The 57,671-nt window shown below is 72.2% G+C and carries 40 protein-coding genes, 2 tRNA genes and 1 pseudogene (2 of these 43 running past the window's edge); 36 read left to right on the forward strand and 7 right to left on the reverse strand.

Annotation, left to right across the window (positions count from 1 at the left end):
* On the forward strand, positions 1-1,265 hold the 3' portion of the coding sequence (locus IF28_RS0111925; RefSeq protein WP_030217715.1) for a CYTH and CHAD domain-containing protein. The gene continues 307 nt to the left of window position 1, outside the view; the window shows 1,265 of its 1,572 coding nt (coding positions 308-1,572); its start codon lies beyond the left edge, outside the window; its stop codon occupies positions 1,263-1,265.
* 64 nt (positions 1,266-1,329) lie between these two features.
* Complete coding sequence (locus IF28_RS0111930) at positions 1,330-3,288, forward strand: TIGR03960 family B12-binding radical SAM protein (RefSeq protein WP_030217718.1); 1,959 nt, start codon at positions 1,330-1,332, stop codon at positions 3,286-3,288.
* Between the two features lie 88 nt (positions 3,289-3,376).
* On the opposite strand, the gene IF28_RS0111935 is transcribed toward IF28_RS0111930, so the two are convergent.
* Positions 3,377-4,108 (reverse strand): DUF2637 domain-containing protein, encoded by a 732-nt coding sequence (locus IF28_RS0111935; protein WP_037893030.1) that lies wholly within the window; start codon positions 4,106-4,108, stop codon positions 3,377-3,379.
* 272 nt (positions 4,109-4,380) lie between these two features.
* On the opposite strand from IF28_RS0111935, the gene IF28_RS0111940 reads away from it, so the two are divergent.
* The 10 genes and pseudogenes from IF28_RS0111940 (at position 4,381) to IF28_RS0111990 (ending at position 17,305) form a co-directional block, all read left to right on the forward strand.
* A complete protein-coding gene (locus IF28_RS0111940; RefSeq protein ID WP_030217724.1) occupies positions 4,381-5,439 on the forward strand; it encodes a hypothetical protein in 1,059 nt (352 codons plus the stop codon).
* A 95-nt stretch (positions 5,440-5,534) separates the two neighbouring features.
* Positions 5,535-6,500 carry an MHYT domain-containing protein gene (locus tag IF28_RS0111945; RefSeq protein ID WP_078621079.1) on the forward strand — a complete coding sequence of 322 codons (966 nt, stop codon included), beginning with the start codon at positions 5,535-5,537 and terminating at the stop codon, positions 6,498-6,500.
* 217 nt (positions 6,501-6,717) lie between these two features.
* Positions 6,718-7,539 carry a TIGR03936 family radical SAM-associated protein gene (locus IF28_RS0111955; protein ID WP_030217731.1) on the forward strand — a complete coding sequence of 274 codons (822 nt, stop codon included), beginning with the start codon at positions 6,718-6,720 and terminating at the stop codon, positions 7,537-7,539.
* A gap of 261 nt (positions 7,540-7,800) precedes the next feature.
* Positions 7,801-11,925, forward strand: a complete 4,125-nt coding sequence (locus IF28_RS0111960; protein ID WP_030217734.1) for a ribonuclease E/G — start codon at positions 7,801-7,803, stop codon at positions 11,923-11,925.
* Between the two features lie 162 nt (positions 11,926-12,087).
* Positions 12,088-12,587, forward strand: a pseudogene (locus tag IF28_RS36315) (sugar phosphate nucleotidyltransferase).
* Positions 12,575-13,636, forward strand: coding sequence for an iron-containing alcohol dehydrogenase family protein (locus IF28_RS0111970; RefSeq protein ID WP_030217737.1), 1,062 nt, complete (start codon positions 12,575-12,577; stop codon positions 13,634-13,636). The pseudogene IF28_RS36315 and the gene IF28_RS0111970 overlap by 13 nt, the downstream one beginning before the upstream one ends.
* Before the next feature lie 191 nt (positions 13,637-13,827).
* A complete protein-coding gene (gene rplU / locus IF28_RS0111975; RefSeq protein ID WP_030217740.1) occupies positions 13,828-14,148 on the forward strand; it encodes a 50S ribosomal protein L21 in 321 nt (106 codons plus the stop codon).
* A 14-nt stretch (positions 14,149-14,162) separates the two neighbouring features.
* Positions 14,163-14,417 (forward strand): 50S ribosomal protein L27, encoded by a 255-nt coding sequence (rpmA, locus tag IF28_RS0111980; RefSeq protein WP_030217742.1) that lies wholly within the window; start codon positions 14,163-14,165, stop codon positions 14,415-14,417.
* A 105-nt stretch (positions 14,418-14,522) separates the two neighbouring features.
* Entirely contained in the window at positions 14,523-15,968 is a 1,446-nt protein-coding gene (gene obgE, locus IF28_RS0111985) for a GTPase ObgE (RefSeq protein WP_030217744.1), read from the forward strand.
* A gap of 236 nt (positions 15,969-16,204) precedes the next feature.
* The gene (locus tag IF28_RS0111990; RefSeq protein ID WP_234325110.1) at positions 16,205-17,305 is read left to right on the forward strand and encodes a glycosyltransferase family 2 protein; all 1,101 of its coding nucleotides are present in this window, start codon (positions 16,205-16,207) and stop codon (positions 17,303-17,305) included.
* A 102-nt stretch (positions 17,306-17,407) separates the two neighbouring features.
* Here IF28_RS0111990 and IF28_RS0111995 read toward each other — a convergent pair whose 3' ends face one another.
* Positions 17,408-20,971, reverse strand: a complete 3,564-nt coding sequence (locus tag IF28_RS0111995) for a bifunctional glycosyltransferase/CDP-glycerol:glycerophosphate glycerophosphotransferase (protein WP_030217749.1) — start codon at positions 20,969-20,971, stop codon at positions 17,408-17,410.
* 25 nt (positions 20,972-20,996) lie between these two features.
* Positions 20,997-23,228, reverse strand: coding sequence for a bifunctional glycosyltransferase/CDP-glycerol:glycerophosphate glycerophosphotransferase (locus IF28_RS0112000; protein ID WP_030217751.1), 2,232 nt, complete (start codon positions 23,226-23,228; stop codon positions 20,997-20,999).
* Positions 23,229-23,554: 326 nt separating this feature from the next.
* Here IF28_RS0112000 and galE point away from each other — a divergent pair, with 326 nt between their 5' ends.
* On the forward strand, positions 23,555-24,523 hold the full coding sequence (gene galE / locus IF28_RS0112005) for a UDP-glucose 4-epimerase GalE (RefSeq protein ID WP_030217752.1): 969 nt from the start codon (positions 23,555-23,557) through the stop codon (positions 24,521-24,523).
* An 81-nt stretch (positions 24,524-24,604) separates the two neighbouring features.
* Here galE and IF28_RS0112010 read toward each other — a convergent pair whose 3' ends face one another.
* Positions 24,605-26,650: a hypothetical protein gene (locus IF28_RS0112010; RefSeq protein WP_420713775.1), complete on the reverse strand. Its 2,046-nt coding sequence runs from the start codon at positions 26,648-26,650 to the stop codon at positions 24,605-24,607.
* A 280-nt stretch (positions 26,651-26,930) separates the two neighbouring features.
* Here IF28_RS0112010 and proB point away from each other — a divergent pair, with 280 nt between their 5' ends.
* From proB to IF28_RS0112035, 5 genes are all read left to right on the forward strand, one after another.
* Positions 26,931-28,112 (forward strand): glutamate 5-kinase, encoded by a 1,182-nt coding sequence (proB, locus tag IF28_RS0112015; protein ID WP_037893032.1) that lies wholly within the window; start codon positions 26,931-26,933, stop codon positions 28,110-28,112.
* A gap of 133 nt (positions 28,113-28,245) precedes the next feature.
* Positions 28,246-28,713, forward strand: a complete 468-nt coding sequence (locus IF28_RS0112020) for a hypothetical protein (RefSeq protein WP_078621110.1) — start codon at positions 28,246-28,248, stop codon at positions 28,711-28,713.
* 63 nt (positions 28,714-28,776) lie between these two features.
* Positions 28,777-30,063, forward strand: coding sequence for a glutamate-5-semialdehyde dehydrogenase (locus tag IF28_RS0112025; protein WP_030217761.1), 1,287 nt, complete (start codon positions 28,777-28,779; stop codon positions 30,061-30,063).
* Between the two features lie 51 nt (positions 30,064-30,114).
* On the forward strand, positions 30,115-30,702 hold the full coding sequence (locus tag IF28_RS0112030) for a membrane protein (RefSeq protein WP_030217764.1): 588 nt from the start codon (positions 30,115-30,117) through the stop codon (positions 30,700-30,702).
* An 88-nt stretch (positions 30,703-30,790) separates the two neighbouring features.
* Positions 30,791-31,864 (forward strand): hypothetical protein, encoded by a 1,074-nt coding sequence (locus tag IF28_RS0112035; protein WP_030217766.1) that lies wholly within the window; start codon positions 30,791-30,793, stop codon positions 31,862-31,864.
* A 93-nt stretch (positions 31,865-31,957) separates the two neighbouring features.
* Here the strand turns inward: IF28_RS0112035 and IF28_RS0112040 are convergent, their stop codons facing one another.
* Positions 31,958-33,052, reverse strand: a complete 1,095-nt coding sequence (locus IF28_RS0112040) for a M48 family metallopeptidase (RefSeq protein WP_030217769.1) — start codon at positions 33,050-33,052, stop codon at positions 31,958-31,960.
* 435 nt (positions 33,053-33,487) lie between these two features.
* Here IF28_RS0112040 and IF28_RS39420 point away from each other — a divergent pair, with 435 nt between their 5' ends.
* The 9 genes from IF28_RS39420 (at position 33,488) to IF28_RS0112090 (ending at position 38,307) form a co-directional block, all read left to right on the forward strand.
* A complete protein-coding gene (locus IF28_RS39420) occupies positions 33,488-33,652 on the forward strand; it encodes a hypothetical protein (RefSeq protein WP_030217772.1) in 165 nt (54 codons plus the stop codon).
* A gap of 61 nt (positions 33,653-33,713) precedes the next feature.
* Positions 33,714-34,352: a nicotinate-nucleotide adenylyltransferase gene (gene nadD, locus IF28_RS0112055; RefSeq protein ID WP_030217775.1), complete on the forward strand. Its 639-nt coding sequence runs from the start codon at positions 33,714-33,716 to the stop codon at positions 34,350-34,352.
* 16 nt (positions 34,353-34,368) lie between these two features.
* Positions 34,369-36,081, forward strand: coding sequence for a LytR C-terminal domain-containing protein (locus tag IF28_RS0112060; RefSeq protein ID WP_030217793.1), 1,713 nt, complete (start codon positions 34,369-34,371; stop codon positions 36,079-36,081).
* A 94-nt stretch (positions 36,082-36,175) separates the two neighbouring features.
* Entirely contained in the window at positions 36,176-36,619 is a 444-nt protein-coding gene (gene rsfS, locus IF28_RS0112065) for a ribosome silencing factor (protein ID WP_030217804.1), read from the forward strand.
* Positions 36,616-37,284, forward strand: coding sequence for a histidine phosphatase family protein (locus tag IF28_RS0112070; RefSeq protein WP_030217816.1), 669 nt, complete (start codon positions 36,616-36,618; stop codon positions 37,282-37,284). Before rsfS ends, IF28_RS0112070 begins: the two co-directional genes overlap by 4 nt.
* A gap of 131 nt (positions 37,285-37,415) precedes the next feature.
* Positions 37,416-37,488, forward strand: a tRNA-Ala gene (locus IF28_RS0112075).
* Positions 37,489-37,690: 202 nt separating this feature from the next.
* Positions 37,691-37,864, forward strand: coding sequence for a hypothetical protein (locus tag IF28_RS38605; protein ID WP_106982038.1), 174 nt, complete (start codon positions 37,691-37,693; stop codon positions 37,862-37,864).
* A gap of 3 nt (positions 37,865-37,867) precedes the next feature.
* Complete coding sequence (locus tag IF28_RS0112085) at positions 37,868-38,101, forward strand: hypothetical protein (protein WP_006136074.1); 234 nt, start codon at positions 37,868-37,870, stop codon at positions 38,099-38,101.
* Between the two features lie 133 nt (positions 38,102-38,234).
* A tRNA-Ala gene (locus IF28_RS0112090) sits at positions 38,235-38,307 on the forward strand.
* A gap of 113 nt (positions 38,308-38,420) precedes the next feature.
* Here IF28_RS0112090 and IF28_RS0112095 read toward each other — a convergent pair.
* Complete coding sequence (locus IF28_RS0112095) at positions 38,421-40,031, reverse strand: NADH-quinone oxidoreductase subunit NuoF family protein (protein ID WP_030217823.1); 1,611 nt, start codon at positions 40,029-40,031, stop codon at positions 38,421-38,423.
* The gene (locus tag IF28_RS0112100) at positions 40,028-41,272 is read right to left on the reverse strand and encodes a ferric reductase-like transmembrane domain-containing protein (RefSeq protein ID WP_030217825.1); all 1,245 of its coding nucleotides are present in this window, start codon (positions 41,270-41,272) and stop codon (positions 40,028-40,030) included. Before IF28_RS0112100 ends, IF28_RS0112095 begins: the two co-directional genes overlap by 4 nt.
* A gap of 484 nt (positions 41,273-41,756) precedes the next feature.
* Here IF28_RS0112100 and leuS point away from each other — a divergent pair, with 484 nt between their 5' ends.
* The 9 genes from leuS to IF28_RS0112145 form a co-directional block, all read left to right on the forward strand.
* Positions 41,757-44,630 carry a leucine--tRNA ligase gene (leuS, locus tag IF28_RS0112105; protein WP_030217827.1) on the forward strand — a complete coding sequence of 958 codons (2,874 nt, stop codon included), beginning with the start codon at positions 41,757-41,759 and terminating at the stop codon, positions 44,628-44,630.
* A gap of 290 nt (positions 44,631-44,920) precedes the next feature.
* The gene (locus IF28_RS0112110; protein WP_420713777.1) at positions 44,921-45,646 is read left to right on the forward strand and encodes a hypothetical protein; all 726 of its coding nucleotides are present in this window, start codon (positions 44,921-44,923) and stop codon (positions 45,644-45,646) included.
* Between the two features lie 83 nt (positions 45,647-45,729).
* The gene (locus tag IF28_RS0112115) at positions 45,730-46,575 is read left to right on the forward strand and encodes a DegV family protein (protein ID WP_030217834.1); all 846 of its coding nucleotides are present in this window, start codon (positions 45,730-45,732) and stop codon (positions 46,573-46,575) included.
* 587 nt (positions 46,576-47,162) lie between these two features.
* The gene (locus IF28_RS0112120; protein ID WP_234325138.1) at positions 47,163-48,155 is read left to right on the forward strand and encodes a ComEA family DNA-binding protein; all 993 of its coding nucleotides are present in this window, start codon (positions 47,163-47,165) and stop codon (positions 48,153-48,155) included.
* A 137-nt stretch (positions 48,156-48,292) separates the two neighbouring features.
* Entirely contained in the window at positions 48,293-50,728 is a 2,436-nt protein-coding gene (locus IF28_RS0112125) for a ComEC/Rec2 family competence protein (RefSeq protein ID WP_420713778.1), read from the forward strand.
* Between the two features lie 150 nt (positions 50,729-50,878).
* The gene (locus tag IF28_RS37730) at positions 50,879-52,192 is read left to right on the forward strand and encodes an alpha/beta hydrolase (RefSeq protein ID WP_051713718.1); all 1,314 of its coding nucleotides are present in this window, start codon (positions 50,879-50,881) and stop codon (positions 52,190-52,192) included.
* Positions 52,193-52,241: 49 nt separating this feature from the next.
* Positions 52,242-53,279 (forward strand): trypsin-like peptidase domain-containing protein, encoded by a 1,038-nt coding sequence (locus IF28_RS0112135; RefSeq protein ID WP_030217842.1) that lies wholly within the window; start codon positions 52,242-52,244, stop codon positions 53,277-53,279.
* Between the two features lie 3 nt (positions 53,280-53,282).
* Positions 53,283-54,392 (forward strand): effector-associated domain EAD1-containing protein, encoded by a 1,110-nt coding sequence (locus IF28_RS0112140; RefSeq protein ID WP_030217843.1) that lies wholly within the window; start codon positions 53,283-53,285, stop codon positions 54,390-54,392.
* A protein-coding gene (locus tag IF28_RS0112145; protein WP_158713674.1) for an ATP-binding protein crosses the window boundary here: on the forward strand, positions 54,385-57,671 show its 5' portion. 985 nt of this gene lie beyond the right edge of the window; 3,287 of the gene's 4,272 nt are visible here — the first part of the coding sequence; its start codon is at positions 54,385-54,387; the stop codon falls past the right edge of the window. The genes IF28_RS0112140 and IF28_RS0112145 overlap by 8 nt, the downstream gene beginning before the upstream one ends.

Raw genomic sequence — 57,671 nt, forward strand, 5'->3', positions numbered from 1 at the left:
TCCGCGACCACGCACTCCTGCCCGTCGTCCGGCTGCGCTCCGACCGCGACGTACGCCACCTCGTCGACGCCGACGGACGGCTGCTCGCCGAGGTCAGCGTCGACACCGTCCACGCCGAACGCCTCACCGGCACCGGCGGCACCGCCCGGTGGACCGAGATCGAGGTCGAACTCGCCGACGACGGCGACCCCGCCTTCCTCGACAAGGTCGACAAACGCCTCCGCAAAGCCGGCGTACGCCCCTCCGCCTCCGCCTCCAAACTCGCCAGGGCCCTCGCCGACACGGCACCCTCCGGCACCAGGACCCCCGCCGGCACCGGCGCCCCCGCCACCGCCCCGGACGCCGCCCCACGGCAGAAACGCAGGTCACGACCGGCCGGCACACCCGTCACCGCCGGCGACCACGTCCTCGCCCACATCCGCGCCCAGCGCGACGCCCTCGTCGAGCTCGACCCCGCCGTACGCCAGGACGTCCCCGACTCCGTGCACCGTATGCGAGTCGCCACCCGCCGCCTGCGCAGCACCTTCCGCACCTTCCGCACCGTCCTCGACCGCGAGGTGACCGACCCCGTCGGCGCCGACCTGAAATGGCTCGCCGCCGAGCTGGGCGTCGACCGCGACCAGGAGGTGCTCGCCGAACGCCTCCGCTCCTCCCTCGCCGCCCTCCCCGACACCCTCGTCACCGGCCCCGTGGGCCACCGGCTCGGCACCTGGGCCGAGACCCGCCACGCCGCCGCCCACGGCCACCTCACCGGCATCCTCGACTCCCCCCGCCACCTCGCCCTCCTCGACCGGCTGGACGCCCTGCTCGCCGACCCGCCCCTGCGCCCGAAGGCGGCGGCCCGGCCGGACAAGGTCCTCACCAAGGCCGTACGCAAGGACCTCGACACACTCGCCGCCCTCGTCAGCCGCGCCCTCGACCTCCCGCCCGGCACCGACCGCGACCTCGCCCTCCACGACGCCCGCAAGAAGACCAAGCGCACCCGCTACGCCGCCGAGGCCGCCACGCCCGCACTCGGCACCCCCGCCAAGGACCTGGCCAGGGACATGAAGTCGCTCCAGACCCTGCTCGGCGACCACCAGGACAGCGTCATGGCCCGCGGCACCCTGCGCGAACTCGCCGCCGTCGCCCACGCCGCGGGCGAGAGCGCCTTCACCTACGGCGTCCTCCACGGCCGCGAGGAACGCCGCGCCGAACTCGCGGAGGCCGCCCTCCCCGAGGCCTGGAGCTCCATCACGAGGGACCTTCGGCCCTGGACAACGTAGGGACCGCCCCTCGAGCCGGGTTACGCTGAATGGTCCCCCCTGTCAGCACACAAAGGTTCGCGAGATGCCTGCCGAAGCCGCCGAGTCTGTGAAGTCTGTGTTTCCGCAGCTCGAAGCTCTGCTCCCGCATGTGCAGAAGCCGATCCAGTACGTCGGCGGAGAGCTCAACTCCACGGTCAAGCCGTGGGAGAGCTGCGACGTCCGCTGGGCGCTCATGTACCCCGACGCCTACGAGGTCGGACTGCCCAACCAGGGCGTCATGATCCTCTACGAGGTCCTCAACGAACAGGACGGCGTCCTCGCCGAGCGCACCTACAGCGTCTGGCCGGACCTGGAAGCGCTGATGCGGGAGCACGGCGTCCCGCAGTTCACGGTCGACGGCCACCGCCCGGTGAAGGCCTTCGACGTGTTCGGCCTGAGCTTCTCCACCGAGCTCGGCTACACCAACATGCTCACCGCCCTCGACCTGGCCGGCATCCCCCTGGAGGCGAAGGACCGCGGCCTCGACGACCCGATCGTCATGGCCGGCGGCCACGCCGCCTTCAACCCCGAGCCGATCGCCGACTTCATCGACTGCGCGGTCATCGGCGACGGCGAGCAGGCCGTCCTCGAGGTCACCCGCATCGTCCGCGCCTGGAAGGAGGAGGGCCGTCCCGGCGGCCGCGAGGAACTCCTCTTCCGCCTGGCGAAGACCGGCGGGGTGTACGTCCCCGGCTTCTACGACGTCGAGTACCTCCCCGACGGCCGTATCGCCCGTGTCGTACCGAACAGGTCGGGCGTCCCGTGGCGCGTCTCCAAGCACACGGTGATGGACCTCGACGAGTGGCCCTACCCCAAGCAGCCCCTCGTCCCGCTCGCCGAGACGGTGCACGAGCGGATGTCCGTGGAGATCTTCCGCGGCTGCACCCGCGGCTGCCGCTTCTGCCAGGCCGGCATGATCACCCGCCCGGTCCGCGAGCGCTCCATCACCGGCATCGGCGAGATGGTCGACAAGGGCCTGGCGGCCACCGGCTTCGAGGAGGTCGGCCTGCTGTCCCTCTCCTCCGCCGACCACTCGGAGATCGGCGACATCGCCAAGGGCCTCGCCGACCGCTACGAGGAGGACAAGGTCGGCCTCTCCCTCCCCTCCACCCGCGTCGACGCCTTCAACATCGACCTGGCGAACGAGCTGACCCGCAACGGCCGCCGTTCCGGTCTCACCTTCGCCCCCGAGGGCGGCTCGGAACGCATCCGCAAGGTCATCAACAAGATGGTCTCCGAGGACGACCTCATCCGGACCGTCTCCACGGCCTACGGCAACGGCTGGCGGCAGGTGAAGCTGTACTTCATGTGCGGCCTGCCCACCGAGACCGACGACGACGTCCTCCAGATCGCCGACATGGCCACCCGCGTGATCGCCAAGGGCCGCGAGGTCTCCGGTTCCAACGACATCCGCTGCACGGTCTCCATCGGCGGCTTCGTCCCCAAGCCGCACACCCCCTTCCAGTGGGCCCCGCAGCTCTCCGCCGAGCAGACCGACGAGCGCCTCACCAAGCTCCGCGACAAGATCCGCGGCGACAAGAAGTACGGCCGCTCCATCGGCTTCCGCTACCACGACGGCAAGCCCGGCATCGTCGAGGGCCTGCTCTCCCGCGGCGACCGCCGCATCGGGGCGGTCATCCGCGCGGTCTACGAGGACGGCGGCCGCTTCGACGGCTGGCGCGAGCACTTCTCGTACGACCGCTGGATGACCTGCGCGGACAAGACCCTGCCCTCCTTCGGCGTGGACGTCGACTGGTACACCACCCGCGAGCGCTCCTACGAGGAGGTCCTCCCCTGGGACCACCTCGACTCGGGCCTGGACAAGGACTGGCTCTGGGAGGACTGGCAGGACGCCCTCGACGAGACGGAGGTCGAGGACTGCCGCTGGACCCCGTGCTTCGACTGCGGCGTGTGTCCTCAGATGGACACCAGTATTCAAATCGGACCAACTGGTAAGAAGCTTCTGCCGCTCACGGTGAAGAACAGCGCTCCGGCCGGCTGAAACGAGGGCTACCCGGAGGCCCCGCCCGTGGCCACCCCGCCCCTGGAGGCCCCCACCGACGGTGGGGGCCTCCAGGGGCGGGGGAGGTTTACGGGGTGTGGTGGCCCGGGTGGGCCATGGGGGGCCGTCCGCGGTGGCGGGGGGCGGCGCGGCGGGGTGGGCGGGTGAGGGTGATCTGGCGGACCAGTTGCTGGAAGCAGGCCAGGGCGGCCGCGCCCGGGAGGGCCGCCGCGGCCGTGTCGGTGAGGGTGCGGGGAGCCTGGGCGACGCAGAGCACCACCGCGACGGTCGAGAAGAGCAGGACGACGAACCACGAGTGCAGCGCGCGCCGTTGGTGCAGTGCCGCGCGCAGGATGGACAGCGTGCCCGCCAGCCAGGGGCCGTAGACCAGCACGGGCCACCAGGCCGAGGAGTCGCCGCTGCTGTGGGCCGTGGTGACGAGGAGCAGCGGCTCGTAGGTGACGACGCCGCTGAAGACGCTCACCATCGCCACGGTGACCGCGGCCAGGGCGGCGGTGACATAGCTGGCGAGGCGGAGTGCGTCGGGGCGTTTGCGGGGTGGTTTGCGATGGCCGCGCGGTGCCGGCGCGCGCAGGGGCGGGAGCTGCGCCGTGATGTCCTGGAGGCTGCCCATGGGGCTGTCGGCGGGGGGATCGGTGACCGGGGTCTCCTCGCGGGGCCCCGGCATGGTGACCCGGGAGTATTCCTCGCTGCGGGCCTCCTGGAGCAGATAGGCGAGTTCCTCGGCGGGGTCCCAGTGCGGTACGGGCGGTTCCATGGGCTCCGCGTAGACGAGAGGGTCGTAGCGTTCGTCATTCATGTCAGCCGGCCGCGCCGATCCTGCGGGCGGAGACGTCGGATTGCCATGAATTCCCCCCGTCGGGCCTGATGAGCCCGGACATGCTTGCCTTCGTCATATAGCGAATAACGGCGGGTCTTTCGCTTGGATGCGTGGCGAATGAGTGAACGGCCGGAGGGAAAATTTGTTTATAGAAGTCGCGACATTCCTATGTCGGATCGGCGTTCAGCATATGAGGTAAACAATCTCGGGCGGGTGGCATCCGGGCGGGACGCGGCTGCGTCTCCACAGGCATGGATCTGGAGAAGCCGCCCGTCCGGCCCGCCGTCGCGCCCGCGGGGGAGGGCTGTCTCGTCGTGGCGGTCCGCGTGCCCGTGCGGATCGTGGCGCTGGTGCTGGTCGTGCCGGTGCGGCTGGTGTGGGACGCGCTGGTCGTCGTGGGGCGGTTCCTGAACGGCACGCTGTTCCGGCCGCTCGGGCGGGCGCTGCTGTGGCTGGGGCGGGCGGTGTTCGTGTGGCCGTTCGTCGGGCTGTGGCGGTATGCGCTGGTGCCGCTCGGCAGGGCTCTGGCCTGGCTCGGGAATGTGCTGCTGGTCGTTCCGGCCATCGCCTGCTACCGCCATGTGCTGACTCCGCTCGGCCATGCGGCGCTCTGGCTGTACGCGCGTGTGCTGACGCCGGTCGGTCATGTGCTGGCCGCGATCGGGGCCGGGCTGTGGGCGGGCGTGGGGTGGCTGGGGCGGTATCTCGTCGTCGTGCCGTCGGTGGGGCTGTACCGGTGGGTCCTCGTGCCGGTGGGGCGGGCGGTCGCCTGGTGCGTGAGGGGTGTGGTGTGGCTGGTGACGACGGTCGTCACCGGGACCGGCGTCGCGCTGTACTGGATCACCCGGGTTCTGCTGGTGCTGCCCGCGCTCGCGGTGTGGCGGTGGGTGCTGGCGCCGGTGGGGCGGGTGCTCGCCGTCGTCGCGCGGGAGGCCGGGGACGCCCTCGGGCATGCCTGGCGGGTCGCCGGGTACGTCTCGCTCGCCGTGGGGCGGTTCCTCGGAGCTCTCTTCCGGTGGGTGTTCGTGGAGCCGGTGCGGTGGGTGTACCGGAGTGTGCTGACGCCGGTGGGGCACGCGGTGCGCGACGCCGTGCTGCGGCCGGCCGCCGAGGCGGGCCGCCGTGTGGGACGCGCCACACATCAGGCCCTCGCCGCCGCCCGCGTGAGTGTCCGTCAGGCCCGCGCGGACATCCGGCGGGTGCTCGTCGGTGAGCCCAAGGGGCCGCGTTCCAAAGGAGATCGGGAACGCGCGAAGGTGCGCGCGGAGCGAAATGTGAGCGATCGTCAGGATGTGCTGACGAAGGGGTGACGTGCGCCGTTGTTCCCCTCTCGTTTGGTTTTGCGTGGCATCCACATGTAAATGTCTGCTCACAGGAACTGCACAACTGGAGAGGCGCACCGAGCATGCAAGGCACAGTGGACGGGTTCAACTACGGCCTGGTCACGCCCGTGGCGGCCTATCTGGTCGCCTGCCTGGGCGGCGCCCTGGGGCTGCGCTGCACCACCAGGTCGCTGCGTACGGACGGCCACTCGTGGAAGCCGGGCTGGCTCGCCCTCGGGGCGGCGTCGATCGGCTGCGGCATCTGGACGATGCACTTCATCGCGATGCTGGGCTTCACCGTGGAGGAGACCTCCATCCGGTACGACCTCCCGCTCACCCTGCTCAGCCTCGCCGTCGCCGTCGTCGTCGTGGGCATCGGTGTGTTCATCGTCGGCTACCGGGGCGTGGGCACGCCGACGCTGCTCACCGCGGGCACCGTCACCGGGCTCGGGGTCGCGGGCATGCACTACATCGGTATGGCGAGCATGCGGATGGGCGGTGCGTTCGCGTACGAACCGGTGCTGGTGGTCCTGTCGGTGGTGATCGCCGTGGCGGCCGCCACCGCGGCGCTGTGGGCGGCCGTGTCGGTCCGCGGGTTCCTGCCGAGCGTCGGCGCCAGCCTGGTCATGGGCGTCGCCGTCACGGGGATGCACTACACCGGCATGTCGGCCATGAGCGTCCACCTCCACGGGACGGGCGGCGGCAGCGGCGGCGGTACGCAGATGATGTCGGTCGTGCTGTCGATGCTGCTCGGTCCGCTCGTCTTCCTGCTGATCGCCACGGCGGTGGTCATGTTCGACCCGCTGCTCATCTCGGGCGACGACGGCCGGCCGGCGCGGCCCGCCAACCCGCCGGCGAGCCACCGGGCCGGTGCGGCCGGGACCGCCGCCGGACCCGTGCCCACGCCGAACCGCCCGGTGCCGCCCGCCCACACCGGGGACTCCCACTCCCTGTACGCGGATCCCTGGGCCCAGGGCACCGGCGGAAACGTTTCGCCGCACACGCCCGGTGACCCGGGCCGGGGCCAGGACCGCCCCGCCGCCTGGTGACCCCGGTCCCGGACACCGGCGAGCGCGGGGGCACCCCGTCCGCCGGGAACCGGCGGCCCGCCTCGCGCGTACTCTGAGTGGGACCACGACCCCGGCACCGTCCGGCCGTCGTCGTACCGCCGTACGCTAGAAGGGAGGCGCGCCCCGCGCCCCCTTGCAACAAGGAGAAGATCCACTGGGCAAGCGACAGCCCGAAGGCCCGCCGCCCGCACCCGCGGTGCAGCGCATCCGACTGCGCTACACCAAGCGCGGCCGCCTCCGGTTCACCAGCCACCGTGACTTCCAGCGCGCCTTCGAGCGTGCGCTGCGCCGCGCCGAGGTGCCGATGGCGTACTCGGCGGGGTTCACGCCGCATCCGAAGGTGTCGTACGCCAATGCCGCACCCACCGGCACGGGCAGTGAGGCCGAGTATCTGGAGATCGCGCTCACCGCGCCGCGTGACCCCGAGCGGCTCCGGGCCCTTCTCGACGAGTCGATGCCCGCCGGGCTCGACATCATCGAGGCGGTCGAGGCCCGCACCCCGGGTCTCGCCGACCGGCTGACGGCCTCCGTGTGGGAGCTGCGGCTGGACGGCGTCGGCCCCGAGGACGCCCGCCGTGCGGTGGACGTCTTCAACGCGGCGGAGACCGTCGAGGTCCAGCGCCGGACCAAGAACGGCGTCCGCACCTTCGACGCCCGCTCCGCGGTGGTCGGGCTGGAGACCGCGGAGACCGACTCGTCACCGTCCGACGCAGGCGTCGGCTCCACCGGAGCGGCTGACGCCGCGCACCTTACTGGGCCGACCGACCACCCCTGTGCGATACTGCGCCTGGTTGTTCGGCACGTGACGCCTGCCGTACGACCCGACGACGTCCTGTCCGGTCTCCGCGCCGTGGCCGACCTGGCGCCGCCGGTCCCCGCAGCGGTGACCAGGCTGGCGCAGGGGCTGCTCGATGAAGAGACCGGCACGGTGACCGACCCGCTCGCGCCCGACCGCGAGGCAGCAGCGACCGAGCCGCAACCGGCCGGCGCCACTGCCGCCGCGACGGCGCCGGCGTAAGGAAGGTCCCGCGAAGGGACGGATGTCGTAAGCGCCGCCCTCGCACTCGGGAGCCACCTGGGGCGGGCAGCGCACCGACCACAAGACTTTCGCCAGGCCGTACGCATTCGGCGTACGGAACCGGCGAGACAGGACACAGAGTGCTCCCGTGCGGCGCCCGCGCCCCGGACGGCGGCTGTCGCGCACCGCGCGAGCCGCGGACGTCACCGGCATCGCCGGACCAGGTGCGGCGCCCGGGAGCCTGACGGGAGAAACGCCCGCATGCTCGAACCGATCGAGCCCGTAGAGGGCTCCGAACCGAACACCCCCAGCGACACCCTGCCGCCCAGGCGGCGGCGCCGTGCCGCTTCCCGCCCCGCGGGACCGCCCACCGGGGCGGACGGGACGACGGCCGAGGCCGTCGCGCCGGCCATACCGGCCGCGCAGGCCCCCGAAGCCGGCGAGTCCGTCGAAGCCGATGAGTTCGTGGCGCGGAAGGCCGCCGAGGACGAGAAGGAGAGCGAGGCCGTCGAGGCCCCGCCCGCCGCTCCCCGGCGCCGTCGAGTGGTGCGCCGCGCGGCCGCGTCCGCCGGGGCACCGGAGTCGGCCGAGGCCGCCGAGACGGTCGTGGCGGCGACGCCCGCCACGGCTCCCGAGCAGCCCGCCGTGCCGGCCGCGACGTCCGAGGACGCGGCCCCGCCCCGTACCCGGCGCCGTGCCACCCGCAGCGTGACCTCTCCGGAGGCCGCCCAGGCCACCGGGACGCCGGCCGAGAAGGCCGCCCCCGCCGTGACCTCGCCGGAGACTCCCGCCGAGACCGCCCAGGCCGCCGGGACCCCGGCCGAAGAGGCCGCCCCCGCCCGTACCCGGCGCCGTGCCACGCGCACCGCGTCCGCGCCGGAGGCCGTCGCCGGGACCGCGCAGGCCCCGGCCGAGGAGGCCGCCCCCGCCCGTACCCGGCGCCGCGCCACCCGTTCGGTGACCGCGCCGGAGGCCCCCGCCGAGGCCGTGGAGACGGTGGAGACCCCCGTCGACACGACCGAGACCGAGGACACCGCCCCGCGCCGTACCCGGCGTCGCGCCACGCGGCGTGCCGACGCGCCCGCCGCCGAGGAGACCCCGGTGACCGAGACCCCTGAGACTCCCGAGCCCGCGCAGGCCCCCGAGGCCGCCGACGAGACCGGCTCCCGGCGCCGCCGCCGCGTGGTCCGCAAGGCCGCCGCCGGTTTCGCCGAGCCCGAGCGTTCCGCCCGCGCCGCCGGGCCCGACGCGGACGACGAGGCGGAGACCTCGCCGCGGCGCCCCGCGCGCCCCGCCGTCGCCGTGTTCCAGCCGCCGGTGTTCACCGAGCCCCGCTTCCAGACCCCGGAGCGGGCCGCCGCCGAAGCGGCCGCCGAGGTCACCGAACCGGCCGCCGAGCCGGAGCCGGCCGAGGAGCTCCCGCAGGAGCAGCCCGCCGCCTCCCGCCGCCGTCGCCGCCGCCGCGGTGCGGGCGACGAGCCCGAGGCCGCGCCCGTGACCCGCGCCGAGGACGAGACCGAGGACGAGGACGCCGACGAGCAGTCCGAGGACCACGCCGAGGACGACGACCAGGACGACAGCGAGGCCTCCGGTTCCCGCCGTCGCCGGCGCCGTGGCGGCCGTCGCCGCCGCCGCGGTGACTCCGCCGAGACCGACGCCGAGGGCGGCGACCTGGCGGACGCCTCCGCCGAGCAGGCCGCCCAGGACGCCGAGGACACCGCCGAGCAGGCCGAGGAGGACGCGGAGGACGACTCCGACGACCACGAGGACTCCGGTTCCGGCTCCAGCAGCAGCCGGCGCCGCCGGCGTCGCCGCCGCCGCTCCGGTGACGGCGGTGGCGACGGCGAGTCGGCCGACGACCCCGAGCGCACCGTCGTCAAGGTGCGCGAGCCGCGCAAGGCCTCCGAGCCGTCGGACGAGGTGCAGTCCATCAAGGGCTCCACGCGTCTGGAGGCGAAGAAGCAGCGCCGCCGCGAGGGCCGCGAGCAGGGCCGCCGCCGGGTGCCGATCATCACCGAGGCCGAGTTCCTCGCCCGCCGTGAGGCCGTCGAGCGCGTCATGGTGGTCCGCCAGCACGGTGACCGTACGCAGATCGGCGTCCTGGAGGACGGCGTGCTCGTCGAGCACTACGTCAACAAGGAGCAGGCGACCTCGTACGTCGGGAACGTCTACCTCGGCAAGGTGCAGAACGTGCTGCCGTCGATGGAGGCCGCCTTCATCGACATCGGCAAGGGCCGCAACGCGGTGCTGTACGCGGGCGAGGTCAACTTCGAGGCACTCGGCATGTCGGGTGGCCCGCGCCGTATCGAGTCCGCGCTGAAGTCCGGGCAGCCGGTCCTGGTGCAGGTCACCAAGGACCCGATCGGCCACAAGGGCGCCCGTCTGACCAGCCAGGTCTCCCTCCCGGGCCGCTACCTCGTGTACGTGCCCGAGGGTTCGATGACCGGCATCAGCCGCAAGCTGCCCGACACCGAGCGGGCCCGGCTGAAGACCATCCTCAAGAAGATCGTCCCCGAGGACGCGGGCGTCATCGTGCGCACCGCCGCCGAGGGCGCGAGCGAGGACGAGCTGCGCCGGGACGTCGAGCGGCTGCAGGCACAGTGGGAAGAGATCAAGAAGAAGTCCAAGAACGGTGCCGGCAGCGCCCCGACGCTGCTGTACGGCGAGCCGGACATGACCGTCCGGGTCGTGCGGGACATCTTCAACGAGGACTTCACCAAGGTCGTCGTCAGCGGCGACGAGGCCTGGGAGACCATCCACGGCTATGTGTCGCACGTGGCGCCGGACCTCGCCGGACGGCTGTCCAGGTGGACCAGCGAGGTCGACGTCTTCGCCACGTACCGGATCGACGAGCAGCTCGCCAAGGCGCTGGACCGCAAGGTGTGGCTGCCCAGCGGCGGTTCGCTGGTGATCGACCGGACCGAGGCGATGATCGTGGTCGACGTCAACACCGGCAAGTTCACCGGCCAGGGCGGCAACCTCGAGGAGACGGTCACCAGGAACAACCTGGAGGCGGCCGAGGAGATCGTGCGTCAGCTGCGGCTGCGCGACCTCGGCGGCATCATCGTCATCGACTTCATCGACATGGTCCTCGAGTCCAACCGGGACCTGGTGCTGCGGCGCCTGCTGGAGTGCCTGGGCCGGGACCGTACGAAGCACCAGGTCGCCGAGGTGACGTCGCTGGGCCTGGTCCAGATGACCCGCAAGCGGGTCGGCCAGGGTCTGCTGGAGTCGTTCTCGGAGACCTGCGTCCACTGCAACGGACGCGGTGTCATCGTGCACCTCGACCAGCCGTCGGCCGCCGCCGGCGGTGGCGGCAAGCGCCGTAAGCGGGCGCGGGCCGGCGCGGCGGACCAGCCGCACGAGCACGAGCACGAGACGGCCGTGGGCGTCGAGACGGCCGAGCAGGAAGCGGAGACGGAGACCGAGGTCGCCGTCGAGGCCGCCGAGCCGGTCGCGCTGCCCGCGCCCTCCGCGGCGGAGCCGCTCAAGGACGCTTTCGTGCCGGACGAGGAGCTGTACAGCAGCGCCGCCGAGGCGGAGGCCGCGGCCACCCGCGGCCGTACGCGCCGCCGGTCGAGCCGGCGGGTGTCGGCCCCGGCGGGCGCGCCGAAGCGGTCGGCCAGGGCCGACCGGCGCAGGGCCGAGGAGGCCGAGCACGCCGAGCAGGCCGAGGTCCCGACGGCGCAGGACGTGACGGCCGCCGACGAGGTCGCCCGTCCGGTGCGTCCGGAGCCCGCCGCCGAGGCGCTGGCCGAGCCCGCGGCTGTCGAGGACGCGGTGGTCCCCGAGCCGGCCGAGCCGGCTGCCGAGGAGGCCGCGCCGACGGGCCGTACGCGTCGCCGGGCCACCCGCAAGGTGTCCGCGCCGGCCGGTTCCCCGGCGGGAGCGGAGGCCGCGGTGGTGGTCGCGGAGCCCGTGGCTCCGGTCGCCGAGCCGGCGCCCGAGCCGGAGGAGGCCCCGGCCCCGGCCGAGGTCGCCCCGCCGCGTCCGCGCCGTCGCGCGGTGCGGGGGCCGAGCACGTCGACCGCGTCCGAGGAGACGGCCGTCGTGGTCGTCCCGTCGGCGGCGGAGACGGCGCCCGCCGAGGCGGAGACCGAGGCGGAGACCGAGGCCGCCCCGGCCAGGAAGACCGCCCGCACGGCGGCCAAGAAGGCCACGGCGAAGAAGGCCGCGACCAAGAAGACGGTGGCCAAGAAGACCACCACCGCCAAGACGGCCGCCAAGAAGACGACGGCCAAGAAGGCGGCGGCGAAGACCACCAAGTCCGCAGCCACCAAGACGGCCACCGCCAGGACGACCGCGAAGAAGGCGGCGTCGAAGAAGACCGCGGCCGCGGCCGAGCAGCCGCCGTCCTCGGTCACGGCCGTGACCGACGAGGGCTAGCGGTCCCGTCCACGCTGTGTGGTCCTGTCCCCTAGGACGGGACCACACCCTTTCCCAGGGGCCGCGCCCGCCGCGTGCGGGCGCGGCCCGTCAGACAGTTCTGCCGCCGAGATGACATTTCCCCGACCCGTCGGATCCGGGGAACGTAAGGAGAAAACCGCGATGATAGGCCTCGTGCTTGCGGCCGGCGCCGGACGCCGTCTGCGCCCCTACACCGATACGCTTCCCAAGGCGCTGGTGCCGGTGGGCGCGGAGGGCGACCCGGACGCGGTGACCGTGCTGGACCTGACGCTCGGCAACTTCGCCGAGATCGGGCTGACCGAGGTCGGTGTCATCGTCGGCTACCGCAAGGAGGCCGTCTACGAGCGCAAGACGGCTCTGGAGCAGAAGTACGGCGTCAAGCTCACGCTCATCGACAACGACAAGGCCGAGGAGTGGAACAACGCCTACTCCCTGTGGTGCGGCCGTGACGCCCTCAAGGACGGTACGCGCTGAAGGCGACGTTCGAGCGGGACCCGCAGCTGTACTACGAGGACGGCTACCAGGAGCTGGTGAACCGCGGCTTCCGGATCGACGTGGCGCCGATCGGCGACGTCCAGTGGGTCGAGATCGACAACCACGAGGACCTCGCCCGTGGACGGGACATCACGTGCCAGTACTGACCCGGCTCATCCCCTCGCCGGTCGTCGTCGACATCCGCCCGGGTGCCCTCGACGATCTGGCGAGCGTCCTCGCGGACCAGCGGATCTCCCAGTCGGGCAGACTCGCGGTGGCGATCAGCGGCGGCTCCGGGACGCGGCTGCGGCAGCGGCTGTCGGACGCCCTGCCGGGGGCCGACTGGTTCGAGGTCGGCGGCGGCACCATCGACGACGCGGTCCGGCTCGCCGACAAGATGAAGTCCGGCCGCTACGACGCGGTCGTCGGACTCGGCGGCGGCAAGGTCATCGACTGCGCGAAGTACTCCGCGGCGCGCATCGGGCTGCCGATGGTCGCCGTGGCCACCAACCTCTCGCACGACGGCATCTGCTCGCCCGTCTCCATCCTGGACAACGACGCGGGCCGCGGCTCCTACGGTGTGCCGATGCCCATCGCGCTGCTCATCGACCTCGCGGTGATCCGCGAGGCCCCGATCCGCTTCGTGCGCTCGGGGATCGGGGACGCGGTGTCCAACATCTCCGCCGTCGCCGACTGGGAACTGTCCCACCGGGTCAACGGCGAGAAGGTCGACGGTCTCGCCGCGGCGATGGCCCGTCAGGCCGGGGAGGCCGTGCTGCGCCACCCCGGCGGCTGCGGCGACGACGGCTTCCTGACCGTGCTGTCCGAGGGCCTGGTGCTGTCGGGCATCGCCATGTCGATCGCGGGGCACACCCGGCCCTCCTCCGGGGCCTGCCACGAGATCAGTCACGCGCTCGACCTGCTGTATCCCCGGCGTGCCGCCAGCCACGGCGAACAGGTCGGCATCGGCGCGGCGTTCGCGATGCATCTGCGGGGCGACCACGACAGCTCCCGGATGATGGCCGACGCGCTCCGCCGGCACGGGCTGCCGGTCCTCGCGCAGGAGATCGGTTTCGACGACGACGAGTTCGTCCGCGCCGTCGAGTTCGCCCCGGAGACCCGCCCGGGCCGCTACACGATCCTGGAGCATCTGGACCTGTCGCCGGAGCGGATCAAGGGCGCCTACGCGGACTACGCGGCGTCGGTCACCGACTGAGGGCGGGGGTCCGGTTTGACCCTCGTGGGCCGGGCCCCGTAACCTTGACCGTCGGCGTGTCCATCGGGACTGCCACATCCCCGTAAACCTCTTCCTTCCGGGTGCTTCGGCGGCCGGGAGAGGTCGTCCGTGTCCATGGCCGGGCGGCTGGCCTGCGGGGGTGCCGTTCTTCGAGTGAGAGTGAGATCCGCGTGTACGCCATCGTGCGCAGCGGTGGTCGCCAGCACAAGGTTGCTGTCGGCGACATCGTCGAGGTTGACAAGATTTCCACCGCCAAGGTCGGCGACACGGTCGAGCTCTCGACCCTGCTCGTGGTCGACGGCGAAGCCGTGACCAGCGACCCGTGGGTGCTGGCCGGCATCAAGGTCCAGGCCGAGGTCGTGGACCACCACAAGGGCCAGAAGATCGACATTCTGCGCTACAAGAACAAGACCGGCTACCGCCGTCGTCAGGGCCACCGCCAGCAGTACACGGCGATCAAGGTCACTGAGATCCCCGCGGCTGCGAAGTAAGGGACTGAGGAGACATGGCACACAAGAAGGGCGCATCGTCCACTCGGAACGGTCGCGACTCCAATGCCCAGCGGCTCGGCGTGAAGCGCTTCGGCGGTCAGGCCGTCAACGCCGGTGAGATCATCGTCCGCCAGCGCGGCACCCACTTCCACCCGGGCGCCGGCGTCGGCCGTGGCGGCGACGACACGCTGTTCGCGCTGCAGGCCGGTGCGGTGCAGTTCGGCACCCACCGTGGCCGCAAGGTCGTGAACATCGTTCCGGTCGCCTGATCGGAAGCTTTCGCGAGGCGGACCTCACTTCCCGGTCGGGAAGGCGGGTCCGCCTTTCGCGTGTTAGGCAAGAGACATTCCGCGCAATAACTGGAGGCACATCCCATGACCACCTTCGTGGACCGCGTCGAGCTGCACGTCGCCGCGGGTAGCGGGGGCCACGGCTGTGCCTCCGTCCACCGTGAGAAGTTCAAGCCCCTCGGTGGACCCGACGGCGGGAACGGCGGACGCGGCGGCGACGTGATCCTCACCGTGGACCAGTCCGTGACCACCCTCCTCGACTACCACCACTCCCCGCACCGCAAGGCCACCAACGGCAAGCCCGGCGAGGGCGGCAACCGCAGTGGCAAGGACGGCCAGGACCTGGTCCTGCCCGTGCCGGACGGCACCGTGGTGCTCGACAGGGCGGGCAACGTGATCGCCGACCTCGTCGGCCACGGCACCTCGTACATCGCCGCCCAGGGCGGACGCGGCGGGCTCGGCAACGCCGCCCTCGCCTCGGCGCGGCGCAAGGCGCCCGGATTCGCGCTGCTCGGTGTGCCGGGCGACCTCCAGGACATCGTGCTGGAGCTGAAGACCGTCGCGGACGTGGCGCTCGTGGGCTATCCCAGCGCCGGCAAGTCGTCCCTGATCTCCGTGCTCAGCGCCGCCAAGCCGAAGATCGCCGACTACCCCTTCACCACCCTCGTCCCGAACCTCGGGGTCGTCACCGCCGGGTCGACCGTCTACACCATCGCCGACGTGCCCGGCCTCATCCCCGGCGCCAGCCAGGGCAGGGGGCTCGGCCTGGAGTTCCTGCGCCACGTCGAGCGGTGCAGCGTCCTCGTGCACGTCCTGGACACCGCCACGCTGGAGTCCGACCGCGACCCCGTCTCCGACCTCGACACCATCGAGGAGGAGCTGCGCCAGTACGGCGGCCTCGGCAACCGTCCCCGCGTCGTCGTCCTCAACAAGACCGACGTGCCCGACGGCAAGGACCTCGCCGAGATGGTGCGCCCCGACCTGGAGGCACGCGGCTACCGCGTCTTCGAGGTGTCGGCGGTCGCGCACCGGGGACTGCGGGAGCTGTCGTTCGCGCTCGCGGAGCTGGTGGCGGGGGCGCGGGCCGCCAGGCCCAAGGAGGAGGCGACCCGTATCGTCATCCGGCCCAAGGCCGTGGACGACGCCGGTTTCACCGTCACCCGCGAGGAGGCCGACGGAGAGCCGCTGTTCCGGGTGCGCGGCGACAAGCCCGAACGCTGGGTCCGCCAGACCGACTTCAACAACGACGAGGCCGTCGGCTATCTGGCCGACCGTCTCAACCGCCTCGGCGTCGAGGGGGAGCTGATGAAGGCCGGTGCCCGCTCCGGCGACGGTGTGGCCATCGGGCCCGAGGAGAACGCGGTCGTCTTCGACTGGGAGCCGACCGTCACCGCCGGTGCGGAGATGCTCGGCCGCCGTGGTGAGGACCACCGCTTCGAGGCCCCGCGCCCGGCCGCGCAGCGACGCCGCGACCGCCAGGCCGAACGGGACGACTCCGAGCGGGAGTACGACGACTTCGAGCCGTTCTAGACCGGCGGACGCCCCCCCGTGAGGCGGTGCCCCGGACCGAGCCGTGTGCCGGTCCGGGGCACCGCCTTTTCACTTGGGACACACGTGTTTTGACGGAGCGTCAACTGTTACGTGACTGTGTACCGGCCGACGGATCACCGCAACGGAACGGTCCAAACAGGGAACTACAGTGATGAAAAAAGCTGCTCGTGGGGGGCGCATTGAATACCGAGCCCGTAGGGGGGCCCACCGTCTCGGTGGTCATTCCGGTCTACAACGCCGGTGACTATCTGACGGAATGTCTGCAGTCGATCGCGGACCAGTCCCTGGGATTCGACCACATCGAGATCATCGCCGTGGACGACGCCTCCACGGACGGCAGTGGGGACGTGCTGGACGCCTGGGCGGAACGCCACCCCGGGCGGGTCACGGTCGTACGGTTCGAGAAGAACTCCGGTGCCCCGGGCGGTCCGCGCAACCGCGGCATCGAGACGGCCACCGGCGAGTTCCTGTTCTTCGCGGATCCCGACGACCGTCTCGGGACCGAGGCGCTGGAGCGGCTGGTGGGGGCCGCCCGGCGCGACGACTCGGACGTGGTGCTCGGGCGCATCCGCGGAGTGGGCCGCAAGGCGCCGGTCACGCCGTTCCGCAAGAACGTCGAGGGCGGTGACATCTTCTCCTGCAAGGCCGTCTGGACCCTGACCGCGCACAAACTGTTCCGGCGCTCTCTCGTGGTGGAGCACGGTCTGCGCTTCGCCGAGGGGGTCAGGCTGGCCGAGGAGCAGATGTTCGTCGTCCCGGCCTATCTGCACGCCCGGTCGATGTCCGTGGTGGCCGACTACGACTGCTACCACCTGATCCACCGGGACGGTTTCCCGCATCTGACCCACGAGGTCCCCGACCCCGCCCCCTTCTACGCCAATGTGCGGGACGTACTGGACGTGGTCGTCGAGCACGTCCCGCCGGGCAGCCGGCGCAACAGCCTGCTGTACCGCTGGCTCACCCTGGAGATTCTCGGCCGCTTCAAGGAGTCCTTCGCCGAGCTGCCGGAGGCGACACGGGCCCAGCACGTGGAGCTCGCCGGGCAGCTGCTGCGCGCGTACATGCCGGGCGAACTGCTGGCCGAACTGCCGCCGCTGTCCCGGCTGCGCTGTCTGCTGCTCTCCCAGGGGCTGGTGGAGGAGATCACCGCCCTGTGCGCCCTGGTGCCCAGACCGGAGTCGGCGCCCGCTCATGCTCCGGAGCAGACGCCCCACCGGCAGGCGGCGCAGGCGCGCCCGCGGCTGCGGGGCCGGATCCGCGCACTGACCGTCGCACTGGCCGGCCGCGCGGGTCCCGCCGGGAAGACCGGGCACTGAGGACGGGCCGCTCACAGCGAAAGGGCGACGGCCGGGCGAATCCGCCCGGCCGTCGCCCTTCCCGTTGCCGGGGAACCTCAGGTCCCCCGGCAACCGGCCGGCTCAGACCTCCCCGGCCTGCTCGATCATCCGGTCCACGACCCGCTTCGAGGCCTCGCCGTCGTCGAGGTCGCAGAACAGGTGGTGGAACCGCGCGAAGCGCTCCTCGTACTCGGCGGACACCGTGTCGATGTCGCGGATCGCCGTGACGAGCTCCTCGGAGGTGGAGATCAGCGGTCCCGGCGAGTCGTTCTCGAAGTCGAAGTAGAACCCGCGCAGCGTGTCCCGGTAGTGCTCCAGGTCGTACGTGAAGAACAGCATGGGCCGCTTCAGGTGGGCGTAGTCGAACATCACGGACGAGTAGTCCGTGATCATCATGTCCGCCGCCAGGTACAGGTCGGCGATGTCCGGGTACTCGGACGCGTCCCACACGAAACCGTTGCCGGCGCCAGGGACGGCGTCGACGACGTTGGAGTGACGCCGGATCAGCAGCACATGGTCGTCACCCAGCCGGCGGCGGGCGTCGTCGAGGTCGATCCGCAGATCGAACAGGTACTGCCCGGCGCTGTGCGACTGGTCGTCCCGCCAGGTCGGCGCGTACAGCACGACCTTCTTGCCGCTCGGGATGCCGAGCGTCTGGCGCACCTTCTCCGCGATCTTGTCGCGGTCCGGCGAGTACAGGTAGTCGTTGCGCGGGTAACCGGCCTCCTGGATCTCCCCGTCGTAGGAGAAGGCCCGCTTGAGGATCGGCGTGGAGAACCGGTTGGAGGAGACCAGCAGACTCCAGTTCTTGGCCTCGAGCGCCAGACGGTTCTGGTACTCGCGGTCGAAGTACAGCGTCTCGATGTCGTGGCCGATCTTCTTCAGCATCGTGCCGTGCCACGTCTGCACGATGACCTGGCCGGGCCGGCGCTTCACCCACTCGGGCAGATGCCCGTTGGTGACGATGTACCGGGAGGTGGCCAGAGCCTCGAACCAGTCGCGGCCCCACATGCGCACCTTCTCCGCGGTGTGCGGCAGCACCACCTGGCCGTCGCGCACGGCCCACAGGAACTTCATGTCGCTGCCGCGGCGCAGCAGTTCCTCGTGCATCGCCCGCGGGCTGTCGGAGTACTGCTTGCCGTTGTAGCTGAGGAAGAACACCTGGTCGCGCAGCGGCTCCTGGCAGCCCGTGTCGTACACCTCGCGGCGCAGCTGGAGCTGACGGTACGGACCGCGCTCCAGGTCGCTGAGCTCGGAACGGCAGTTGAGCTGCGGGTAGTCGCTCCAGCGGTTCTCGAACCAGTAGCGGCGGCCGCCCAGCTCGGTGTGGAGCGGGAAGCGGGGCAGGGCCGGCCGGTCGATGACGAACTGGGCGTCCGGGACGTCCGGGTTCGCGGAGCGCAGCAGCAGGTTCCAGCGGCCCGCCTTCAGCGGCACCTGACCGGAGCCGCCCATCACCGACGGGTCGAAGGCCACGGTGAACGTGCCGTCCTCGGACCAGTCGGTGGACGCCGTGCGCTCGTCGTAGCGGTTGGTCGCCTTGAGGACGAGGTCGGAGCCGGCGAGTTCCCGGCTGGCGCGGCCGCGCACCACGAGCTTCCCGCCGTCGAGGACGACATCGGTGAGCACGGCACGGCGGGTGCGGCCGGTGATCTTCAGATAGCCGTTGTGACCGGACGTCAGCGCGATCTCGCGGTGGGCGCCCTCCTCGCCGAAGGAGGCCGGCAGATCGAAGGACAGGTCCTCCAGGCCCTCCCGGACCACACTGCTGAACTGGCGCTCCGTGCCGTCCTCGGCGGTGGCCACCAGTACGGTGCTCCACCGGCGGCGGTCCGGCTGGGCCTGGTCGTCGACCGTGCTGGTGCTCAGCAGGGCCACGTCCGCCAGCGGTACCCGGGTACGGAACGTCCTCGTACCGCCCTGCTCCGCCACATCGACCGGGTAGTTGCGCAGCTCGCCGCTCTTGCCGTGGCTCAGCCGGAACGTCACCGTCTCCCCGGCGTTCAGCGGCTCCCGGATGTCACCGGTGATCTCCACCGCGTCGCCGTCCAGCCGGCGGTCGGTGATCAGGGCGCGCACCTTCTCGACCCGCAGCTTGAGCGCGCTGCGCTCGACGGTCGGCAGCAGCCGGAAGTCCTCGTCGAGCCACTGGTACGGCGGGAAGTTCGCGGCGGAACCGCCGCGGGTCCAGATGCCGCTGCGCCGCACCAGACCGGAGGCGTAGACGTTGATGCCGACGTGCCAGAGGCCCTCCTGCCAGGTGCCGCCCTTGCGCAGCCTCGCCGGGTCGAGGGCCAGTTCCCAGCCCGCCCAGTCGTAGTTGTAGCGCTGCTGACCGGAGTCCGTGGTGCACTCGGGCCGGTGGACGTTCTTGGCGGGCAGGAAGACGCGCCGGCGCGAGCCGTTGCGCTTCAACTGGACGATCTTGACGCTGCTCCGCTTCGACGATACGTCGATCTTGTCGATGTAGGCGTCGCCGGACAGGACGAGTTTGCCGTCCTGCCAGGTCACCGAGCGCAGCGGGGCGCGCAGGTCCAGGTCGCCGTCGATGCGCAGCGCCGACTTCGGCAGCTCGAGGCCGCTCTCCTCCAGCGTGCGGAAGCTCGCGTACTTGCGGAAGGTCCCGGAGACCTCCACCGGCTCCTTGCGGCGCTGCGAGGCCAGCAGGGCGATCAGCTCGGGCATGGCGTGCTTGCGGACCAGCAGCCACTGCACCCGCAGATCCGTCGGCAGTGCCATGACGATCTTCGGGTCCACCATGTCGAGGTAGCGGTTGGTGGCCTCGAGGAACGCCTCGTGGAACTCGGCCGTGGAGTCCGGCAGCACCCGCAGGAACAGCCGCAGGTCGTCGCGGAGCACCCGGTCGTCGTACTGGCGCTTGTACTCGGCGAACTCGGCGCCCGGCTGCTCGGCGAGGTAGTCGCTGACCATGCTGACCGCGGTGACCCGGTCGCGGATGGCCTGGGGCTCCTTGCGGCGCTGGGTGATCGAGGGGGCGGACTCGCCCTCGCGCAGCCGCCAGAAGTACGTCGGCTCGCCGATGACGTCGACGGCCTGAGCCCGGTAGTGGGCGGGCAGGACGACGGGGATGTCCTCGTGGAGGATCCCCTCGGGGAAGACGAAGCCCTCCTTCTCCCAGAAGCTCCGCCGGAAGATCTTGTTGCAGGCGATGCGGTCGGCGATGAGCTTCGGGTTCCTGGATATGTGCGTACCCCTGCGGGCCTCACCGGCCAGCATCTTCAGCAGGGGCACCTGCCAGGTCTTCTCGCCCTTGAGGTGGAAGACGTTGCCGGTGGCGAAGTCCGAACCGGAGTCGTCCAGGCTGGCGAGCATCTGCCGGTAGGCGTCCGGCGGGATGAGGTCGTCACTGTCGACGAAGGTGAGGTACTCCGAGGCGTCCGACACGTTCTGGATGCCCGTGTTGCGGGCCGCTCCGAGTCCGGCGTTCTCCTTGCGGATCAGCTTGAAGCGCTCGTCGCGCTTCGCGTACGCCGCGGCTATCGCGGCGGAGCCGTCGGGGGAGCCGTCGTCGACCATCAGGACCTCGATGTCCCGGAAGGTCTGCGCGGCGAGCGAGTCAAGGCACGCGGGCAGATAGCGCTCGACGTTGTAGATGGGGACGATGACACTGAGCCGAGGGGCCATGGCTTTTGTGGTCTCCTTCCTGGGGTCAGGCCCGCTCGACCAGTTCGAGCGCCTGGTCGGGGGTCGGTGCGTGGGGTCGTTCGGTGAACGGGACGAACGGCAGTGCGGTCTCCTCACCGAGGAAGACGCGCCGCACCACCCTTTCGGCTGCGTGCCCGTCGTCGAATTCGCAGAAACGGAGCCGGAACCCGGCCCGGCGCTCGGTGGCCTCCGGTCCGTCGTACTCCCGCGAGCCGAGCAGCCGGATCAGTTCCGCCTGCGTGGTGGCCACCGCACCGGGCGGCTCCTCCAGCAGGTTGAAGTAGGTGCCGCGGACCGCGGAGTAGATGTCCCAGTCCGGGGCGTAGACGATGATCGGCCGGTCGAGGAGGGCGTAGTCGAACATCGCCGACGAGTAGTCCGTGATGAGCGCGTCCGCGGCCAGGTACAGCTCCTCCACTCGGCCGTGGCCCGACACGTCCAGGATGCGGCCGCTGCGGCGCAGTTCGGCGATGTGGGGGGAGCTGCCGTAGAAGTAGTGGCCGCGGATCAGCAGCGTCACGTCGGGGCCCAGCTCGTCGGCGAGCCGCGCGAGGTCGAGGGCCGGTGTGAACCCGGGCTGGTACTCGCGGTGGGTGGGCATGTACAGCATGGCCCTGGTGCCGTCGGCGAGTCCGAGCGCGGCACGGGCCCGGCGGACGTCCTCGGCCGTGGCGTTGACCAGGAAGTCGTTGCGCGGGTAGCCGGTCTCCAGGGTGGTGTACGAGCAGGGGTACACCCGCTCCCACACGGCGGTCGAGAAGCTGTTGGAGCTGAGGCTGTAGTCCCAGCGGTCACAGCGCTCGAGGAGCTTGGCGAAGTTCATGTGGGTGGACGCCGGGTACTTCTGCTGGTCCAGGCCCATCGTCTTCAGCGGGGTGCCGTGGTGGGTCTGCAGATGGATCTGGCCCTCCCGCTTCACCACCGTGTCCGCGAAGTTCACGTTGTTGACGAGGTACTTGGCACGCGCCACGGCCGCCCAGTAGGCGCGCGAGCCGACCCGGACGTGCTCCACGCCCTCGGGCACGTTGTCCACCGAGTCCGCACGGACGGCCCACACCCGGCGGATTCCGGGGGCGAGCCTGGCCAGTTCGGCGTCGATGGCCGCCGGGTTGCAGGAGACGCTGCGGCTCCAGTAGGCGGAGAACACGGCGAGGTTCTCGTCGAGGGGGAGCCGCAGCTGCGACTGGTAGGACATGCCGACCGCGCCGCGCTTGGACCGGCTGATCGCGGCCGCCGCGCCGTTTCTGACCTTCCGCCGGAACTTCACGGCGGCGGTGGCGCCGGTCATGGTCGCGTAGGCGTCGCGCTCCAGCATCGCGTACTTGTGGCCGCGGCCGCCGGCCGGGCGCTGGAACCCCTTGGGCAGACGGTCACGGTAGTCGGCCGAGGCGCGGTGGAAGAACTCCGCGCGGGCGGACTGCGGCAGCCGGCCCGGACGCTCCAGCACGGTCAGATAGTGGTCGACCATCTTGCGGAACAACGGCCCGCGCCACTCGTCGAGTTCCGGGTGCGCGTCGAGGTAGTCGAAGACCCGGCGGTACTGGTCGAAGACGTCGAAGTGCTTGCGGCTGACCGTCTTCAGGATGTTGCCGCCCTCGCGGCGCTGCCGGTACAGGACGCAGACGCGGTCCAGTACGGCCATGCGCTCGGCGCTGATCATCGAGCAGAACGTCCAGGGGGCGTCCTCGTAGTACCCCGGGGGGAAGGTGAGGCCGGTGCGGGCGATGAAGTCGCGGCGGTAGGCCTTGTTCCAGACGATCTGGAGCAGATTGAGCAACTCGGGGCGGTCGGCGAGGCGGAAGACGTCCGGGCCCTCGCTCCTCAGCAGGTCCGCCCGCTGGTTGGGGCGTATCTCCCCGTCCCAGTAGGTGCGCGCGTAGTCGTAGACGAGTATCTCGGGGTCACCGGTGGCCTCGAGACGGTCGGCTATCGCCGCCAGCGCGCCGTCGGACAGCGTGTCGTCGCTGTCCAGGAAGAGGACGTAGTCGCCCTGGGCCCGCTCGAGTCCCGCGTTGCGCGCGCGCCCCAGCCCCACGTTCTCGGTGAGGTGAATCACATGAATACGGGCGTCTCTTGCCGCGTACTGGTCGAGAATGGCGCCCGAACCGTCCGGCGAGCAGTCGTCGACGGCGATGATCTCGAAGTCCGTGTAGTCCTGTCCGAGAAGGGAATCCAGGCACTCGGGCAGATAGCCCTGCACCTTGTACACAGGGACAACGAGGGAGAGTCTGGGCATCCTTACAACCTGTTCCGAGAACTGACCGAGTGCGCTCTGGCGTGGGCTTGGGGCCTGGCCGCGCTCCGGGCATCCATGGACCTGGAGGGCGTCGCCGCATCAGCGTAAAGGATTCACGCGAAGTTTCCGTGGGCGCGGTAGTCGAACCCCCGGTGACCGGCCGGTGGCGGAATCGACCGATTCCAGGAGCTTCCTGATCGCGGCTGCGCATACCTGTCGACGTCCGGTGTGCTCCAATGACCCCTTGTGCGCGGTTGGCCCGATTCGATTTTTCGGGGCCCGCGGAACAGTCTGCATGCAATGACTGCGACCCTGGAGGCATGAGCATGAGCTGGCTGGTCACCGGTGGGGCCGGATACATCGGCGCGCACGTGGTGCGCGCCCTGCGCGACGGCGGCGAGTCCGTGGTCGTGTACGACGACCTGTCCACCGGCAGCAGGGACCGGGTGCCGGACGGGGTACCGCTCGTCATCGGCAGCGTCCTGGACGGTGACCTGCTGGAGCAGGCAATTCGTGACCATGCTGTGACAGGGGTCGTGCACATCGCGGCCAAGAAGCAGGTCGGCGAGTCGGTGGAACGGCCGCTCCACTACTACCGCGAGAACGTCACCGGTCTGCAGACGCTTCTCGAGGCGATGAACGCCACCGGCGTGGACAAGGTCGTCTTCTCGTCCTCCGCCGCGGTCTACGGCATGCCCGATGTGGACCTCGTCACGGAGGACACCCCCTGTGCGCCGATGAGCCCGTACGGCGAGACCAAGCTCATCGGCGAGTGGCTGATCAGGGCGGCCGCCACCGCGTACGGCGTCCGCGGCGCCTCCCTGCGCTACTTCAACGTGGCCGGCGCGGCCTCGCCCGAACTGTCCGACGCCGGGGTCTTCAACCTCGTCCCCATGGTCTTCGAACGTCTGGAGGCCGGAGAGGCACCCCGGATCTTCGGCGACGACTACGCGACCCCCGACGGCACCTGCGTCCGCGACTACATCCATGTCCAGGACATCGCCTCCGCCCACCTCGCGGCCGCCCGCCGCCTCGACGAGGCCCCGAAGGGCACCGCGCTCACGCTGAACATCGGCCGCGGCGAGGGCAGTTCGGTGCGCGAGATGGTCGACCGCATCCTCAAGATCACCGGCAACGAGGACGTCGCCCCCGAGGTGACCGCCCGCCGCGCCGGCGACCCGGCCCGTGTGGTGGCCTCGGCGGACCGCATCCGCGAGGAACTGGGCTGGACGGCCCGGCACGGCCTGGACGAGATGATCGACTCGGCCTGGCAGGGGTGGCGGCACCGGCGCTAGCCGTCCCCGGGCCCGGACGCGCGAGGGCCTGACGGGCAGGGTGCCGCGGCCGTGGCCCCGGCCTGCCCGTCAGGCCCGGCCTCACGCCCGTGTGGTCACGCCGGCCGGACGGGGCCGCGTCCGGCGCTGGCCCGGGAGTTCCGCCGGAACGGGCCCGGTCGTGCGCGCCCGGTGCTCCAGCGCCGCCGCGCACAACGCCCGTACCGCCGCCCCGAAGCGCTCCTGGGAGGCGGGCTGCGCCGGCCCCAGCAGCCGTAGCTTCAACTCGGCGCGCGCCGACGCCAGTTCGTCCTTCTCCGGATGCCGTACGGCGTCCAGCAGAGCCGGAACCCCGGCCGCGTCCGGGGTCAGGACCGTCGCCGCCGCCACCGTCGGGAAGGCCGTACGGAACGCCGGTTCGGGGAGGTCGCCGGTGTTGGCCACCGCGTAGGGCTTGCCGCTCGCCAGGAAGTCGGTGATCACACTGGACACGTCGCTGATCAGCAGGTCGGCGACGTTGAAGCAGGCGTAGAGCGAGGGGCGGGCGTCCGCGACGACCCGGTGTCCGCCGTCCGGGAGGGACGCCCAGTAGGCCTCCTCCCAGGCCGCCGTCACCCGGGCCACCGCCTCCGCCCGGCCCGGCGAGGGGACCGACCGGACGAGCATCCGCTCGGCCGCGTCGGCGGCCGGCCGGAAACCGGCCGTGGTGAGCCGGTCCAACTCCGCTGTGAGACGCACGAGTTCCGCCGACGGCGCGGTGGTGCGGGAGCGGTTCGCCGCGTGGATCAGCGCCCGGATCCGGCGGTCCGCGGCGCCCGCCCGCGGATCCACCGAGCCGGTCAGCGGATGCGGCTTGTACAGCAGCCGCACCCCCGGGTCCGCGAGCAGCGCCCGTACGAGGTTCTCCCCGGCCGCGATCACCGAGGTGTTGCCCGGATTGCCGTCCCAGCCCTCCCAGGTCGGCGCGTACAGCACGGTCACGGGGCGTCTGGCCGGCGGGCCCGCGTACGGGCGTACGGCGTCCAGTTGCGGACGGCCGATCTCCACCACGTCCTTGTCCTCGACCCCCACCTCGGCCAGCGCGTACCGCTCGCGTGCCGCCGGACCGGCCACCCACACCTCGTCGTACGCCTTCGCGTACGGATTGCAGGACGACAGCTTGTCGCTCTCCCCGTGGTTGACGAAGGCGTGCTTGATGGTGGGGATGCGCAGCACCTGCGAGGTCTTGCCCGAGTTGGAGGGGTGGATGAGCACCTGGAGCGTGGAGTGCTCGAGCCGCATCAGCGTGGGCACCTTCGGCAGGCACACGATCGGGATGTCGGTCGCCGCGATCTTCGGCACCATGAACCGCTCGCGCAGGATGATCACCGGCCGGGCGTCCAGCGCGGCCAGCGGCTCCAGCCACATACCGGCCTGGTAGGCGGAGGACACCCCGCCGGAGAAGTACAGCCCGACCGTCGGCCGGTACTCCGCCAGCCACGCGTCGAACCAGTCGAGGACCTCCTGCTCGTCCGCCGGGCGCCGCCCCGGCAGCAGCCGCAGCAGCAGAACGCCCAGCCCGGCCAAAACCAGTGCCAGCGACAGCGTGACACCGGCCGCCGCGCACCGGGTGTCGTCGGTCACCGCCGTCCCCGTCAGTCCGGCCGTCGCGGGCAGGCCGAACACCAGCAGCCGCTGCCCGGCACGGCGCAGCAGCACGGGCGGGGCGGGGGAGAGCCGCAGCGCGCGGGCGTCGATGTTCCGGGTCACCACGGGCAGCGTGCGGGTACGGCGGACCAGCACCGACACCGCCTGGACGGCGCAGTGCAGCCCGTAGAAGGCGAGCAGCGCGGCGACGAGCGGGGCGTACTGCGTCTCCCGGTGCTGCTCGCCGAGCCGCAGCAGCCCCACCACCAGCAGCAGATCGCGCAGCACGTGGCGGACGGTGACGTCCGCGTGCGACTTGGCGAACAGCGACACCATGCCGGGCTGCCACCGGTACAGCACGCACTCGGCCGCCAGGGACACGGCGGTCGCGGCGACGAGCAGCGATACGTGCGGCAGGAGCGCCGCCACCGCCTGTGCGAGGACGGCGGCGACGAGCACGGCACCCACCAGCCCTCCCAGGAGGCTCGGCGGACGGGGAAGAGGTACGGGCACTGCGGTCACTCCAGGAGTGTCGGGACGGACCAGGTCGTCCGTGCCCGGTTAACGCCCGGTGACCGCCCGACGACACGCGCGTATCCGTGGGGAGGCCGCGGAAGGGGCTGCCGCTCCGGCCGGCCCGTCCGCGGTGGCCTCAGCGGCCGGGGCCCGTCCGCTGTCTGCCGGCCCTTGTTCCGGATGGCGGCCGGTGCTGTCCGTAGCGTGGACCAGTGACGGGTCACACATCCCGTTCACGTAGATTGCCCGGTGAGCAGGGCGGGCCAGGAGAGGGGACGGCGGCAAGGTGGCAGGGGCAAGGCGGGCCGTGGGCGAGGCGCGCAGGATCGTCGTCAAGGTCGGCTCCTCGTCGCTGACCACCGCGGAGGGCGGACTGGACGCCGACCGGGTGGACGCGCTGGTGGACGTACTGGCGAAGGTGCGCAACGCGGGGCCGGACCGCAGGACCCCGGCCGAGGGCGGCGGCGGGCGACGGGCGGGCGGCGGGGAGCGGGAGATCGTCCTCGTCTCCTCCGGTGCCATCGCCGCCGGACTCGCCCCGCTGGGGCTGCGCCGCAGGCCCCGGGACCTGGCCCGGCAGCAGGCCGCCGCCAGTGTCGGCCAGGGGCTGTTGGTCGCCCGCTACACCGCCTCCTTCGCCCGCTACGGCGTCCGCGTCGGCCAGGTGCTGCTGACCAGTGACGACATGAGCCGCCGCGCCCACCACCGCAACGCCTCCCGCACCCTGGACAAGCTGCTGGCGATGGGCGCGTTCCCGGTCGTCAACGAGAACGACACCGTCGCCACCGACGAGATCCGCTTCGGAGACAACGACCGGCTCGCCGCCCTCGTCGCCCACCTGGTCCGCGCCGACCTGCTGGTGCTGCTCTCCGACGTGGACGGCGTCTACGACGGCGACCCCGCCCGCCCCGGCACCTCCCGTATCGCCGAGGTCAGGGGCCCCGGGGACCTCACCCACGTCGAGATCGGCAGCGCCGGCAAGGCGGGCGTCGGCACCGGCGGCATGGTCACCAAGGTCGAGGCCGCCTCGATCGCCGCCGCCGCCGGCATCCAGGTGGTGCTGACCAGCACGGTGCACGCCGCCGACGCCCTCACCGGCGGCGACACCGGCACCTACTTCCACCCCACCGGGCGCCGCTCCGCCGACCGGCTGCTGTGGCTCCAGCACGCCTCCGCGCCGCAGGGCTCGATCACCCTCGACGACGGTGCCGTGCGCGCGGTCGTCCAGGGCCGCAAGTCGCTGCTGCCGGCCGGGATCGCCGGTGTCGACGGCGAGTTCAGCGCGGGCGACCCGGTGGAGCTGCGGGACCGCGAGGGGCGGGCGGTGGCCCGGGGCCTGGTCAACTTCGACGCCAAGGAGATCCCGCTCCTGATCGGCCGCTCCACCCATGAACTCGCCCGGGATCTCGGACCGGAGTACGAACGCGAGGTCGTACACAGGGACGATCTGGTGGTCCTGCATCCGTAATGTGCCGAATCGTCCGCCCCCGGTGGTGGACGTTCCGCAAAAGCGCCCCACGGGCCCCGACGGCCTGCTCAACTTTGTTGCGAGGACACATCCGCCCGACCACCGGGTGGGTCCGCGCGTGAAGGAGGCCGTCGTGAGACGAGTGCGCCCGGGGACGACGGCGTCTCGCGGTGCCGGCTCCCGTGCGGCCGGCGAGGAGCGTGCTCTGAGCAGCGTCACGACCGGTGACCGGTGCCAGGGCGGCGCCGAACCCCGGGACCTGCCCCGCCTGTGGCACGTCACCCTCAGCGTCTCCGGCGCGCCCGCCCCCGTCACCGAGGTGCGGCGGTCGCTGGAGCAGCTCGCCCACGACCACCCGTTCCTGCTGACCAGCCGCTACGCCGACGACCACGCGGAGATCCGCTACTGGGAGGAGGCCCGCGATCTGCACGACGCGGCCGCCGTCGCGCTGCGCCTGTGGGGCGAGCACCGCCAGACCGCCGGCCTGCCGCCGTGGGAGATCGTCGGCCTGGAGGTCATCGACCGGGCCACCTACCACCAGCGCGTCGCCGCCGGGTACGGGCCGGTGCCGGCCACCCCGGTGGGCGTCCATCCCTTTTGAGCCCGTGTCTCATGGTTCGGGATGACCGCCGTCCGGGCCGGCCGCCCGCACTACCCTTCCCTCATGACCACGCTCTCGCCGTACGACTCGATGTCCCCGGTCAACCAGGCCGCCTACCGGGCCAAGGGGGCCGCCGCGACCCTCGCGCCGCTGCCGCGGGCCGTCAAGGACGACGCGCTGCTCGCCGTCGCGGACGCGCTGGAGGTCCGTACGAGCGAGATCGTCGAGGCCAACGCCGAGGACGTCGCCCGGGCCCGTGAGGCCGGCATCAGCGAGGGCATGATCGACCGGCTCACGCTCACCCCCGAGCGGGTGCGCGCGATCGCCGCCGACGTACGGGACGTGGCCGCGCTGCCCGACCCGGTCGGCGAGGTCGTCCGCGGCTCCACGCTGCCCAACGGCATCGATCTGCGCCAGGTCAGGGTGCCGCTCGGTGTCGTCGGGATCATCTACGAGGGCCGCCCCAATGTGACCGTCGACGCCGCCGCCCTCTGCCTGAAGTCCGGCAACGCGGTCCTGCTGCGCGGCTCGTCCTCCGCCTACCGGTCCAACACCGCGCTGGTGCGGGTGCTGCGCGACGCCGTGCACGGCGCGGGCCTGCCCGCCGACGCCGTCCAGCTGGTGCCGGGCGAGAGCCGCGACAGCGTGCGCGAGCTGATGCGCGCCCGTGGCCTGGTCGACGTACTCATCCCGCGCGGCGGCGCCTCGCTGATCAACACCGTCGTGCGGGAGTCCGTCGTCCCCGTCATCGAGACCGGCACCGGCAACTGCCACGTCTACGTGGACGCGCAGGCCGACCTGGCCATGGCCGTCGAGATCCTGGTCAACTCCAAGGCCCAGCGGGTCGGCGTGTGCAACGCGGCCGAGACGCTCCTCGTCCACCAGGACATCGCCGCCGAGTTCCTGCCCCGCGCCCTGGACGCGCTCGCCGACGCCGGGGTGACCGTGCACGCCGACGAGCGCGTGATGGCGTACGCCAAGGACTCCCGCGCCACCGTCGTGGAGGCCACCACGGAGGACTGGGAGACCGAGTACCTCTCCTACGACATCGCCGCCGCCGTCGTCGACTCCCTCGACCGGGCCGTCGAGCACATCCGGCTGTGGACCTCCGGCCACACCGAGGCCATCGTCACCACCTCGCAGCAGGCCGCCCGCCGGTTCACCCAGCTGGTGGACTCCACCACCGTCGCGGTGAACGCGTCCACCCGGTTCACCGACGGCGGCCAGTTCGGGTTCGGCGCGGAGATCGGCATCTCCACGCAGAAGCTGCACGCCCGGGGGCCGATGGGCCTGCCGGAGCTGACCAGCACCAAGTACATCGTCACCGGCGACGGTCACGTACGGCGCTGAGCCGCCGAGGCGTCCCGGCGGACGGATGAATGTGCGTACCGTCTGCCCAAAATGACCCCCCAGGTCTACTCTGGACGCGTGCCGGAGGACGTGGGGGGCACGCCGTTCCCTGACGGCGGGGAGCCCGACGACGACCACGACCGCGGGGTGTCGGACGAAGAGTTCGCCTCCGTGGTCTTCGACGAGGCGTTCGTACAGGCGGCCGAGGCGCACGAGCCGACCGCCGTCGAGCGCCTCCTGGCGGCCGCGCAGGCCAGAGCCGAGGCCTCCGAGGCAGAGGCCCACCGGGCCCGCGCGCGCGGCGAGCGGTACGACGACGGGTACGGCGGCCACCGGGGCGGCTACGACGACCGGGACGACGACCCCGACGCCCTGGAGGACGGCTACGGCTTCCCGGGCTCCTACGGCAGACAGGTGCGCTGGCACCGTCCCGTCGCCTGGATGCTCGCCGTGGTGATGGGCGTCGGCATGGTCGCGCTCGCCTTCTCGGCCGTCTACCGGGGCGGCTCCTCCAGCCGGCAGGACCCGGCCCCGCCGCCCGCCACCACCGGCGTGGAGCAGGGCGGCGCGCCGACACCCTCCGCGCCGGCCGGCCACTCCCGGCAGACCGTCCCGTCGATCCCGCCCGGCAGCCCCTGAGAACCGGCCCGCCGACCTGTTGAGAACCTGTCAGAAGTTGGCCTCGGCAGGGCGTTTACCGGGACCCTCCCCGACCTACCCTGAAGATATGGGAGGGCCTTCGGACCCACCCGAGGGGACGCCCGAGGGAGCCCCCGGAGGTGGAGAGGACGAGTACAGGTCCGTCGTCTTCGACGAGTCCTTCGTCCGCGCTGCCCGGCTCCAGGAGTACTCCGCCCAGGAGCGCATCACCGACCACGCCCCCGCCGTACGCCGCCGCCCGCCGCGCAGCCGCGGCGGACTGTCCCGGCAGGCGCTGATCCTGGTCCTGCTGATCGCCGTGGCCTTCGGCACCGCCGTCTACATGGGCGTACGCCACCCCTACCGCAGTCCCGCGGCCGACCGGCCCGCCGAGCCGCTGCGGATGACCGTCGTCCCGCTCGCCCCGCGGGGCGAGGTCCCCGGCACCACCGACGTCGAACAGCTGTACGCGCGCAGTCCCGCGGCGGGGTTCCGGCCCGGCGCCGAGGGGGTGCCGCTCCCGGCGTCCCGGCGCACCGAGCACTTCTCCGACGGGCAGGTGGTGTCCGCGCTGCTCACCGCCAAGGACTACCTCGTACGCTCCGGACTCGACCCGGGGGTGCTCACCGGCGGCGAGACCCGGCCGGTGCGGGTGCTGGTGGACTCCGGTCAGCTGGACCAGTTCGACGAGAGTTTCGACCGGCCCACCTCCGACGGGCGGCACGCGCCCACCGGATGGCTGGTCCGCTTCGACCCCGCCCGGGTGCGGCTGGCCGACCACGAGATCCGCGTCCGGGGCACCATGCAGGCCGCCGAGACCGACTCGTCCACCCTCGAGGTCGTCACGGATCACACCTTCGTCTACGCGCTGCGTCCGGCCGGGCCGGGGCGGGACACCGAGGCGTCCCTCTTCACCGTCCGGCGGGAACTGCACTTCCGCTTCGACCGCGACGATCTGCGGCTGCACCAGGCGGAACTCGTCCTCGCGTACGTCCAGGCCGGGCCGCTGTCCTGCGCGGAGGACGCGACCACCCGCCTGAACCCGTTGCTCTTCGGCCAGACGGCGAAGTCCGCCACCCCCACCGGCACCGACCCGTACGCCACGGGCAGCACCGCGGCCCTGTGCGGCACCCTGGCCCCCGGCGCCCAGCCAAAGCTGTGATCGCCCCGCGTTCAGCCCCTCCGGCGTCTGAGGAGCGGGGGCTGGGGCGGAGCCCCGGGGCCGGGACGGGAAGGGGCGGCGGGGGCGAGGAAACTACGCCCCGTCGTGCGGCGGCTCGTCGTCCCCCGCGGCCGGCTTCGGCGGCGGCGCCGACGTGAACCCGCCGAAGCCGCGACGGACCCGCCCGCCCAGATCCCCCGCACCACCCGCGATATCACTGACCAGCTTCATCAGCGGATCCTTCGAGCCACGCACATCCCCCGCGTAACTACTCGCCGACTCCCGCCAGGAATCCCGCACCGACGCGTCCTTGTCCTCCTCGCGGCGCGGATAGTGCCCGTCCATGATCCGCTGGAAGTCACGGGACGCCGCCCACTTCTTCAGCTCCGCCGCCCGCACCGTGGTGAACGGGTGCGAACGGGGCAGCACGTTCAGGATCTTCAGCACGGAGTCGCGCAGATCCCCGCCCGCCTCGTACTCCTCGGCCTGCTCCAGGAACGCGTCCACGTTCATCTCGTGCAGATGGTTGCCGCCCGCGATCTTCATCAGGCCGCGCATCGAGGCCTGTACGTCCTGGCCGACCAGCAGCCCCGCACGGTCCGCCGACAGCTCCGACTTGCGGAACCACTCCCGCAGCGCGGTCACGATCGCCATGATCGCGACATTGCCGAGCGGGATCCACGCGACGCGGACCGCCAGCGACGTCAGGAAGAGCAGGATCGTCCGGTACACCGCGTGCCCGGACAGCGCGTGCCCGACCTCGTGCCCGACGACCGCCCGCATCTCCTCCTCGTCGAGGAGCTCCACCAGACCCGTGGTCACCACGATGATCGGCTCGTCCAGGCCGATGCACATCGCGTTCGGATTCGGGTCCTGCTTGACGTACATCGGCGGGACCTTCTCCAGGTCCAGGATGTAGCAGGCGTCCCGCAGCATGTCGTTGAGATGCGCGAACTGCCGGTCCGAGACCCGCACCGAGTCGGACAGGAACAGCAGCCGCAGACTGCGCTCGGGCAGCAGACCGCTCAGCGCCTTGAACACCGTGTCGAAACCGGTCAGCTTGCGCAGCGCCACCAGCGCGGAACGGTCCGCCGGATGCTCGTACGCGCGCGTGGAGATCCCGGGGAAGCGCCTGCGCTGCCTGCTCGGCACGCTCTCGTGCCCGTTGTGCTGATGGCCGTCGGACATGTATCCCCCATGTGCGTCTGGTGACCCCTCGCGGCCCCTGGTGCGGCCCTTGCGCGTCCCCCGCGGCGAAGCCCAGCCTAGGCGGAGTTACCTTGGACGGGCAGTGCCGGACGAACGGGACGGCCGAGGAGGTGCGAGATCTTGATCCGGGTGCTTCTGGTCGTGATGCTGGTGGGCTGCGCGCTCACCGCGTGGTTCCTGCTGCGCGGCTACAGCCGGAAGGACGACTGAGCGGCGCGGAAGGTTCCTGACGTCCTCCCGTCGGCCCTCCTGTCCGCCCTCGCGTCCGTTCCCCCCGTCCGCCCTCGCGTCCGTTCCCCCCGTCCGTCCTCGCGTCCGCCCGGAACGGCGGAGTCGGCGTGATCGCCGCGAAGGCCCCCGCATACGATGAGGCCACGTCTTTATCCCGCCCACACGCGATAGGTCCTGCCGAAGATGAGCATCCACAGCGCCGCTGCCCAGTTCGCCACCCTTGCCGCCGAGGGCGGAGAGCACAGTGGCAACCACGAAAGCCTCAACCCCGCCCTGGTCGGCGGTGGAGCCCTGTTCATCCTGCTGCTCCTGCTCTGGATCACCACCCGCTTCAACCGCGACCGCTGAGCCCGGGGACGGCCGCCCTGGCGGACGGGGTCCCCGGGCGGGGCCGGTAGGGTCTGCACGCATGGGAGAGCAGGACATGCCTACCGGCCCCGGCAGCGGCCCGTCCCGGCAGGGCAGACGCCGTCTCGGCGTGATGGGCGGCACCTTCGACCCGATCCACCACGGGCACCTGGTGGCCGCCAGCGAGGTCGCCGCGCAGTACGGCCTCGACGAGGTGGTGTTCGTTCCCACCGGCCAGCCGTGGCAGAAGAGCCACCGCGCGGTGTCCCCCGCCGAGGACCGCTATCTGATGACGGTCATCGCGACCGCCGAGAACCCGCAGTTCTCGGTCAGCCGCATCGACATCGACCGCGGCGGTGCCACCTACACCGTGGACACCCTGCGCGACCTGCGCGCGCTCAACCCGGACAGCGACCTGTTCTTCATCACGGGCGCCGACGCCCTCGCCCAGATCCTCACCTGGCGCGACAGCGAGGAACTGTTCTCCCTGGCGCACTTCATCGGCGTGACCCGGCCCGGCCACCATCTGACCGACGCCGGTCTCCCCGAGGGAGGGGTCTCGCTCGTCGAGGTTCCCGCCCTCGCCATCTCCTCGACGGACTGCCGTGCGAGAGTCGCCAAGGGAGAACCCGTCTGGTACCTGGTGCCGGACGGCGTCGTGCGCTACATCGACAAGCGCGACCTGTACCGCGGCGAGTGAGCCGAGAGGGGCACCGGTGAACGACCGATACGACGCGGGATACGGGGCCGACGGGGGCGCCCCGTACGAACTCGTCGGCTACGACGAGTACGGCCGACCCGTCTACCGCCAGGCCACGGACCAGCAGGCCCAGCAGTACGACGCCTACCAGCAGCAGGGCTACGGCTACGACCCGTACCGGACGGGCGGCCACCAGCAGCCCGGGTACGACCCCTACGGCACCGGGGCGGGCGCCCCGCAGCAGCCGCAGGCACCGTCGTACGACTCCTACGACTCCTACGGGGCCCAGCAGGGCACGCAGCAGGACGGCCGGAGCGGCCAGGACGCCCCGTACGACCCCTACGGGCAGCTCGGACAGACCGGGCAGCAGCCCCCCGTCACCGAGCAGACCGCGCACATCCCGCAGCAGCCCGGACCGGCCGGCGACGATCAGGAACCCGACGGGTCCGCGCCGGAGTACCGCACCGAGCAGTTCGCCTTCGTCGAGGAGCCCGACGGCGACTCCGAGGACGTCATCGACTGGATGCAGTTCACGGAGAACCGCACCGAGCGCCGCGAGGAGGCCAAGCGCCGCGCCCGCAGCCGGATCATCGCCCTCGCCGTGGTGTTCGCCCTGGTCGCGGCCGGTGGCGTCGGCTACCTCTGGTACGCGGGGAAGCTCCCGGGAGTGTCCGATTCCGGCACCGGCACGGGCACCACGACGGCCGCCGGAGCGCAGAAGCGGGACGTCGTCGTCGTCCATCTGCACGACACCACCAACGGCGGCACCGCCACCGCCCTGCTCGTCGACAACACCACCACCGAACAGGGCACCACCGTCCTGCTGCCCAACTCCCTCGCCCTCACCGGCGACGACGGCTCCACCACCACGCTCGCCAAGTCCGTCGAGGACGACGGCTCCGAGGGCACCAGGACCGCCCTCGACACCGTCCTCGGCACCGACATCGAGGGCAGCTGGCGGCTGGACACCCCCTTCCTGCTCACCCTCGTCGACCTCGTCGGCAACATCGAGGTCGACACCGACACCGACGTGCCCGACCCGGACGCCAAGAAGAAGGGCGAGGCACCCCTGGTCAAGAAGGGGAAGGGCCAGACCCTCAGCGGCAAGATGGCCGTCGCCTACGCCACCCACCGCGGCTCGGGCGAGGACCAGAACGCCCAACTGGAGCGGTTCGGTCAGGTCATGCACGGCGTGCTGCGCAAGATGACCTCCGACCCGGACGCCGCCACCGTCACCGTGCAGACCCTCGGCCAGATCCTCGAGCCGCCGCTCACCGACAAGGACCTGGGCGCCTTCCTCGCCCGGCTCTCCGAGCGCGCCAAGGGCGGCGACCACAAGAGCGCGCTGCTGCCCGTCCAGGAGGACGGCACGCTCACCGCCGAGGCCAGTGACAGCGTCGTCAAGGACGTCCTCGGCGGCACCGCGAAGAGCCCCGACAAGAACGCCGCCGTCAGCGTCTCCGTACGCAACGCCACCGGTACGAAGGACAACACCGAGAAGGCCCGCGTGGTGCTCCTCAACGGCGGCTTCACCTTCCGGGACGCGGGCGCCGCCGGCGCCGCCGAGGCGTCCTCCGAGGTGGTCTACGCGGACGCCGCCGACAAGGAGAACGCCACCGAGGTCGCCAAGACCCTGGGGCTGCCCGCCGACTCCGTCAGCAAGGGCAAGACCTCCGCGAACGCCCGCGTCTCCGTCGTCCTCGGCCAGGACTACGAACCCGGCTCCTAGTTGTCTCCGGGCGCACCCTCTCTTGTCGCGTGGGGTGCGCCCGGCGGTCCGTGAGACCCTTGACAGCAAGTGTCCGCCGACCGAAAGCCTCGCAGTGACCGCAACCGACCGTTCCATCGAGCTCGTCACCGCCGCCGCCCAGGCGGCCGCCGACAAGCTCGCGCACGACATCGTCGCCTACGACGTCAGTGACGTGCTGTCCATCACCGACGCCTTCCTGCTCGCCTCCGCGCCCAACGACCGTCAGGTCAAGTCCATCGTCGACGAGATCGAGGAGCGGCTCAGCAAGGAGCTCGGCGCCAAGCCGGTCCGCCGCGAGGGCGACCGCGAGGCCCGCTGGGTGCTGCTCGACTACGTCGACATCGTCGTCCACGTCCAGCACAGCGAGGAGCGCGTCTTCTACGCCCTGGAGCGGCTGTGGAAGGACTGCCCCGAGCTGGAGCTGCCCGAGGAGGCCAAGGCCACCCGCGGCAAGGCCGCCGAGCACGCCAAGCTCCAGGAGGCCGAGGAGGCCGCGCAGACCGGCGGTGAGTGGTGAGCGCCACGGGTGAGGTGAGCGGGTCCGCGCGCCGGGGCCGCCGCGTCATCCTGTGGCGGCACGGCCAGACGTCCTGGAACGTGGAGCGCCGCTTCCAGGGCTCCACGGACGTGGAGCTCACCGAGACCGGCGTCGCCCAGGCGCGCCGGTCCGCGCGTCTGCTCGCGGGGCTGAAGCCCGACGCGATCGTCGCCTCCGACCTGCGGCGGGCCGCGGCCACCGCCGCCGAGCTCGCCGCGCTCACCGGCCTCGGCGTCATCCACGAGGAGGCGCTGCGGGAGACCTACGCGGGCGTCTGGCAGGGCCTGACGCACGACGAGATCATCGCCAGGCACGGCGACGAGTACGCCGCGTGGAAGCGCGGTGAGCCGGTCCGCAGGGGCGGCGGTGAACTCGAGACCGAGGTCGCCGACCGCGCCGCCCCCGTGGTGCTGCGGTACGTCGAGAAGCTCCCGGAGGACGGCACGCTCGTCGTGGTCAGCCACGGCGGCACCATCCGCACCACCATCGGCCGGCTGCTGGGACTCGACCCGCGCAGCTGGGAGAGCCTGGGCGGTCTCACCAACTGCTGCTGGTCCGTCCTCGGCGAGGGCGCCCGCGGCTGGCGGCTGCTCGAGCACAACGCCGGCACCCTGCCGGAACCGGTGCTCGGCGACGACGACTGACGGCGCCGCGATCCGGCCCCGGGACGCCCCGGGACCCGGATTTCACTTTCCGGCAGGTCGCAGGCTAAAGTTCTTCTTGTTCGCCCCGCCGAGCGGGAAGAACACCAGGAAGCCGCCCAGCGTGGCAACCAGGGGCTATAGCTCAGTTGGTAGAGCGCCTGCATGGCATGCAGGAGGTCAGGAGTTCAATTCTCCTTAGCTCCACATGACGAAGATCCCGCCTCCCGCCAGGGAGGCGGGATCTTTCGTTGTCCGCCGTTGAGCGGCAGGGTCCCGGCACGCGTATAGCTCTGCGAGGCGTCGAGCCGTGTCCCGACCGGTACAACGGCGTCGCTGACCGTGTCGGCCCGGTCGTGGCAGAATCAAACGGCCGGAAGGGGGCGCGGCCCGACGGGAGGGAGTTGTGATGCCTGCGAGCATCCTCGAGGGGGTCGACCACCTCCTCGGAGCGGTGTCGACGCCACGGACCTCGACCCGGCTCGGCTGCCCTTCCTGCGGTTCCGCGCACATCGCCCAGGTACTCGGCGACAACGGAGGGATCTCCTACGTGTGCACGGCCTGCGGCCACAGCTGGAGCTGACCGATGGGTGCACACAGGCGGAAGTGCGACTGGTGCGGCAGCGGGACGCCGATCGTACGGGACATGGAGCCGATCAATCCCGACTACCAGTACTGGTGCGAGGAATGCGCGCGGGCGCTGATCATAAAAGGCGACCCCATCGAGACGTACCGGGAACTCGAGGGGGAGCCGATCTACGGCCGGCTGCTGGAAGAGCACTGCACACTCAAACGCTTCTATTCGTTCGTGACCGCCTAGTCCGACAGCGCCGGGCCCTCGGAAACGGGCATTTCGGGACATGGGCGAGTGGGGCGAAACCGATTTGGTGTTGAGCCGGGTCGACCGTGTAAAGTTGGCGAAGCCGCCGGGGAAACCAGGCGGAGCAGCGCGAGGGGCTATAGCTCAGTTGGTAGAGCGCCTGCATGGCATGCAGGAGGTCAGGAGTTCAATTCTCCTTAGCTCCACAGAAGTAGAGGGCGGATCATCCGAAAGGATGCTCCGCCCTCACTGCTTGTTCCCGACCCCGCCCCCGGCCCCGGACCGTCCCGGACCGCCGTGGCGGCCCGGGACCCGGGTGCTAGCGGCCCAGGGCGCGCCGGCCGCGCCCCTGCGAGAGCACCGGCAGATTGCGCGACGGCGCCTTCGCCTGCGGCGACTCGTCCTCGATGCGCAGCGCCAGCGCCGGGCAGCGGCGCACCGCCCGCAGCGCCTTCGCCTCGGCGAAACGCGGCACCTGTGCCTGAGCCACCGTCGGGAAGCCGTCCGCGCCGAGCTGGAACACCTCCGGGAGGATGTCCGCGCACAGGCCGTGGCCGCGGCACAGCGTCCAGTCGACGTAGATCTTCTGGCGGCTGGGGCCGTTCTCCTCGCCTCCTCCGCCCGGGATGCCCGTAGGGGCCCTGCCCCCCTCGAAGAGCGGCAGAACGCCCGCCACGGGCCGTCCGCAGCCGTTTCCGAGGACATGGGCGGCGAGGTCGTCGGTGAACGCCTTGACGGTCGACTCCAGGAACATCGCTGAGCCGTCCGGGTGCGAACACGCCCCGCGCCGCTTCACGTTCTTCGCGACCTGCTTGACCGCCTCCAGGGCGGCGGGGCCGCCGCCGTTGAGGATGTCCTCCAGGCCGCGCGCGGCGGCCGGCAGCCCCAGATAGCAGGGGCCGCACTGGCCGGCGCTCTCCTCCGCCAGCCACTGGGCGACCCGCAGCGACTCGCCCAGCGGACAGGTGTCCTGACTGATCGGCAGGATCGCGCCGGCGCCGAGCGCACCGCCCACCGCGTCCAGGGAGTTACGGGAGACGATCGCCTCGTTGACGGTCGCCGCGTCGATCCACTTGCCGTGGTAACCGCCCGTCAGCACCCCCTGCGGCACCGGCGGGGCGCCGGCGAGCTGGAGGATGTAGCGCAGCGGCACACCCGTCGGCGCCTCGATGACCATGGGGCGGGCCACCGCACCCGACACCGTGAGCATCACGGTGCCCGGTTCGTCGTACAGGCCGGTGTTGCCGTAGCGCTCCGGGCCCATACGGGCGGCGATGGCCAGCTGGGCGAAGGTCTCGGCGTTGGACAGCAGCGTGGGCGCGCCGCCGACGCCGTTCTTCGAGGCGCTGGTCTTGCGGCCCGGCGGGACGGCCGGACCGCCGTCGATGGAGCGGATCAGGGAGGCCGCCGCGCCCGTGACCATACGGACCGGGTTGCGCTGCACGCGGGCGCGCAGCGCGGAGCGGCGGCCGTTGTTCAGGCCGCGTTCGGCGAGCGCGGCCTCCATGGACCGCTGGGTGGACTCCCGGGTGACCCCCACCACGAGCGTGCGGGCACCCATGGCCTCGGCGCACAGCAGCGCGCCGTCCAGGATGAGATGAGGGGCACGGTTGATCAGCACCGTGTCCTTGCGGCAGGCCGGTTCGTCCTCGCTTCCGTTGACGACGACGACCGGCCGGACACCGCGCTTGATCGCCGTCTCGGCGACCGAGCGCAGCTTCTTGTGGAAGGGGAACCCCGCGCCGCCTCGGCCCCTGAGGTTGATGCGTTCGGCGAGCTGCGCGAGCTGCTCACCGCCCAGGGGCTCCAGCGGCCCGTGCACCTTGAGGTGCATGGGCAGATCGAGCCGGTCGACAAGGTCGAAGCCCGACGTGAGCTGGGGAAGCCCGACCACGCGGACTTCGGGTACGTCGGGCAGGGCCTCGTTCACTTAAAGCCTCCGGAAGGCGTGTTCCAAGGTTCGCCCGAACCCGGCGCGTCGAAGTCGTAGGACGACGACGTGCCGGGCTGTGGTGCATTGGCGGGACCGCTGTTGTACGTGTCACCCGGGTTGTACGTGCCGTAGGCGGCGTTCGTCTCACCGGTGTCGTACACATCACTCGAGCCGTACCCGGAACCGGTCGAATTGTCATAGGTCGGGATGTTGAATCCCGTGTCCTGGAGCGGGTCGTACGCCGACGGCGGTGCCTCGCCGACCGGCGGCGGGGACGGGATCGGCCAGTTGCCCGAGGTGCTGGAGGGGCCGTCCACGACCGGGGGGATGGCCTGCGTGGGCTGCATGTCCAGTGGCAGTTCCATCCGGGCGGTGGCGTCGGTGAGGGGCGGCTGGCCGGCGGGAGGCCGGCCGGGCGTCGACACCGCGCGATAGGCGGCCGCGAAGCCGTTCGCCGGTTCCGGGGCGGGGACGCGCTCGGCGCTCTCGTACAGGGGGCGCTCCCCGCGCGGGCGGTCGCCGCCCCGCGCGGAGCCGCGCCCGCCGTATCCGGGCAGGGCGGACTCGGCCATCCGGGACCTGCTCTCCTCCAGCCGCTCCTCGCGGTCGCGCTGCTGGTCGGAGCCGAGCAGGACGGTGAGGCGGTCGGAGATTCTGCGCTTGACCCGGGCCGGGGAGGCCCGTATCAGCAGGGCGCCCATGACGCCGATCACCGACAGCATGTAGAGGATCAGGAAGACCGGCTTGGCCGCTCGACCCGCGTAGAGCCCGTGCACCAGCGCGGCACACCAGGCCGGGTAGGCCAGCATGTGCATGGCCCGCCAGCGGGCCGCGACCGGCGCCGGGGAGGCGAACCGGTTGCGCAGCACACCGGTGATGCCCACGAAGATCATCAGCATTCCGGCGAGGGTGCCGAGCCCGATGAGGAAGGACCTCCCCTGGACGGCCTCGTCGTCGGTGAGCAGCAGGCCGAAGGGGATCACCGCGGCGATCCAGCTGGTGTGCTCCTGGCCCAGCTTGATGCCGATGTGCACCAGCAGGAAGACGACCGAGGCGACCGCGGTCGTCCGGTGCACCGCCTGGGCGAGGATCCGCTGACGGGGGCCGAGCAGGATCCGGTCCTGGGCGACGAGTCCCCAGATCACCGAGCAGCTCAGGCAGACGAGCGACAGGACGCCCACGCCGAAGCTGAGGAACTCGGCGAGCCAGTCGTCCGCCGTGCTGTCGTCCGGCCTCATGACCTGCCTCCCTGCGTCACGACGCGGAGCGGGCACACCGGAGCCGCAGCCGACCGGCCCCGAACGGGGGGTGGGCTGCTGTCTGGACGAGGGTTCATGGGGGCAACTCCGAAGGTTCGGTCAAGCGGTCCCGCTGCCGAACTCTAAGGCGTCGTCATACCGATGAGTACGCGGTTTGAGTTATTGCGCTGTTATCAAAAGACAATCTGGCCGTAGTGATGTCCCTTAGGGGTTATTACGCGAAGTAAATCTTGACCTTGGGTCAGCGTGTCGGAGAAGCGCGTCGCGGCCGGAACGGCGCCTGCGGTACCCTGGCGCCATGCGTGCCGTACGCCTTCTGCTTAGCGGGCCGCGCTGATCAGTCCCGACCGCCGGTGACCGGCAGGTCGGAATCGGCGCGGCGTCCCCTCCTGTGCGAGGGGATTTTTCATTTCCGGGAAGTCCGCAGCAGCAGGCAGAGACGATCGATGGAGCATTGAGGATCATGAGCGAGACGAACCCCGCAGCCGCGGAGGCCGCGCCGCACCGCTACACGGCCGCACTGGCCGCCGAGATCGAGGCACGCTGGCAGGACTTCTGGGACGCCGACGGCACCTACGCCGCGCCCAATCCGAGCGGCGATCTGGCGGGTGACCCGGAGACGGCCGCCAGGCCCAAGAAGTTCATCATGGACATGTTCCCGTACCCCTCGGGTGCGGGACTGCACGTCGGACACCCGCTGGGCTACATCGCCACCGACGTCTTCGCCCGCTTCCAGCGCATGACCGGGCACAACGTCCTGCACACCCTGGGCTTCGACGCCTTCGGCCTGCCCGCCGAGCAGTACGCGGTGCAGACCGGCACGCACCCGCGCGTGTCGACCGAGGCCAACATGGAGAACATGAAGTCCCAGCTGCGCCGGCTGGGCCTGGGCCACGACAAGCGCCGGTCGTTCGCCACGATCGACCCCGAGTACTACAAGTGGACCCAGTGGATCTTCCTGCAGATCTTCAACTCCTGGTACGACGACGTGGCGAAGCGGGCCCGTCCGATCGCCGAGCTGGTCGAGCGCTTCGAGTCCGGTGAGCGCGCCGTCCCCGGCGGCCGCCCCTGGGGCGAGCTGACCGAGGCCGAGCGCGCCGACGTCCTGGGCGAGTACCGCCTGGCCTACGCCTCCGACGCGCCGGTCAACTGGTGCCCCGGCCTGGGCACCGTGCTGGCCAACGAGGAGGTCACCGCCGACGGCCGTTCCGAGCGCGGCAACTTCCCCGTCTTCAAGGCCAAGCTGCGCCAGTGGAACATGCGCATCACCGCTTACGCCGACCGTCTGCTGGACGACCTGGACGCCCTGGACTGGCCCGAGGCCATCAAGCTGCAGCAGCGCAACTGGATCGGCCGCTCCGAGGGCGCCCGCGTCGACTTCCCCATCGACGGCGAGAACATCACCGTCTTCACCACCCGCCCCGACACCCTGTTCGGCGCCACCTACATGGTGCTGGCGCCCGAGCACCCGCTGGTCGAGAAGTTCACCGGCGGGCAGTGGCCCGAGGGCACCCACGAGGCGTGGACCGGCGGTCACGCCACCCCGGCCGAGGCCGTCGCCGCCTACCGCGCGCAGGCCGCCTCGAAGTCCGACGTGGAGCGGCAGGCCGAGGCCAAGGACAAGACCGGCGTCTTCATCGGCGCGTACGCCGTGAACCCGGTCAACGGCGAGCAGGTCCCCGTCTTCATCGCCGACTACGTCCTGATGGGCTACGGCACCGGCGCGATCATGGCCGTACCGGCGGGCGACCAGCGCGACTTCGAGTTCGCGCGCGCCTTCGAACTGCCGGTCCGCTGCATCGTCGAGCCGACCGACGGCCGCGGCACGGACACCTCCACGTGGGAGGACGCCTTCGGGTCGCACGACGCGAAGATCATCAACTCCTCCAACGACGAGGTCACCCTGGACGGCCTGCCCGTCGGCGAGGCCAAGGCCCGTATCACCGAGTGGCTGGAGCGCGGGGGTCGCGGCGCCGGCACCGTCAACTTCCGGCTGCGGGACTGGCTGTTCAGCCGGCAGCGCTACTGGGGCGAGCCCTTCCCGATCGTCTACGACGAGGACGGCATCGCCCACCCGCTGCCCGAGTCGATGCTGCCGCTGGAGCTGCCCGAGGTCGAGGACTACAGCCCGCGCACCTTCGACCCGGACGACGCCGACACCCAGCCCGAGACACCGCTGTCCCGCAACGCCGACTGGGTCCACGTCACCCTGGACCTGGGCGACGGCCGCGGTCCGCGCCGGTACCGCCGCGAGACCAACACCATGCCCAACTGGGCCGGTTCCTGCTGGTACGAACTGCGCTACCTGGACCCGCACAACAGCGAGAAGCTGGTCGACCCGGCCATCGAGCAGTACTGGATGGGCCCGCGCGAGGGCATGCCGCACGGCGGCGTCGACCTGTACGTCGGCGGCGCCGAACACGCCGTACTGCACCTGCTGTACGCCCGCTTCTGGTCCAAGGTGCTGTACGACCTGGGGCACGTGTCGTCGGCGGAGCCGTTCCACAAGCTGTTCAACCAGGGCATGATCCAGGCCTACGTCTACCGCGACAGCCGCGGCATCGCCGTACCGGCCGCCGAGGTGGAGGAGCGCGACGGCGCCTACTGGTACCAGGGCGAGCGGGTCTCCCGGCTGCTGGGCAAGATGGGCAAGTCCCTGAAGAACGCCGTCACCCCGGACGAGATCTGCGCCGAGTACGGGGCGGACACGCTGCGGCTGTACGAGATGGCCATGGGCCCGCTGGACGTCTCCCGGCCGTGGGACACCCGCGCGGTGGTCGGCCAGTTCCGGCTGCTGCAGCGGCTGTGGCGCAACGTCGTCGACGAGGCGAGCGGCGAGCCGACCGTCGTCGACACCGACGAGGTCGACGAGGAGACGCTGCGCGCCCTGCACAAGGCGATCGACGGCGTGCGCGGCGACCTGGAGGGCATGCGCTTCAACACCGCCATCGCCAAGGTCACCGAGCTGAACAACCATCTGACCAAGCGGGGAGGGGCGCTGCCGCGCTCCGTCGCCGAGCCCCTGGTGCTGCTGGTCGCGCCGCTGGCCCCGCACATCGCCGAGGAGCTGTGGCGCAGGCTGGGGCACACGGACTCCGTGGTGCACCGGGACTTCCCGGTCGCCGACCCGGCGTACGTGGTCGACGAGACCGTCACCTGCGTCGTGCAGATCAAGGGCAAGGTCAAGGCGCGGCTGGAGGTGTCCCCGGACATCGCCGGGGACGAGCTGGAGAAGGCCGCGCTGGCCGACGAGCGGGTCGTCGCGGCGCTGGACGGCGCGGGCATCCGCAAGGTGATCGTCCGGGCGCCGAAGCTGGTGAACATCGTTCCGGCGTGAGGTGAGCGGGCTGTGGGCGCGTTCGGTTCGTGCGTTGGGTCCGTGCGTTCGGTCCGTGCGCTTGGTTCGTGCGTTGGGTCCGTGCGTTCGGTCCGTGCGCTTGGTTCGTGCGCTGGGTCCGTGCGTTCGGTGAGCGCGTGAGGTGAGTGTCAGGGGTCCGGGTGGTCCCCTACGGGCAGGTTCGGGGTTCTCCAGGAACTCCGTGCCTGCCCGTTGCGTTTACCGTTGAAGAGCGGCGTGTTGTGCGCCGGAACAGGTGAGCGGGCCCTGAGGAGGACTTCGTGGAGACGATGTTGGCAGTGGTCGCCCTGCTCTTCGTGCTCTTCGTCGTGGCCGGCGTCTACGCCACGGTGAAGGTGGTCGGCGCCGCCAAGCGCAGCGCGGACCGCCACCTCACCCAGGCCCGCCGCACGGTCGAGGACCACACCCTGCGGGCCAAGGCCTTCGCCCAGCCCGGCCCCGCCGGTGAGATCGCCCAACTGCGGCTGAAGCTGCGCACCTCCATGCGGGCCACCCAAGACGCCCTGGAGGCCGCCGTCGCCGAGGACGAGTCCCTCAAGGAGTCCCTCGGCCTCTTCCATCGCCTCAGCGCGCACGGCCATGAGCTGGACGGGGAGCTCAGGCGGCTGGAGTCCGAGCCGGACCGGGCCACCCTCGCCGCCCGGCTGCCCGATCTGCGCGAACGCACCGAGCGCATCATCGCGTCCGCGGACTCCCTGCGCTGGGCGGCCCGCGACCGCGCCCGCCGCTTCGCCTCCGACGATCTGGACACCCTGAGCGAGCAGATCGACATGGAGGCCGGGGCGCTGCGCCACTGGACCACCACGGAAGCACCCGACCAGGCACCCCCGCCCTGGCCCGAAGCGCCCGCCGCGGATGCTCCGACGGCCGGCCAGACCTGGCCGGAGACCGCCTCGGCGACGGATCCGGAGCCGACGCGGCCGGCCATCACCCCGCCGACGCCGCGCCCCACCTACCCCTGGCAGAAGAAGCCCCGCCCCGAGAGCACGACGTGAGCCGGTCCTGATCCGGCCACCGTCCGCCCCGGCCCGCGGGGCCGGGCTGCCGCAGGGGCACTACGGCAGGTAACCTCCAGCTCATGTCCCGCCATGTCGCGATCGTCACCGATTCAACGGCCTACCTGCCGGCCCGGACGATGGAGCGGCACCAGATCACGGCGGTGCCCCTGACCGTCGTCCTCGGCGACCGCGCGCTCGAAGAGGGCACCGAGATCTCCACGCGTTCCCTCGCCCAGGCCCTGCAGAAGCGGCGCCCGGTCACGACCTCCCGGCCCGGCCCCGAGGTGTTCGCCGAGACCTACCGCAGGGTCGCCGAGTCCGGCGCGACCGGCATCGTCTCGCTGCATCTGTCCGCCGAGCTCTCCGGGACGTACGACGCGGCCGTCGTCGCCGCCCGGCAGGCACCGGTGCCGGTACGGGTGGTGGACACCGGCATGATCGCGATGGCCCTCGGGTTCTGCGCGCTGGCGGCGGCGGAGACCGCGGAGGCGGGCGGCACGGTGGACGAGGCGGTCACGGCCGCGGAGAAACGGGCGGCGGGGACGGCCGCCTACTTCTACGTCGACACGCTCGACTATCTGCGCCGGGGCGGCCGGATCGGCGCCGCGCAGGCGCTGCTGGGCTCGGCTCTCGCGGTCAAGCCGCTGCTGCAGCTGGCGGGCGGGCGTATCGAACCGCTGGAGAAGGTGCGTACGGCGTCGAGGGCGATCGCGCGCCTGGAGGAGATCGCGGCCGAGCGGGCGGGCGGCGCGGAGGTCGACATCGCGGTCCACCATCTCGCCGCGCAGGAGCGGGCGTCGGCCCTCGCGGACCGGCTGCGGACCCGGCTGCCGGGACTGGCGGACCTGCACGTCAGCGAGGTGGGCGCGGTGATCGGGGCGCATACGGGGCCCGGACTGCTGGGAGTTGTGGTCTCGGCCCGGTGAGGGGCGGAGCGCTCGCAGGGGTGACGGAGTTGTCCACAATCACTCGCTGATCCACGGAAATCAACCAAGATCATCGCGAGTGGGGTGATGTGCCGGATGCTCCTGGCATGGCACTTCGATCACGCTCACGCACAGCGGCGGCGACCAGTGGTCCCGGCCGCCCACCCGCCTCCGACGGCCGCGCCCGCCACCGCCGCCCCCGCGTCCGGCACCGCGAGGCGGCGAACGAACTCCGGCGCCGGGCCCACTCCCTGTTCGACGACGACCGGGAGGACACCGGCCACGGCAGACGCCCTCCGAGCTGGGTGCGGCCGACCCTCCGTCCGCTCGCCCGGCCGGACGTCGTCGGCACGGCGGCCGGGGGGCAGGGGAGCGGAGCCGGCCGTGTGGTGGTGGCGGAGGCCCCGCCCGGCAGGGTGCGTCCGGCGCCGGGTGGGTGGCCACCCGGCACGGACCGATCGGCATCCGCGGACCGAACGCCCGCTCCCGATCCCGCGAGCGCCACAGCCCGCGCGACGGCCGGGCAGCACCCGGCTACGGCGATCGGTCCGGTAGCCGTGGCAGGCGCGAGGGTGGTCGACCGGCCGATGACCGGAGGCCGCGCCTCGGATGGGGAACGGGTGGCGCACACGGGCAGGTCGGCCGGTGTGGGCCGGGCACCTGAGAGGGGCCGGCGGGCGGATGCGGACCGGTCGGCGGGGCTGGGGAGGGCTCTTGCCGTGGAGTGTCGGGATCGGGCGGTGGATGCCGGGCTGCGGCCGGCCGACGCGGGCGTGGTGGAGGGCGGGGGCGGTCTTGCGGGGACCGGAGCGTTCGAGGGGGCCTCGGGTCGGCGGCCTCCGGCTGACGTGAGCGGGATGGAGGGCGAGGGCGCGAGGGCCTTCCCCGGCCGGGGGAGGGTGGGTCCCGCCCTGCGGGAGCGGTTGCCGGTGTGGGTGCAGGCCCGGTGTGGGCTGGAGCGGCGCAGCGTGGTCGCGTTGTCGGCACTGCTGGTGCTGGCCGTGGGTTTCGCGGTGCAGCACTTCTGGACCGGGCGGACCGAGCCGGTGCGGGCACCGGAGGTCGTACGGGCGGCGGTGCCGCACGGGGACACGGCGGCGAAATCCGTCGGCGCCTCCTCCGCCGCGCCCGAGATCGTGGTCGACGTCGGCGGCAAGGTGCGGGAGCCGGGCATCCATCATCTGCCCGCCGGTTCACGCGTCGAGGACGCGCTCCGGGCGGCCGGCGGCGTACGGCCCGGCACCAGGACCGACGCCCTGAACCGCGCCCGCTTCCTCGTGGACGGCGAGCAGGTGGTCGTGGGCGGCCCGGCACCCGCCGGAACCCCCTCCGGGGGCGGCGCGGGACCGCCGGGTACGACGGGTACGGCCGCGGGAGCAGGCCCCACCACCCCGGTGTCCCTCAACACCGCCACCCCGGACCAGCTCGACGCCCTGCCCGGGGTCGGCCCCGTGCTCGCCCGGCACATCGTCGAGTACCGCACCCGGAACAGCGGTTTCCGCTCGGTGGACGAACTCCGCGAGGTGAACGGCATCGGCGACCGCCGTTTCGCGGACCTGCGCGCCCTCGTACGGCTGTGAACAGCGCCCCCACCGCGCGCCGGCGCGTCCACGCCGCCTCCGGGAAGCGGCTCGGCGCCGCGCACCCCCGGCAGGAGGCACCGACGGATCTGCGGCTGGTGCCGCCCGCCCTGGCCGCCTGGGCCACGGCGGCGGTGATGCTGCACGCCCCGCCCGGCAGGGCGGCCGGCACGGTGATCGCCGCCCTGCTGACGGCCGGCGGCCTCCTCCTCGTCGCACGCGGCCGGCCGACCGGCCGGAGGCGGGCCACCGCGCACGCCGTCGCCGCCGTGCTGCTCTGCGTCGCCGCGGCCGCCGGATCGGCGGGACTGCACGGCGCGGATCTCCGCCGGGGCCCCGTGCCCGCCCTCGCGCGGGAGTACGCCCGGGTGACCGCCGAGGTGCAGATCACCTCGGACCCCCGGCTCACCCGGCCCCGGGTCAGCGGCAGCCACATGGCCCCGACGTCCGTACTGATCGAGGCCGACGCACGGCGTGTGGAGCGGGCCGACGGCACGGCGCGGACGACCCGCGCACCCGTGCTGCTGATCGTCGACCCGCGCCCGTCCGAGTCCCGGGAAGCCGCACCGGCCGCGAAGGGGACCTCCCCCTGGCTCGCCCTCCTCCCCTCCACCCGCCTCCGCGTCGAGGCGCGGCTCGCCCCGGCGATGGCGGGCGGTGACCGGTTCGCCGCCGTGCTGCGGGTGAAGGGCCGGGGCGGCCCGGACGCCGTGGGCCGGCCGTCGGGCCCGCAGCGGCTGGCGGGACGGCTGCGGGCCGGACTGCGGGAGGCCACCGACGGACTCCCGGCGGACGCGCGGGCGCTGCTGCCCGGGCTGGTCGTCGGTGACACCGCGAGGGTCACCCCGGAACTGGACGAGGCGTTCAGGGAGACCGACCTCACCCACACGCTCGCCGTCTCCGGAGCCAACTTCACCATCCTCCTCGCCCTGCTCCTCGGCCCGCCCGGCCTGGCCCAGCGGGCCGAACGGCGCGGACTCGCACCCCGCCTCGGCATCTCCCTGCGGGGCACGGCGCTGCTGGGCGCGGTCCTCTCCCTCGCCTTCGTCGTCGTGTGCCGGCCGGACCCCAGCGTGCTGCGGGCCGCCGCCTGCGGCTCCGTCGCCCTGCTCGCGCTCGCCACCGGCCGCCGCAGATCACTGATCCCCGCCCTCGCCACGGCCGTCCTGCTCCTGGTGCTCTACGACCCCTGGCTGGCCCGCAGTTACGGCTTCCTGCTCTCCGTCCTCGCCACCGGCGCGCTGCTCACCCTCGCTCCCCGCTGGAGCGCGGGACTGCGCGGGCGCGGGGTGCCGCCCCGCCTCGCGGAGGCGCTGGCCGCCGCGGGCGCCGCACAGGCACTGTGCGCGCCGGTCGTCGCCGTGCTGGCGGCGCGGGTGAGCCTGGTGGCCGTCCCGTGCAACCTCCTCGCGGAGTTCGCGCTCGCCCCGGCCACCGTCCTCGGCTTCCTGGCGCTGGCCACGGCGCCGGTGGCCATGCCCGCCGCGAAGGCACTGGCCTGGTGCGCGAGCTGGCCGGCCGAGTGGCTGGCGCAGGTCGCCAGAACCGGGGCGGCGCTGCCCGGCGCGGGAGTGGACTGGCCCGGCGGCTGGTCGGGCGCGGCGGCCCTCGGAGCCGTCACCCTGGCCGGGCTGTTCGTGGGGCGGCGACTGCTGGGGCATCCCTGGTGGTGCGCCGCGTGCGCACTGCTGCTGGTGCTCCTGGTGGTGCAGCCACGGCCCCTGACCCGGGCGCTCACGGGCTGGCCGCCACCGGGCTGGCGGCTGGTGATGTGCGATGTCGGCCAGGGCGACGCCATGGTCCTCGCGGCGGGCGGGGACGCCGGAGTGGTCGTGGACGCGGGTCCCGACCCGGCCCTCGTGGACGACTGCCTGCGCGATCTCGGGATCACCCGCGTCCCCCTCGTCGTCCTGACCCACTTCCACGCCGACCATGTGGCGGGCCTGCCCGGTGTCCTGCGCGGCCGTGCGGTCGGCGCCATCGAGACGACGGCCTTCGAGGAACCTGCGGGCCAGGCCGCGTCCGTACGCGCACTGGCCGCCGCCCGGCACATCCCGCTGACCCACGCGGCCGCGGGAGAGGCACGACGCACCGGCGCCCTGTCCTGGGAGGTCATCTGGCCACCCCCGGCGGCTCCACCCGCCCCGGCCACCCCTACCACCGCCGCCTCCCCGCCCCCGGAAGGTCCGAACGACGCCAGCGTCGCCATGCTCGTCCGCACCGCCGGCCTGCGCCTGCTGCTCCTCGGGGACCTGGAACCCCCGTCCCAGCGGGCCCTGGCAAGATCACCGGCGGCCCGCCGGCTGACCGGTGTGGACGTCCTGAAAGTCGCCCATCACGGCTCGGCGTACCAGGACCCGGACCTCATACGCCGGGCGGCGCCGAGGCTGGCGCTCATCAGCACCGGCGAGGGCAACACCTACGGGCACCCCGCACCAGGCACGGTCGCCGCCCTGCGAGCCGGAGGAGCGACGGTGCTGCGGACCGACCGCGAGGGCGCGATCGCCGTGCTCGCCGGAGAGGAAGGGAACAGAGCCGCCGGAAGGAGGGAGATACGAGTGGCGCGACAGTGAGACGGGCGGCGCACGCGCTCGGACGGGTCGTCCATCGGAAGAGTTCACTCTGATGCGAACCGGCACCCGTGACGCACCGCAACCCGTAAACTGCGCTCTGTGGCGGCCCGGACCGAAGGGGCCGGACGCCGGTGCTCCGGGGGAGGGGTATTGGAAGAGTGGGGGCCGCTGGACCAGGCGGTGGCGGGCATCTGGCCGAGAGTCCTGGACCAGGTTTCCGGGCAGGAACTGAGCGATCTCGAGGACGAGGTGCTGGAGGCGCTGCGCGCCTATGAGCAGGCGTGCGGAAAGGCGGAGGTACGGGCGTCCGGGGTGACGCCGGCGAGCTTCGACGCCATCGACACCGCGGCCCGCTCCGTGGAGGACGCGTTCCGGGCCCGCCCGCCCCTGGGCAGCTGGCTCGGCGAGGAGTTCGACCGGCTGTCCGACGGCCGGGAGCGCTTCGGCCCGGCGCCGGCTCCCGCGTACTGGACCGCTTTCCGGCGCGCGCTGCTGGTACCCGTCCTGTACGCCACCGACCGCGCGAAGGAGAACGACCGGCCGGGGTACGGCTCCGTCCGCGGCCCGCTCTCCCTCGGGCAGGCCACGGTGAGCGTGCCCGACGACCGCCCGGCCGGTGCGATGGGCAAACCCCGCTGGTGGCGCCTGCAGTTCCGGCCCGACCCGGCCCGGGACGTGCTGCTCGGCGCCGTCGAGCCGACGGACGCCGACGGCTTCGCGCGCCTGGTGCGCACCCGGCTCGACCAGGGGACGCACCGGCAGGCGCTGGTGTTCGTGCACGGCTACAACGTCGGCTTCGCCGACGCCGCCCGGCAGACCGCCCAGATCGCCTACGACCTCAACTTCACCGGCGTGGTCCTGCTCTACAGCTGGGCGTCGAAGGGCGGGGTGCTGGACTACCCCGCGGACGGGGACGCCGCGATCCGGGCCGTGCCGTACTTCCGGACCTTCCTGAGCGACCTGCTCACCCGGACCGGCGTCCAGGAGGTGCACGTCATCGCCCACAGCATGGGCAACCGGCTGCTCACCGCCGGGCTGGCCGGACTGGACACCACGCAACCGACCGAGGGCTCCGGGCGGCTGGGACACGTCGTGTTCGCCGCCCCGGACGTCGACAGCGACGTGTTCCGGGACCTCCTGCCCGCCGCCCTGCGCCAGGCCCGTACCTGCACGCTCTACGTCTCAAACCGGGACCGCGCCCTCGCCGCGGCCCGCAGGCTCTCGGACTTCCCGCGCGCCGGGCAGGGCGGCGGCCCGGTGATCGTCGTACCCGGGCTGGACACCATCGACGTCAGCGCGCTCGGCACCGACCTCCTCGGTCACTCGTACGTGGGCAACCACACCACGGTGCTGGCCGACCTCCACGCCCTGTTCCGGCACGGCCACCGGCCGGAACAGCGCTACGGACTCGTCGGCACACCGCATCCGGACGGCGTCCACTGGTCGTTCGGGCCGCAAGGATGACCCGGGCCCGCCACGGCCACCACCCACCACAGACAACGAGTGACGGACCATGACCCACTTCGTGGACAGAGTGCCCTTCGAATGGAGCGCGCCGGGCGCTCTGGAACTGCGCGACCTGCTGGCCTGTGCGTACTCCCGCTCCGCCCCGGCCGAACAGCTGGCCAAGCGGGCCGAAGTGGCGACCGGCTATGTCGACTGGGAACGCCCCATGATGACCGTCTGGTTCGACCTGATGGAGACGGCGAGCAATCAGAAGCGGTTACGGGCCCTGCTGGAGGCCGTCACCTCCGGGCCGGACCGGGCCGTCGGCGACCGGGTGCGGGAACTCCTCGCCGCGCACCCCGTCGTGGCGGCCCCGGACCGGCCGGCGAAGGCGCCGGACTTCGCGCACTTCGCGGACCCGGACGAACAGGAGCGCCGGATCTTCCGCGCCGGCACGCTGCAGGACGTCGTCTTCCTGCGCCGGGGCACCGAACTGGCGACCGCCGTGTGCCGGCTGCGGGTCACCGCGGCGGACGGCGCCCAGTACCACGGGACCGCGTTCCGCATCACGGACGATCTGCTGCTGACCAACCACCACGTGCTCTTCGACGACCAGGGTGAGAAACCCGTCGCGGTGGAGGCCTGGTTCGGCTACGAGGCCGACCTGCACGGACGAACGCGGGAGCACCGGGTCGTGACCTGCGAACCGGCGTCGGCCGTCGGCGAACCCGGCCCGGACTGGGCCGTCGTCCGCGGCAGGGCGGGGCTCCCCGACGACGCGATGCGGGTGGCCCTCCCGGAAAGCGTCTCGGTGTCCGTGGACGACAGGGTCTGCATCATCCAGCACCCGCACGGAGGGGTGAAGAAACTCGCCGCCCGGCACAACGTGGTACGGCATGTCGACGACACCGTGCTCCAGTACTGGACCGACACGGAGCAGGGTTCGTCCGGCTCCCCGGTCTTCGACGAACGCTGGGGCCTGGTCGCCCTGCACCGCCGCTGGCGGCGGATCGACACCGGTGAACAGCAGCCCGTCGAATACCGCAACGAGGGCGTGCGGATCGACCGGGTCGTCGAGGGCCTCAAGCGGAAGCGGCTGGTGTGACCGATGGCCGCCCTGATCGACGAACACGCGTTCAACCTCGACGACGAACGCGCCAGGAACCTCCTCAGAGCACTGAGCACCGTCTACGCCACCAAGCACACCGCACGCCAGCTCATCCTCGCCGCCGGCCTCCAGGAGGCCGACGTCCGCTGGGACACCAGCATGGCCGACGTCTGGCCCGACGCCCTGGAGAAGGCGGCCCACGCCGGACGGCTGCGGACCCTCGTGGAGAGGGCCGCCGAGAACCCCAACACCGACGCCCATCCCGTCTTCCAGTACCTGCTGACGGAGGAGATCTCCCCCCGCGAGGCCGACCCCTGCTCCGCCTACCTGGTCAACAACCGCAGGAGGGCCTTCTTCAACCGGCTGGCCTTCCGCCGGACCCTGCACGACATGGTCCAGGGCGACGGCAAACGGGTGCTGGCCGTGCAGGGCCGGCGCCGCTCCGGCAGGACGCACAGCTGGTATCTGATCGCCCACGTACTGGACAGCCACCGCGTCAACCGCCGCCGTATCCGGATGAGCGACTACTACTCCCCGGCACAGGTGGGGGATATCGGGCACGCGCTGCGGGAACTGTTCGGCTGGGACATCTCCATCGACCACCACACCTCGGAGGACAGCCAGGCGCGGAGCCTGGTGCACCAGATCGAGCACCTGATGAACGGGGAGCAGCGTGAGAGCCGGGACCAGAGCGGCCACTGGCTGGTGATCGACGACTCGCAGCGGGTGCGCTTCACCGAACCCGCCCTCAGGGCCCTGACCCGGCTGGTCACCGCCGTCGTCGAGGAGGAGATGGCGGACCGGCTCCGTATCGTCCTGCTCGCCTACGACGGCTGGCTGCCCTCCGAGCTCCAGCCCTATGTCGCGTACGAGGAGTTCGGCCCCATCACCGGCAAGGACCTGCACGACTATGTGCGCGCCGTCGCCAAGGAGACCGGCCGGCCCACCGACCCCGACCTCGCCGACCGGCTCGCCGACGAACTGAGCAGCCGGTCCGGCGGCGGACGGGTCGCCGCCGACGAACCCCTGCCGATGACCGACGCACTGCAGCTCGCCGCCGCCTCCTGGGCCCGCGACCAGTACGCGGGGGGCGGTGACCGGCGTGACTGAGAACCCGTCGGACCCCCAGGAGGACCCGGACGACCCCGGCCGCCGTCACTTCCGCGAACGCACGGCGCTCCTGGGCTCGTTCTCCGCCCACGACCTCATGCCCGTGCCGGACGACGCGGCCGGCACCGCCGACGCCGGGTTACAGGACTTCCTCCTGGAGGAGTGCTCCCGTATCACCACCTCCCACGGCCGCCGGTGGTGCCTGTCGGCAGGCCCCCGGGCCCGGACCCTGGACGCCCTGCGCACCCGCGAGAGACTGCTGGCCGCCGCGAGGGCCGTGCCGGGTACCGAGGCCGACCCGGCACGCGCCTGGGCCGAACGGCTCCTCCTGCACGGCCGCCCACCGTCACCGGCCGGACAGAGCTACTGCGAGCTGTACACCGCGCTGACCGTGGTCGGCTGGTTCGAGGACGCGCCGCGGGCCCGCGCGCGACTGGCCCTCGACGGAGTCGCCCTGCCGGACGCCGGCACCATCGAGCAGGCGCTCGGACGGGCCCGCCTGCTCCAGCCGCTGCACGCCCTCGTCGACTCCGGGTTCACCGGCCGCGCCGGTGAACTGGCCTGGCTCGGCGCCCTCCTCGACGAGCCCCCGGACGGCGGCCGTGACACGGCGAACCACTGGGCGTTCGTGCACGGACCCGGCGGAGTGGGCAAGTCCACGCTCCTCGCCCGCTTCGTCCTGGACCGCCTCGACGACGGACACACACCCCCGACCCCCTGCCTGTATCTCACCTTCGACCGGCACGACCTCGTCGCCGAACGGCCGCTGACCCTGGTGGCCGAGGCCGTGCGCCAGCTGGGCCTGCTCCACCCCACGCTCGCCGAGCACACGCGGGAGCTGGAGCGGGAGCTGGAGAGCACCCTCACCGCCGACCGGCTGACCCGCACCGAGGACGCCCACCTGGGACCGCGCGCCGCCCACCAGCGCGACGAACTCACCCTGGTCGACGCGCTGGCGGCCCTCGTCACCTCGGTCACCGGCGGCGCCACCCGACGCTGGCTGCTCGCCCTGGACGCCTTCGAACAGGTGCAGCGCAGCGGACCGGTGGCCGTACAACGCCTGCTCGACTTCCTGTCCCTGCTGCACCGCGCCCACCCCGGCCTGCGGGTCGTGGCCGCGGGACGCGCCCCCGTCTCCGCCGACGCCCCCTTCGAATCCCTGCAACTGGAGGGATTCGACCCCGAGACCGCCCGGACGTTCCTGCGCCACGAACTGACGAACGCCACCGGGGAACTCCCGCCGGCGCACAGCGGCGGCGAGATCGAGGACATCCTGCGGATCGCCGGCACCAGTCCCCTCAACCTCAAGCTCGCCGCGGCGCTCGTACGGCGGGCGGGCCCCCACGCCCTCGACGACCCGCGCCTGCGCGGCCGGCTCATGCTGAGACTGGGCGCCGAGACGAAACAGGGCGTCCTCTACGGCCGCCTCCTGGACCACCTCGCCGACCCGGACCTGCGCCGCATCGCCAGCCCCGGACTCGCCGTCCGCGTCCTCAGCCCGGACATCATCCGCGAGGTGCTGGCCGAACCGTGCGGGCTCGGCGAGGTCGACGACGTACGCGCGAGGACGCTGTTCGACGAGTTCCGCGCCGAGGCCACCCTGGTCGAGGACGTGCCCGGCCAAAACGCCGTGGTGCACCGCGGCGACGTCCGCCGGGTGATGCTGCCCATGCTCCGCCACGACCAGCGGTCCGTCATGACCCGTATCCACCGCAGGGCCGTACGCCACTACGCCCGTCCCGACGCCGGGGACGACCGGGTGGCGAACCGGGTGGAGGAGCTCTACCACCGGCTGTCGCTCGCCCAGCCGACCCGCAAGCTGGACTCCCGCTGGATCGACGAGGCGGGCCCCCTGCTGGAGAGCGCGATGGAGGAACTGCCCGCGCGCTCCCGGGTGTATCTCACGGAGAAGCTCGGCAACCCGGCGACGGCCGAGCTGCGCGCCAGGGCGGACGACGAGACCTGGCGCCGTCAGGCACTCCGGGTCGGCAAGGCCCTCCTGGCGGCGGGCGTCGCCGACAAGGTGGCCGAGGTGCTCGACGAACGGCCCCGGCTGGTCCCCGACGACATCGGCCTGATCCTGCTCAGCATGCGCGCGTTCCTCGCCCTGCGCCGTCCCGCCGACGCGTACGCGCTCGTCGGGCGCGGTCTGGATCTGGCGGCGGAGCCCGTCGTCTTCGTGGACGTGTCCCTGCTGGGAGCCCGCGCCTGTGAGGGCCTCGGCCGCTACGAGGAGGCCCTGGCCCTGCTCGCCCGGGCCCGGCGCACGGCCGAGGAGGGGCAGGGCATGGGGGTCCGGCCGCTGTCCGTGGCCGCGGCACAGCTGCGGAGCCACCGGCGCGGGCACACCGCCCACACGGCGGAGGCGGTCGCCCTGCGCGCCGACACCCTGGTCCTGGTGAACGCCGTCGGCCCGGGAGTGTTCCGGCGGCACCCCCTGCTGGTCCGCGAACTGGCCGCCGAGATCGGCGACGAGATGCCGTGGCTGGTGTCCTACACGGCCAGGTCACTCGGGGTGGGCGGCACCGAGGGATCCGACGCCGCCCGGATCGGTTCCCTGACCGGCGAGGTCGTGGCCACGCCGCAGCCCAGACCCGTGGACGTCGTCGCGGACGGCGGGCGGGCCGTGGCCGCCGGACGTGCGGAGCGTGCCGCTCCGACGGTGTCACGCGGAACCATGGACATGGGCAGCGTCAGCGTGAGCAGCGTCGGCCGGGGCACCGCCATCGGGAACATGATGGGCGGGGCCTTCGCCACCGGTGACCTCAACCGGACCCTGGTCGACTCCTACCAGCACGAGGTGGACCGCCCCTACACCGGGGACGCCGTCGTCGTCCTCCCCGGGTTCGCCGGAAGCGCCCTGGTGGACGAGACCACCGGCAAGGTTGTCTGGGGGATCAACGCCAAGCGCCTCCTCACCGGCATGATGCGCGATCTGGGGCAGCTGGCGGTGACGGAGGAGGAGCGCCGGGGGGCGCCCGGGCGGATGCGCCCCGCCACCCTGCTCCAGGGCCTCGCCTGGCTTCCGCTGCTGGGTGGCCTGTCGCCCTACGGCGCCCTCGTCAAGGGGGTCCGTTCCGTGGTGCTGCACGACGAGGCCGTACTGGAGTTCCCGTACGACTGGCGGCTGTCGGTGGAGAGTTCCGCCCGCCGTCTCACCGAGGCCGCGCTGCGGCATCTGGGGGAGTGGAGGGAGCACCCCGCGGGCCGGGCGTCCGCGTACCAGAGGTCCGCCGACCGTCCGAAACTCGTGCTGGTCGCCCACTCGATGGGCGGCCT

Origin of the sequence: Streptomyces sp. NRRL WC-3626, assembly GCF_000718785.1 — a bacterium.
In the GTDB taxonomy this organism is placed as follows: domain Bacteria; phylum Actinomycetota; class Actinomycetes; order Streptomycetales; family Streptomycetaceae; genus Streptomyces; species Streptomyces edwardsiae.

Bases quoted from the DNA above. Each gene is read 5' to 3' on its own strand.
- IF28_RS0112030 (WP_030217764.1), top strand. From the start codon at position 30,115: ATGACCCCCCAGGTCTACTCTGGACGCGTGCCGGAGGACGTGGGGGGC.
- IF28_RS0111940 (WP_030217724.1), top strand. From the start codon at position 4,381: ATGGATCTGGAGAAGCCGCCCGTCCGGCCCGCCGTCGCGCCCGCGGGG.
- IF28_RS0112115 (WP_030217834.1), top strand. From the start codon at position 45,730: ATGTCCCGCCATGTCGCGATCGTCACCGATTCAACGGCCTACCTGCCG.
- IF28_RS0112110 (WP_420713777.1), top strand. From the start codon at position 44,921: ATGTTGGCAGTGGTCGCCCTGCTCTTCGTGCTCTTCGTCGTGGCCGGC.
- nadD (WP_030217775.1), top strand. From the start codon at position 33,714: ATGGGAGAGCAGGACATGCCTACCGGCCCCGGCAGCGGCCCGTCCCGG.
- IF28_RS0111935 (WP_037893030.1), bottom strand. From the start codon at position 4,108: ATGAATGACGAACGCTACGACCCTCTCGTCTACGCGGAGCCCATGGAA.
- IF28_RS0112135 (WP_030217842.1), top strand. From the start codon at position 52,242: ATGACCCACTTCGTGGACAGAGTGCCCTTCGAATGGAGCGCGCCGGGC.
- IF28_RS0112000 (WP_030217751.1), bottom strand. From the start codon at position 23,228: ATGCCCAGACTCTCCCTCGTTGTCCCTGTGTACAAGGTGCAGGGCTAT.
- IF28_RS0112035 (WP_030217766.1), top strand. From the start codon at position 30,791: ATGGGAGGGCCTTCGGACCCACCCGAGGGGACGCCCGAGGGAGCCCCC.
- IF28_RS0112100 (WP_030217825.1), bottom strand. From the start codon at position 41,272: ATGAGGCCGGACGACAGCACGGCGGACGACTGGCTCGCCGAGTTCCTC.
- IF28_RS0112085 (WP_006136074.1), top strand. From the start codon at position 37,868: ATGGGTGCACACAGGCGGAAGTGCGACTGGTGCGGCAGCGGGACGCCG.
- rpmA (WP_030217742.1), top strand. From the start codon at position 14,163: ATGGCACACAAGAAGGGCGCATCGTCCACTCGGAACGGTCGCGACTCC.
- IF28_RS0112120 (WP_234325138.1), top strand. From the start codon at position 47,163: ATGACCGGAGGCCGCGCCTCGGATGGGGAACGGGTGGCGCACACGGGC.
- IF28_RS0112025 (WP_030217761.1), top strand. From the start codon at position 28,777: ATGACCACGCTCTCGCCGTACGACTCGATGTCCCCGGTCAACCAGGCC.
- IF28_RS0112040 (WP_030217769.1), bottom strand. From the start codon at position 33,052: ATGTCCGACGGCCATCAGCACAACGGGCACGAGAGCGTGCCGAGCAGG.
- IF28_RS0112125 (WP_420713778.1), top strand. From the start codon at position 48,293: ATGCTGCACGCCCCGCCCGGCAGGGCGGCCGGCACGGTGATCGCCGCC.
- IF28_RS39420 (WP_030217772.1), top strand. From the start codon at position 33,488: ATGAGCATCCACAGCGCCGCTGCCCAGTTCGCCACCCTTGCCGCCGAG.
- IF28_RS0111960 (WP_030217734.1), top strand. From the start codon at position 7,801: ATGCTCGAACCGATCGAGCCCGTAGAGGGCTCCGAACCGAACACCCCC.
- obgE (WP_030217744.1), top strand. From the start codon at position 14,523: ATGACCACCTTCGTGGACCGCGTCGAGCTGCACGTCGCCGCGGGTAGC.
- IF28_RS0111930 (WP_030217718.1), top strand. From the start codon at position 1,330: ATGCCTGCCGAAGCCGCCGAGTCTGTGAAGTCTGTGTTTCCGCAGCTC.
- IF28_RS0112140 (WP_030217843.1), top strand. From the start codon at position 53,283: ATGGCCGCCCTGATCGACGAACACGCGTTCAACCTCGACGACGAACGC.
- IF28_RS0111945 (WP_078621079.1), top strand. From the start codon at position 5,535: ATGCAAGGCACAGTGGACGGGTTCAACTACGGCCTGGTCACGCCCGTG.
- IF28_RS38605 (WP_106982038.1), top strand. From the start codon at position 37,691: ATGCCTGCGAGCATCCTCGAGGGGGTCGACCACCTCCTCGGAGCGGTG.
- IF28_RS0111995 (WP_030217749.1), bottom strand. From the start codon at position 20,971: ATGGCCCCTCGGCTCAGTGTCATCGTCCCCATCTACAACGTCGAGCGC.
- galE (WP_030217752.1), top strand. From the start codon at position 23,555: ATGAGCTGGCTGGTCACCGGTGGGGCCGGATACATCGGCGCGCACGTG.
- leuS (WP_030217827.1), top strand. From the start codon at position 41,757: ATGAGCGAGACGAACCCCGCAGCCGCGGAGGCCGCGCCGCACCGCTAC.